We start from the raw sequence: 57671 nt of genomic DNA, 5'->3' as shown, positions 1-57671 counted from the left end.
TTTTGCTGGCCCGCGTTTTCCCCATGCCCCTGCCGTTCCTCGCGATAGCTTTAAGCGTTGCTCCAAATCCTCGAGCGACGTTGCATTCAGGTCGGCACCAGCGGCTAAAAGAATTTTCGCACAAGCAATCGAGTCTTCGAGTGCGTCGTGGTGTCTGAAACGAACCCCCAACCAATCGGACAGCGGTTTAAGGCCGAAGCGGGGCCGATCCGGCCACGTCTGGCGGGCAATCGAACGGGTGCAGGTGTACTGCATCTCGGGGATTGGTAACCGATGCGTTTTCAGGCAAGCGATTAAAACACCGATATCGAAGGAGGCATTGTGAGCAACCAAACAGGGTGCCCGACTCTGCCCTGGCGGCAGCCGGAAGTAGTCGGCAATATCGTGCCAAAGTTCGCCGAAATCAGGTTCATCTGCGACATCGTTGGGTGAAATCCCATGAATTTCGATGTTCATAGGACTGAAAAAGAACGGCTCGGGGCGAATCATCCACATCTTTGAATCGCATACCTCACCGCCGCGCACAACGACGGCCGCCAATTGGCAGGCACTATCGCTTCGTCGGTTCGCGGTCTCGAAGTCGATCGCAATAAAGTCAGCAGGAAACGCCATTCTGAATTCCTATCGCTCCTACTAGCATTCTTTAAATTGGTAGTGACCGTTGGTTGTATTCTGGTTGGACCCCACTTATCTTAGGGGTCTCGTTCTTCCGCGAAAGCCTGTCTAGGGATGCTTAAAGTCACCCAAAGCAGCAAAGCAAAGGGCATTTTAGTTCATTCTCTCTTCGGCTAATAGATCCATGAAAAACAATTCATCGAAGTCTTCGCGATTGTCAAGGAAAGTTCGGCAGGCGCGTTCCAGGAAAACGCTTCGACGCCACGTGCTCGAAAAGTTGGAATCGCGACAACTCTTGGCAGTCGTCACTGGCGACGTGTTTCAAGATCTAAATTCCGAATCCATTCACGAACCTTCGGACGCTCCGTGGTCTGAGGTGCAAAGCAACGTCGTCACCTCGGAAATCGGAACGGAAAGTCGCGGCGATGAGATTGTTATCAATGAAGTCTATGGCGACACGTCTCCCTATTTGGAACTACGCGGGCCCAAAAGTGGCGTGGTCCCGGATGGCACCTACGTGGTTGTCATTGAGGAGTACGCGACCGGACAAGGTGACGTCAATCAAGTCTTTGACCTCGGCGGGTTGTCGTTTGGCAGCAACGGGTTCATGGTTTTTGTGACCGGTGATGCGAATGACGCAATCCATCCTGATTCGAGTGTTTACGAAAGTCTTACCGACTCCTTCGCCGGCCTACCAGAAGGAATTCATTCGAGCGACCGCGACTTTTGGTCCGTCATTGGTGGCAAGGCATATATGCTTGTTCAAAGCGATATCGCGCCCTCGATCACGGACAATATCGACTTAGACAAAGACGGCTTTTGGGATCCAGACGGTGTGGCGGCGAATTGGACGACGATCGATTCGCTTTCCATGCAAAATTTTGTGGGCGGCCCCAGCTATGCTTACGGCGACATTGTCTTTCGTGATATCGGCATAGGTGATATCAACATTCAAACAAAACCGGGCGTTCCAATCGTACTCAGCGAGGGAGCCGAATATGCCGGGCGAATTGGCGATTCCATCGGTAGCGACGCCAATGACTGGGTCGGGGGAGCAACACAGAACTCGGGAACGGGTTTGGAAATCGTATCTGGTTTTTGGGGGCCGCCCAGTCCTATTGCTTTTCAAGGCTTGCCGCTCGACCATGTCGGTGAGAGTAACTTTGTCGGAGGCGTTCGGGGTGCTATTTTTGAAAATCGTGTAAGCGGCGATGGCCCCGCTCGCGATGCCATTGCAGCATCCGGTTTGGTCGTGTTTGCCGATACAAACCAAAACGGAACGTTGGATGTCATCCGGCATGTCGTCGAACCAGATGACTTGGTAATCCGTGATGGCAGTAACCAAACGGTTGAATCAATGGATTTGCGGCATGCGGTGGATGGAGTATCGATCAGTTTATACGGTTCGTCGGGAAGATTCGATGATGATATCCGCTCCGAAAGTCAATATGACTTTCCCGATCGTCTTGTCAATCGAGTCTTTAACGATGGCAGTTTCGATTGGTTTGGAGAATCCAGGAAACTACGGTTCGATTTTTTTGACCCCGTTTCGGCTGTTTCAATCGACGTCATTGGGAACGATGGCAGTTCCTCGGCGACGTATGGACGCCTCGATGCATTCAATGCCGAAGGGGAAATCATCGGTTTTGTTCGCAGTCGCCGTTTGATCGGTTCGGCACGGCAAACCATTTCGCTTTCAGCTTCCGATGAAGACATTGCATATGTGATGGCCTATAGTGATTCGCATTTGGACGGTAGCTCCTTTGGCCGATTTGACCGGTTTACCTTCGACCAACTTGAACCGCACGCCGTCACCGATGACCGAGGTGAATATGAAATCAAACACTTGTTTCCGGGCGTCTACGACTTGACCGTCTCAACGGACAATCGTGGCGAGCCGCTAATTGGTGCCGAGCCTCGGAGAATCGAAGTTGCACGCTACGAGAATTTTGAGTTTATCGATGATGTACGGATCAACTCGGCTCCGACAATCGACCGTGAAGCTGTCTTTGAAATCGCCGAAAACCAGGCGGTCGAAACCGTGTTGGGTGTGATCGAAGCAAACGATGCCGATGCACAGGTCGTCCGCTATAGCATCGTTGCGACCAGCCCGATTCGCGACATTGATGGAAATGTTCTCGATCCCGAAACCGATTTCCCCTTCTCAATCGACGAATTGACAGGCGAGCTTCGTATATCGGCGAATGCAAAAGTCGATTTTGAAGCTCAGTCGACTCTGCGATTCAATGTCTTGGCGACTGACCCCTTAGGAGCCTCGGCAACGATGCGCGTGATCATCCGCTTAACCGATATGAATGAGGCCCCGGTCGTTGCAGACAATCCATTGCAGATTCGCGAATTGGCTCAAGCAGGCCAACAGGTAGGGCGCATTCAAGCGTTCGATCCCGACAAAGCGATGAATCAAACGCTGTCCTTCTTGGTAACGGGAGGAACGGCTACCAATTTGCTATCCGTCGATCCAACGACGGGTATTGTGACCGTTAAGCCCGGTGCAACATTCGATTTTGAATCACCCATGGATTTGACGCTTGAACTCGAAGTCCGTGATAGTGCCGTACCGGCGGCTGTCACGACGCTTACCAAACGGATCCAAGTGGTCGATGAGAACGATCCACCCCTTCTCAAGACGAATGTGATTACGATGGACGAGAATCAGACAGGACGCGTCGAACGTTTGGTCGTCGAAGATGCTGATCGAGGCCAAACTCATCTCTTCGAAATCGTTGCTGGAAACGGTATCAATACGTTTATCGTAAGCCGCGATGGTATCCTTTCCACTCGCGATGGAGTCGTGATCGACTTCGAAACTCAAAGCGAATACCAAATCGACGTGCGGATCATCGACACGGGAACGCCACCCAATTCGATGGTTCAAACGCTGACCATCCGTGTCTCCGATGTCAACGAGGCCCCCACTCTCAGCAACCAATCGATAGCCGTTCCCGAAGATGCTACCGGAGGCTCGCTATTGACGCAGTTGTCCGTGATGGATCCTGAAGGAGCCGAAGGTGAGTTCAAACTTGAAATGATTGCATCTGATTTCGCGAGCTATTTTGTCTTTGATGATGTGACCGGGAATTTGACGATTGCTAAAAACACTAACTTCGATTTCGAAACGAAATCGAGCGGTCAGCTCGTGTTCGAAGTGAAGCGGATCGGTGGTGAGAGCATCGGCGTTAGAAGTACACTTGCAGTTCAAATCCTTGATCGCAACGAGGCACCGATGATTTTGACGCAGTCGATCGCAGTGTCCGAATCGGTGAAAGCGGGTGCGCAGGTGGGACGAGTTCGAGCGACCGACCAAGATCGTCGCGACACGTTGACATTCACGATCGTCGGTGGATCGGCAGAGGATCTATTTGTTATCGATCCTCAATCAGGCTTTATCACGGTCGCACCGGAGACGATGTTGGATGCGGAAACCGATCCCGAACGGACGCTTGAAATCGAAGTCACCGATAGTCACGGATTAAGCGCTCGCCAAACCGTCAATATTCGAGTTAACGATGTCAACGAAACACCAAAGTTCGCAGGCACACTCGAAATACCGAAAGCAATCAGTGGACAGTACTTCGAGTATCAATTGCCCGAGGACTTTGTCTATGATCCCGAGGGCGGTGAATTCAGTTTGGCTATTTATGGCGAGAACAAATTGCTGCCATCTTGGCTACGGTTCAATCCTGCGACTCGGACGATCAGCGGCACGCCGAATCCTAGCTTCATTGGCTCAACCCCTTTGACGCTTCGAGCTTTTGAACTGGGACTCATTGATTTGTTCAATACGCAATCGTTCTCAATTGATGTCGAGCGAGGGGAGCGGCCATGGATGAAGCAGCGTAACCCGCTTGATGTTGACGATAACGGAATCGTAGCTCCAAGCGATGCGCTTCGGATCATCAACTTCATCAATGAAAACCCGGGTGGGAAGCTTCCGTCCGGAACCGTTAGCTCCTTCGGAGGTTTCATTGACGTGTCGGGCGACAACATGGTCACGCCGCTCGATGCGGTTTTGGTCATCAATAGCCTATCCGACCGATCAACACGTACGCCGGGCGATCAGATCGCATCGATTGACAATTCGATCAACGAGCGAGAACGAACCAACGACGCGGCCCTCGATGAGTTATTGAGAGAGGAATCGAAGTTGTTCTAGATGCCCTCGTTTTGTTCGGAACGCACCGGGTTGCGACGTTTTCCAATCAGAGGTACCCAAACCGTTGATCACGCGTTTCGCTCTTAGTAGATGTGGGAGATAATATACGCGGCCGGATGTGCCAGTAAACTTTAGTGTCTTGAACGAGGGCCGTATGGCGAAGCAGAAACGGAGCAGACGCGGCACCTGCGCCATTTGTGGAAAGTTTGGACCTACTACCCGAGATCACATTCCCCCGCAGTCAATGTTCGGAAAACCACTTCCCAGCGAGCGGCGTGGTCGTTGCCCAACGTTTGGAAGAAATGCCCGCGACAAGGCCGCACAAAGGCGACGTCGCGGGCGTGTTGGCTGGTTGGGTAGAAAGATGGGTTGGTTGACTTCGCGTGACGTCGTCGCAACTACTAGCCGCGAAGTTAGCAAATGTTTTTGACGACTTCTATTCTTCCGAATCGCTCGCCCCAGAATCGCTCACCCCAGATTCGTCGTTCAAGTATTCGTTAACGGGATGACCGCCGATCAACGATACCGCTTCTAGACTGGCGAGTCCTTCCGCAAGAAAGCGATATGCCTCTCTAACCTGATGAACACCATTGTGTTCGCAGTAGGCGACTTTGTAATTCTTGCCAACGACCTTCAGGCTTTCTTTATCCATCCCCTCATCTTCGCGAGCCTTCGCTGGTTCGATCGACGGCAACGCTTTGATCGCGTCGTACATCTCTTGCGACACGAAAAACGTAATCGAGGATGGGTTTCGACTCGCGAGCGGTTCAAAGACGGGATAGCCAAGCGTCGATACAAGCGTGCTGACCGTCTCAAAGACGTCTAACAACTCGGCTTCCATCGGTTCGGGAACGTGTAACCGTTCACGGCCTTCGGCCATGAACGGCTACATTTTTCTTTTGAGCCCTTTGTGCTCTCTTGTAGTAGCAATACAGCTAGGAATTTAGGACCGCAAGAAAGCACAAAGGACGCGATAGGGTGTTAACATCCGCCACGGATTGACACGAATCAGAAAAACAAACCAGAGATTCGTGGCTGAAAGAACGTTGTTGTTCCTAGCTTTAGACAAAAGGCTCTTCAACTTTCATGAGCGTCCATTCGCGGGCGAACCACTAACAGAATGCTGGACAAAGAGCTTTGCCCGCCAATCAGGCGAATGGACGCGAATGGACGCTCAGGTTATTTGGTGTGCCCATGCAGCAACTCAAAACCGCTAATCGACGCTTAGGAACGCTAATCAAGCATCGGTGGTCTGCTTCGAATGGTTTGATTAGCGTCGCTTAGCGTGCATTAGCCCGGATGATTCATGGGCTTGCAAATTGTTTTGCTAACGTCTACGCCTTAAAGCGTTTACGTTCATTGCTCGGAAAACAGTCTGCGTATTAGCCATTTTGGCGTTAGCGGGCTGTCGATTTAATCGTTTAACGCTTAGCCGAAGGCGTCAGCTTTTCTATAAGCGGTCGCCTATGGCTTGGCGTTAAACAATCAGTCGAGTCAAACCGATTAAATCAGCAGGCCGCTATCGCCAAAACGGCTAATGAATCATCCGGGTTAGCGGTTCGACTTTGCCGCCGACACTCAAGAGGGGGGACGAACACGAATCAAGAAAGTTTGAGAACACGAATCAAGACCAAGCAGCAGGTCGCAATCATCGTCCCCATTCGCTCATGATATCTTTCGCCTGCCGTACCTCGCGTGCCTTGAGTGATCCGGCGATCAATCACGCAGTGACGAATCTGCTGCTCGCTGTGATTGTTTGTCGGCTCAACGTCACTGTCGAACGAACCTTCAAGTCAAAAAAAGGTTCTTAGAGATCAACATCGAGACGAAATCACTCAATGATGAAACCGTACTCGTTACAATCAAATAAGAATAACGCTAGAGAGCGCCGGTGTGATTTTCAAAAGGATAGGCTCAAACAATGAAAGCTCGTGAACTAAACAACCTCGGCGTTCCAAAAGGACCGGCGATGAAGGTCGCCATGGAAGCAACGAAGCAGGCAGCGGGCGAAAAGATGAGCAAACTGGACATGCGCAGCCGAGTTTCGGAGGTGGTCCAAACGCCACAGTCTTTTGTAAGTGATCCCATTTGGGGAAAGCTCGCTTCGTCGCTGACGGAGGTATTCGACGCACAAGCTCGGTACATCCCTCGCGAAGAATCCGCACCTTGGAAACAATGGGGCGATGAACTCGATGTGAACGCGGTCGAACAGATGACCCATGCGTGCAAGTTGCCTGTATCGGTTTCGGGGGCACTTATGCCCGATGCCCACCTCGGGTACGGGCTGCCGATTGGCGGCGTGTTGGCAACCAAGAATTGTGTTATTCCTTATGCCGTTGGTGTCGACATCGCATGCCGAATGAAAATGACCGTACTCGATCTGCCAGTCGATACGCTGCAAAAGGACCAAGATCGATTGCGGAATGCAATTGAGCGTGAAACGATGTTTGGCATTGGAGCCGCTTTTCGCAAAAAGCGTCAACATGATGTCTTGGATGCCGATTGGAACGTGTCACCGATCACAAAAACCAACAAAGACAAGGCTTGGAAGCAATTGGGGACAAGCGGAAGTGGGAACCACTTTGTCGAGTTTGGCATGCTAACACTTGATCAAGCTGATTTGGGACTTGAAGCGGGGACCTACTTGGCATTGTTGAGCCACAGTGGTTCTCGTGGAACCGGTGCATCCGTTTGTGCACACTACAGTATGTTGGCGAAACAAGCCCACCCGGAACTTCCACGGGAACTGTCCAATTTGGCTTGGCTCGACCTAGATAGCGAAGCGGGGCACGAGTACTTTGAAGCGATGAACTTGATGGGTGAGTACGCGGCTGCGAACCATTGGTGTATCCACAATGCAATCAAGGCGAATCTCGGCGTCGACGTATTACTTGATGTTGAAAACCATCACAACTTTGCTTGGAAGGAAACGCATGGTGGTGAAGAATTGATCGTGCATCGCAAAGGAGCAACCCCGGCTGGGAAGGGCGTGCTGGGCATCATCCCAGGATCGATGGGGACCCCTGGATACCTGGTACGTGGGAAAGGTGTCGAAGCGTCATTGATGAGCGCATCACATGGTGCGGGACGCAAGATGAGTCGGACCGCCGCCAAGGCAAAGTTCAATTGGAAAGACGTCAAGCGTTTCTTGGATGAGCGAGGCGTCGTATTGATGTCGGCCGGACTCGATGAAGTACCGATGGCATACAAGGACATCGACGAAGTGATGGCAGCGCAGCGAGACTTGGTTGAAACGGTAGCCCGTTTCGACCCCAAGTTAGTGAAGATGGCTAAAGCGGGCGAGCGACCTGAGGATTGATTCGATGCAATCGATCGTAGACCAGGATCTCAACCTATCCGGCCGTCCTTAAACGTTTTGTTACGTGACAATGGCCTTCTCGTCTCTTTGTGGGCGGTCGATCAGGAGGTGGGGATTATTCACTCAGCGACCTCGACCGAGAAGCCAGCGACAGGCTGCGGCAACGCGATCGAGTTTTAGTGTCAAGTAACGGCGTTCGACCCTTTCAAGATAATTCACGCGATCACTGCACTGCTGGATCACATTTTCCCTCGCCAGCTTCATCTTGGTGGCCAATTCACCATCGAAGTGCGATTCGAGGTATCCGAACAAGGCAAGCAGTTCTTCCCATTGGCGAAACGTCGCCAGCCCTGACCAAAGGCCTCCAGCATGGGCCCGGTATGCGGTCAAGACTTCGGGAACGAACCCAATCGGTCCGACGTTAGCATGCAGGATCGCCAGCGCCCAATCGCCGATCCGCAACTTCGAATGCCACATCGGAGTGCGTTCGATGATCCCTTGGCGATACATCGTGACCGACATCGTTTGAATTTGGCACTCTTGCAAGAAATCGTCAACGCCAAGCGGAGCCGATGGAAAAACGTTCGGCTTGATGATTGCCTCTCGACTGCCGTCCTCGTAGAACACTCGGCAAGCTCCGAAGCACATGCTCCAATCGGGGTGCATCTCCATCGCGTCATGCTGTTTCTTCAGCTTCAGCGGATCGATCCAATAGTCGTCACCTTCGAGAACCGCAAGATACCGTCCACGAGCACGCTCGCGGCAATCTTGCAAGTTACCGGATAGGCCGAGATTTTTTGGGCGAGGCAACAGCGTCAACCGACCTGGATGCTGCTGATCCAAACGTTCGAGCACTGCGCGAGTGCCATCCGTCGAACAATCCTCACCGACCAAAATTTCAATCGGAAATGGAGTTTGCTGCTCCAGTACACTCTGGACCGCCTGTTCGATATATTGTTCGTGGTTGTAAGTAATCAACGCCACGCTCACGACCGGAGTCGTCATGAAGAAGCCTTCCTTTTGTCTTGCACCATTTTGCCTTTTAGAGCAGGAAAATCGAATCAAGTGAACCCCGAGACACCACTCGTCAGCGTCTTGATGCCGGTTCGCGACACAGAGCAATACGTTGGACTGGCAATCTCCAGTATTCTAACTCAATCCTTTTCCGAGTTTGAGTTTCTGATTATCGACGATGGCTCATCCGACCAAACACCCGCGTTATTGAAACACGCTGCGGACCAAGATCATCGAATTCGCCTGATCACACAAGCCACCGATGGAGTGCGAGTTGCACTTAGTCGCGGCCTCGAATCCGCTCGGGGCCAGTATATCGCACGCATGGATGCTGATGATATCGCGCTACCAGATCGTTTAGAAAAACAAGTAACTTATCTGGACTCCCACCCCGGGGTCGTCGGAGTGGGGGGGCAAACATGGGCGATTGACAGCGACGATCTACGTCTGTTTCCCATCGAATTGCCGACGGATCCCGAGGCGATCGAGCAGTCTCTTTTGAGCGGAAAGAACTGTATAAGCAATCCGACGACGATGCTGCGGCGTCGTGCGGTGCAGATTGCCGGTGGATACAAAGACGAATATCCGACGGACGATTATGGGCTCTGGTTACGTTTGCTCGAAGTCGGGCCGCTGCACAATCAAGCTGATTTTGTCTTGGAATATCGGCTGCATGCGGCCCAGACAACGCTCAGTAAACATCAATCGCAGCTCACAGCAGCCCATCGCATCGTCAATGAAGCACGAGAGCGACGAGGCCTACCCCTTCTCGCAGAGCTACCACCAGACCATTCGCCTGCCAGCATCGCAAGAATCCACCACCACTGGGCCATGTCCGCAGCACAAAGCGGCCAGTGGAAAGCAGCTCGCAAGCATGCCAAATACGCCATCACAATGGAACCCGCCAATCTCCACGCCTGGTGGACGATGTTCAAGGGCTGCTTTCATCTACGACTTCGCCAACGACAACCTCAATGATCAACTTGCGAGCATTCGAATCTTCTTGTCAACTTCTCTCCACATCGCTTGGCGACTTTTTAGAAAGGCCCAACGACTGAAGCAGTCGATTTCCGCGATAGACAAAGGAGTCGCGTGCACGAGTGATGATGGGCGGAAGGTATCGTTTTTGAGTCTCCTCGATCGCTTGTTTTCGCGCCTGTTGCTCCAATGATTCGAGATGAAACTCCGCCATATCAAGCATCCCCTGATCGACACAGCAGGCGATCAGTTCCGCACGAAGCTTTAGCCTGCCAGCGAGGGACTTGCACTCAGGATAGATCCTCGGACGGCTTAATGTTTGATCCACATGAACAAAACGTCCTTGATCGAAAAGGCGTAGCCAAAGGTCAGGATCCAAAGCATAGTGGAGATGATTACGAAGTCCTCCAGCTTTCTCAAATGCCGTGCGAGCGAAAAAGCAACTCGGCTGAAAGAAGACCGCATCGAACCCCCAGCGAGCCAGTGATTGCTTGTCGCTGAAGATCGCGGGTTGGTGGTAGAGGAACTGCCCATCACGATTGGTCACATCCGCATTGCCAATCCAAGCCACCGCATCCGAGGCATCCGCGTAGGCTTTGGCAACCGACATCAATGCGCCGCTCTCCAAAACATCATCCGAGTTCAACCATCCCAAAATTTCGCCGGTCGCCCTTTCGAAGCCCTTATTGATCGCATGGCTTTGCCCTTCATCCTCCTCACTTACCCAATACGTCAATCGATCCGAGTAGCGTTTGATGATCTCAACCGAACCATCCGTACTACCACCGTCGACAACGATGTATTCAAGATTCGGATAGTTCTGATCCAGTACAGAGAGCAACGTTTCTTCGAGGAAATCCGCCTGTTGAAATGACGGCGTGACGATTGAAATTTTAGGATACATGGTTACAGAGAGTCCCAGTACTACTCTTACGTTGAGAGGGCCAACACCTTCGATACTTCGCCAAATGTCCGAAAAGGCTCAGCAGATCGCTGGTATAACGCTTCATCGAAAGCCGATTAGTGAGACACGTACCACGCTCGATCAATCCACGTCGAGTCTCTGTGTTGCTCATCACTTGGTGAATCGCGGAAGCCATCGCGAGTTCGTCCGTCGGTGTTACCAACAATGCGGTGTCTCCTAGTTGCTCCTCAGCACCCGGCACATTGGATGCAACAACAGGGCACTTCAAACTCATCGCCTCTATCGGTGGTAGGTTGTCAGGACCGAAAAGGCTCGCAAACACCAAAGCTTCACCATTCTCATACAGCCACCGAAGTTCTTCATCTTGAATGAAGCCAGGAAAGACGACGGATACCCCGGCATCTCTGGCCATCGACTCGACATACTCCCGCGTACAGGACGCATCAAGATTTGCAGATCCTGGAAAAACGGCCGTTATGTCCAAACCAAAATTCTGTTTTAGAGCGCGGAGAGCTAAAACAATTGTCACATGATTTTTATGTGGCCAAAATTGTGATGGATACACGACAAACCGGTTGTTCGGTGCCCACTTCGGCTTGACTGCAACACATTGCAATAGGTCACTTGAAACAGCAAACGGTATGACACTGATTCGATCAGGATGCACGCCGAAAAACAACTCGATTTCTTTTTTTCCTTGTTCGGTTCCTGTGACGACCGCTGCAGCACGCCTCAGCACTCGCTGGTATGTCAACTCTCGGCTGTCCCAATCCCAGCCCACGGTTGAGACCTCTGGGAAAAAAGGCTGCATACGATGCTGAAGATCCCAGCATGTCACGACATAGGGCATGTCGAGTGAAACCGTACCTGGGTGGGGAGAGTAGAGCAAATCAATCCCCTGCTGTTTTAGCGTTCGATTCGTAACACTCGATTGAGTCTCCAACGGCCCTACGAGTCGAAGTTTCTCCGCAATCAACCTTCTACGAGTCATGAGTTGGGCGTGTGGAATTTCTATATTCGGAATTTCAAAACGGGGATTAGGCTTATCCGAAATCAAATGAAACTCAAACTGATCATTTGCCTGATTGGCAAGCCCTAGAGTCACCTCCGATTCAAAACGAGATCCGCCGCCAAGTTCGCGAGCAAAAGAGCTATAACAGATTCCTACTCTCATCATTAGCTGGTCCTAGATTTGGTAAGATCATTTAGGATAGCCTTGAGTGAAACGCAGACATGTTCGATTTCCAAATTGGCTAGCCCCAACCCGCTTGGCAAATACAAACCTTGCCGAGCCATTCGCTCCGCTACCGGGTAGTGCTCATCATGAAACAACCCCAACTTCTGAAACACCGGTTGCCAGTGCATTGGCCAGAAAAACGGGCGAGTGCCGATCTTCTTTTGGCCCAATAACTCCGCGACTTGCTGAGTTGTTCCTTGAAAGGAATCGGACAAAACAACACCAAAAACCCAATAAATGTTTTTGGCATAATCGGTCTCCGATAAAGGCAGCTCCAATTCGGGAATTGCGGATAATCTCTCTCCATACATCTGGCCGATCTCTCGTTTTCGCCCCACATGCGAATCAAGTCTTTGGAGCTGAGCCAGGCCAATCGCAGCTTGCATGTTGGTCATTCTGTAGTTCCAACCGAGTTCTTCGTGAACAAATCGGCGATGAGGCTGGAAGCATAGGTTTCGAAGACCTTGGCATTTTTCAGCGATCGTATCGTTGTCGGTTACAACCATCCCACCTTCGCCACAGGTGATATGCTTGTTGGGATAGAAGCTGAACGTGCTGATCGCTCCAAAACTACCGCACGGTCGGCCTCGAACCGTCTGGCCGTGCATTTCCGCTGCGTCCTCGATGACAACGAGTCCATACCGATTGGCAATGTCAAGCACCCTATCCATATCGACGGGCAAACCGTAGACATGGACGACGATGATCGCTTTCGTCTTTGCCGTAATTCTCTCTTCCATCTGTGAAACATCCATGTTCCATGTCTTCGGGTCGGAGTCGACGAGAACAGGAACGCCCCCAGCTCGCACCACCGATGCCGCCGGCGAGATGATCGTGAATGTTGGCATGATGACTTCATCACCCTGGCCAATCCCGGCAGCAGCAACCGCGATATCCAATGCTCCACTGCCATTGGCGCAAGCGATTGCATGTTTACGATCGACCACTCTGGCAAACTCGTTTTCAAATCTCTTTACGAATGGTCCTTCGCTACTTATCCAACCGGAATCGATGCACTCGTTAAGGTATTGCTTCTCGTTACCATCGAGCAAAGGGGTGTTAACGGGGATCATACGGTTGCTAGGGAAAGTCGTCTGGTTCACGAGATTGATTCGCCTTTTTTGGCTATAAAGGTCACGCCCCAAGTGTCAGCCGATGGTTCTTCGCCGTCCATCCACTGTTCGCTATGAATGATGTTTAGCCCCACGCGATTGGCAATAAGCTCCAGTTCCGGAGTGAAAAAGTATCGCATCGAGTGCGTTTCCTTGAGTCTTTCCACACATCCGTTCGTTTTATCCGTCACAATCATCGTGTAGTCCACATCGACTCGATTCCGATTCACATCAAGTGTGGGTTCGGCAATACGAAGGACGTCACAATGGACGTTTTCCATTCGCTTGACCCGTGTGGAAGGTCTCTGCATCAGAACGGCAGGTCCGTACCAAACATCGAAAACGAAGATACCACCATCGGCAAGATGCGAATACGCCGTTTGAAATAGTGCTAGCACGTCAGCATTGGTGATCTGGTAGCTGACAACATGAAACAGCGACAGAACGCAATCAAATTGAAGGTTCAAACGGGCGTCACGGGCATCGCCCTTGATCACGCGAACTCGTGCTGATGTTGCCTTGCATTCGGCTATCCTCGATTTTCCTGCCGCCAGCATTTCGTCACTTCGCTCGATGCCAGTGACGTCGAGTCCCGATTGCGCAAGCAGGCATGCATGCTTCGCGGTGCCACAGCCCAATTCGAGGATTTCTTTCGCATCTTTCGCAAATTGGTCCACAAGCGATCGGATGTAGTTGGACTCCGCTACATAGTCTTTGTCTTGGTACAGCAGGTCATAGTACCGGCCATACGCATTAAACGGATTTGACACAGAATAATTCCTTCGGCTCAGGAAAACCTAGACATTGACGTATTCCCAATCGCTGATCTCATCGAATAATTTCTGACGCTCTTGATTTCGCGGATGCTGCAGCGTCGACTCGACCGAAACCTCTGGGAACTCTTCTAATCCAACGTCGTCTCTCAGATAGATGCTGTTGAACCCATATCGATTTGCACCAATAAGCCGATAGCCTTTCTTCTTTGCCAGTTTTGTGATCGCGACGGGCGAAGCTCCGTGGTACTGAGGATGTTTACCTGGGTAAACATAGTCCTTATCGTAAGGAACAACGATACTCCGAAGGCCAAACTCAATATGGGCCTCAATCATGATAACACGAGGCCTCACGCACTCAAGGGCTTCCCAAACCCAATAATCATGGCCATCAATATCAATCGAGAGCAAATCAATGTCGCGCTCCATTGAGGCTTCTTTAATCAAATGATTCACATTTTCCCGCGTAATCATCGAACAGACAAACTTAGGTGGATAAATCCAGGTGTTGCCATGCGTGGCATACCAACTTCTCCCATATTCGATCTTTTCAGCGTTCCCATCGACGAATAGGCCAGTCCACTGATGGTTAATCGCAAGGTTCGCGCAATTACTATTGATGCCATCAGCACTTCCCAAATCGACGAACGTTCGACTCGGACTACCTAATACCGTCATCAAATACAACAGGATGCCATCTTCCTCGAACTGAGAAAAATTCCGAAAACCGACGTCGTCAAGAGCGTGGATTATGCCTGCTTGGGCTTGCGCCTTCCAGGTCGCGACCAGATTCCGCTGAGCGATTTGAACGGCCGGAGATGCCCGATGATACTCAGTCTGATCGTTAGCATGCTTGTCAAGCTCATGTTCAACCTGTGCACGCATCCAGTCGCGAAGTCGTTTCTTTATCACGGATTACCTAGCCTAATCTTATCTGCGGGGACTGGTTCAAATCGTGTCTTGTCTTGATCACCGTTGTACGGGCCTTGCTTGACTTCGATAATTTCACTCGGCTCTAACATCTCGAAACCGTGGCCGCCAGCGGCCAACAAAATAACGTCACCGGCTGACAAGACTCTGCTTTGAAGGTAATGACGACCATCGGTATAGAAATCGACACGAACTTTTCCTGATTTGATCAACAAGACTTCCTGCGTCCAAACAACAGCACGCTCTACCGGATTATGTACATGCGGCTCGATTGTGTATCCAGCAGGGCGGTTCATGTAACCGAGTTGTTGGGAAAACACGCTGGGAGTAAAAAACTCAATCCCATCCGAATGAAAGTTTGCCCGGATGATGATACCGATCGTTTGATCAAGATGTTTGATTTGTTCGACGCTCATGAGTCAGGTTTTGCTGATTTCGAGGTTTCGGGGATAAGCATAATTCCAATAGTCTGGCCGAACCACCCATTCCCGCACATCAGGATCATTTTGATACTGTGATTGGTGATACATATAGCCGTTCCTGTATGCACTCTTGGTTTCAAGTTGTACGAGATCATTCGACTTGCGGACGCACTCAAACCCCTTCTTGAAGGCCCAGCTAAGACGCTCACGGCGCGATAAATTTCGAGGCAATGGTATTTGAGGGGCGTTCTCGAACGTTTTGCCTCGAAGGTGTGTATAGGAGTCCGATATGCCTTGCAAGTAGGCGCGACGCTTGAAATAGGACACTGTCAACCGAGTGGTGGGGATTTCGTGCACGACAGCCGTTTCGGGATCGTAAATCCCGAACTCCATTCTTTCATTCATCGCATATGCGATACCCGTTTCTCCATCTCCTCGAAAACGCCTCAGATGCCAAGGGACTCCATCGGGATGAAAGCCGCCAATGTCTTTCAAATAACTCTTTCGGATTGCGAGGTTAAGTCCCCAAATGAACATTGGATCAATCTCAATCCTTTGGCTACCGCAGTCCAGGATGCTAATGTAGGTGCAGTAGCGTTTCTGCCGTTCATGCACAAAAAACGAATCCAGCCAGGATGGAGGTGCCGATTCGTATCTCGGGCTGCTCGGGCCACCAACGAGTGTGACAAGCGGATCCGAGAAATTTCTTTGCAACGAATCCATCCAACTTTCTGAAACAGTCACATCATCATCGAGAAAACAGACGACGACTCCTTCACTCTCAGATACAGCACGATGCCTAGCCGCAAGCAACCCTGGGATAGGTTCCTCAATGACTCGAAGGCATACCGATGGGAACTTGGATACCAGGTCTGAATCTTGCCACGCATCAAAGTTGGCATTCGCGATGACGAGGATTTCAAAATCGCCACTTTTCGCGCGTTCAATTGAACGCAAGACACGGATGACATCCTGTGGTTTCTTAGCCGTCAAAATGGCGATGCTTAGCATTGGCAACTCTGTTGCTTTGAGCCTTCCATAACAGCCCAGTACATATTCGGCATGATGTGTTCCTCTCTCGCCACCTTCTTCACCTCTTCTTCGATAACCGTCTTTACACCCGTCGCCCAGCCAAAATCATGGAAGATCGCAATCGAATTCTCTTTCAAAAAGGGAGACCATGCATACCAATCTGCCTTCACGGCCTCATAGCTATGGTCTCCATCGAGAAACAGAATATCGATATCCTGATGAAACTGGCTGGCGACTTCGCTGCTTCTGCCACGCATGGTTTGAATGAGGTGGCTAAATTTCTGTGTGTTTGTCATGAAGTCTGAGAAGGTATCGCGAGCACCCTCGGTCATCGCGTCATTTTTCCATGTGTCAACACAGTACAGTTTTGCGTTACGAGCGTTCGTACTCCTAGAGAGTCCTGCTGCAATAAAACAAGCGGATGCACCGACATAAGACCCCACCTCCACGACAACACCACCCTTGCGTTCTGCCAAGGTTGCAAGCTGCCACTTCTCCTCCTCCGTCAAATGAGTCTGGACTTTGGACGCCTTCCACAAACCTTGTGTGGCGTACCTTAGGGATTTCCGAAAGCTTCGTAAAGAATTAAGCACGTGATTCAAACTAAAAAGTAGTATCCAGGAGAAACATGTAGGTCAAAAGTTGCCTCTTCACGCCAAAGGAAGTGTGAAGCCAAAGCGATTGAGAGTGTGCGAAACCAGGTTCCAAACAGATGAGAAACGTCCTCCTCCGTTGCCATCTGCTCATGCCCATAGCAAAACGCCGTTTGTCTCGAAAAAACAAATCCTCCATCCGCGTTCTGGTTAGCCATCGCCCAATTGAAAAAACGTTTAACGGATGTCGTCATTTCCTGCTGACGATAATCCGTTAAACGGGCGGCAGCGAGAAGCAAATGTAACGAATCAATGTCTTCACATGCCGAGGCATTACGACGAGGAGCATAACCGCCATAAACGTTTTGTGTCCGAAGAACGGAATCAATCAAACGAGAAGGATAGGGAATTTTGTTTCCGTCGTAAATCAAGAAGCTATAGTAATGGTAGGCGCACTGAACGGCTCGGGACAGCGAGTCGGGATCATCACAAGGGGATTCGATCCAAAGCCCGGTCTCGGGATTGATGCATTCAAGCAGCGTCCGATTGATGCTCTCTATCGTGGTGTCAAACGAAGTGACACCCTGGCGATCGCGACAATACTGCATCGCACAAACGACATTCATTAGTTTGTTATCTAAATCGGAGTGTTCGTCGCGGTTGATCGCATAAATGTCTGCCTCGCACACGTCGAAGTCGATAAACTCATTCAGAAATCGAAGCTCGTATTTCGGCCGACGGTCTATAGCGTCGTACGCATTGAGTGCAAGAAGCGTCAGATGACGTGCTCCCCACCAATCGCTAGAGTCGAAGTGATGATTCGAAAGAACGGGATCTTTGAATAACCCATCGTTTTTGCATTGATAGGTATCCAAAACCGTTTTCCAAGTATCTTTTTCTTGTCGGGATAGCCGGCCGATCATGCGACGGACTAAAACCGCGAACACCATGGCGTACGCATTCGACTTCGTGTTTGATAGGGAGTATCGAAAGGAGTGTTCGGTGTCCATTGCAACAGAATCGACAAACGCCGACACCGCTTGCTTAAACGCAGCAGGCTCAAACTCAAACGCTCGCTTGGTCCCCTCTGCGATGCTTTCAAGAAAGCTTTGCTCTCGCCATAATTCATTCGGTGCCGGAGATATCGAACCCGCAAACCGAGACAGGATACGCTTTACGATTTTCATTGGTCGCATTCCGAAATGTCAACGTCACACTGGAGGGCCACGATCCCGTCCTCGGCGGTCAATAGATAACCTGTATCGTAGATCTCTGCGGCCTCAATCGTAAAATCAATAGCGTGCTCTACTTTATCGATCAACTGGGACTGGTGAGATCCTATTGAGACCGTCAATAAATAGCGGCCTGGATTCAGCTTGGGTTCACACAGCCGAAAAATCACCTCCCCTTTTCGAGGCATTCGCCGAGCGGCCTCATTCGTCGTCATGTAGGTGTTAAAACCTCCCACCGTCGCTCCATCGGCTGAGGAGATAATGAAGCCAACTCCTGCAATGGGGTCAGGGATCGAATCACTATCGTATTTGACAACAATGCAAAGAATCTCGTTTTGGGGAAATCGGTCACACAGATTTCCGTCGCTGTCTTTCAACGAAACTCGCTCCATCACGGGTCTCATCTTAGAAAGCCGATTCGGATGGGCTACTAAATCAACAACCCCCGGCGTATCTCGGTGGTCTGCTGTCTGCATATATTCTCTGATCACGGCGTCTGGTGTCCCCGTACAGCCAATTTTACCCTGACGCAGCAAAACGCAACGTGTCGTCAATCTCCTTACAAGCGACATGTTGTGACTCACCAAAATCGTAGTACGCCCACTACGACGGACGTCATCAAGCTTCGATATGCACTTCTTCTGAAAGTCGATATCACCCACCGCAAGCACTTCGTCGACCACAAGCACCGCGCATTGTAGATGCGCTGCAACCGAAAATCCGAGGCGAACGGTCATCCCGCTACTGTACCGCTTCACCGGGGTGTCGATGAACGTCGAGCACCCGGAAAAATCAACGATATCATCGAGTTGTCGCGAAATCTCTTGCCGATTCATTCCGAGAATGGAACCGTTTAGATAAACGTTTTCTCGTCCCGTCAAATCAGGATGAAATCCTGTGCCGACTTCAAGCAAACTGGCTATCCTTCCACGCGTTTTGATAATACCTTCTGTAGGTGCGGTCACACGCGAAAGAAGCTTTAAGAGCGTGCTCTTTCCAGCACCGTTCTTGCCAATGATGCCAATGATCTCTCCTTGGTCTACATCAAAAGAGACGCCGCTGAGTGCCCAAACGTAATTTTTGGGTTTCCCCTTTGTGTTGTCCGCTAGCTGCGGGCCAGCGTCAATCGATCCACACTCCTTCATCGAACCCACTTTCGCTACCGGGTCGGGCTTGCCACGCAGCCTAGCCCAGGCTCGACTCAGATCCTCTGCGATCGTCCCTGAACCGACCTCACCAAGTCGGTATCGTTTGGAAACGTTTTCGAAGCGAATTGCAACTGGCATTAAACCGTATCCATAAAAGTACGTTCGACGCGGTTGAAGATGACTGTAGAAAGCAATAACACGACGAGCGTAAAGACGAGCGAATATGCCAAGTCCATGGGAGCGAATGCTCCCGCACCTAGAAATCCATGCCTCGCTGTTTCAAAAATCGGCGAGAGAGGGTTCCAAGCAAGTACCGGCTTTAGCCGCTCGGGGACTTGCGAAAGTGGGTAAATTACAGGAGTCGCGTACATGAGAAGCTGGATACCGAATTGAAGCAGGTAGCTCAAATCTCGGTACTTGGTTGTCATCGCCGAAAACAACATTCCCAACCCCAGTCCCAAAAAAGCCATCATTGCTACGAGCAGGGGAAACAGCATGATGGTGAGTTGCACCTGTGCTTTGCCTTGAAAGTAGTAGTAAACGGCGATCAAAACAAAAAGCGAGAATTGGATTGCAAAGCGGAACAGATTAGAGAGGACGATCGAAAGCGGCGTAATGATTCTAGGGAAGTAGACTTTACCGAACAGATGGGCGTTGTCGCGAAAAACAGTCGCCGTCTTGCTGAAGCACTCCGAAAAGTAGTTCCAAAAGGTTACACCGCAAAGATAAAACAGAAGTTGCGGCAATCCATCGGTTGATAGCCCTGCGATCTGACCGAAGACGACCACATAGATCAACGTGGTCATTAGAGGCTGAATGAAGAACCAAATTGGTCCCAAAATCGTCTGCTTGTAAAACGAAACGATATCACGTCGCACAAACAAATAGAGCAGGTCGCGGTATCGCCAAACGTCCCTAAGTTTTAGCGTTAGCAACGATTCTTGCGGACGAATCAGCAGATCCCAATTCTCGTCAGATTCTGGTTTGTGCTTCACCGGCTGATTAAAATAGACCGTATTGGACAAAGGACAAAGACCTGATGAAGAAGAACAGAGCTGTAACTGAAACGATAATAGAATAGCAAGATAGGAAAGTAAACAACGAGATTCGAAACAGGGACACGACCATCGCAAAGCATGGCAAATGCGAGGCGACAATCGACAGTGGCGAGATAATCCGAGGGAAGGTGAGATGCAAATCAGGGACGTCAACCGCGGCTGAATGAAGAACCCAATCAGGCCTAAAATCGCTAGGTCCCACCCGCCGTTGCTATCCGCGTCAGCAGGAGAGTCGCGAAGAGTTTTATCTGGTGTTTCAAAGCTCGCGATTCAGAAAAAAGACCTGGACGCAAATCCCCCGGTTGCCCCTCGATGCTCTGCTTTAGGAGGATGGATGGCTACAAGATAGTGATTCGCAGAAAAACGGACATCCCCAGAGGGTGAAGACCTTTATTTTGCATGATGCACGGGTATTATAAAGGAAGATTCCATCGTTCTTTTTTCTTTTCCCCATTGCTGCCTGTTTTTATGTTCTATCCGCTCAACCTCTCCCGTTTTTTCATTAGCTTGGCCGCTCGAGGTTCCGAATGCGACTTAAGTTTTTTGTCAGGACGTGTTTTGATTTTCGCTGCGGTTTTTAGCTGCATCGCAGCGTTTCCGAGCGATGAAAGTTGGGCGTACACCTCGGATGACCCGGCCGTACTAGCTCTGACGGAAAAGGGATTGGACAGCCTAAATAAGAACGTGAACGCAAAAACACATTATGAGGTCAATATTTTTCATTCGGGTGGAGCGGGCGAGAAGGCTTTAGCGGCTTACGCCTATATGAAACTTCGACATGACCCATCCAGCCCGGTCGTTCAACAGGGCCTTCGATCCGCATTGTTTATCGCCAATAGTCCGCTTAGTAGCGACCCAGGGGGTGAGCACAGCAAAACCGTTTATGCGGCTGCGGTTGCAACGCTACTGCTTGCCGAAGTGGATTCGATCAAGTACCGCACTCAGCTAAAAAAACTTGATCAGTACTTTCGAAAAGCACAATATTCAAACGGTGCCTATGGCTATCCGGGACAAAGAACGGGTGACGTGTCACAAACCCAATATGCCATCTTAGCCCTTTGGACGCTCGACAACGCTGGCATTATCATTGATTACAAAGGCGTCGCAGCAACGATCAAGTGGTTGTTAAGAGTCCAAGATCCAAGTGGTGGGTGGCCCTATCAAGCAACCGATCCCGGTAGTGGATCAAGAATCACACAGCAGAATGTTTATCTGGGAATGGCCCTAGCAGGCGGTAGCGCCGTGTTGATTGCTGCTGACATATTACAGCTCTGGGAAAAGGAAGAGAAACGGGCCGCGTTTCCTGGTTTACCGAAGGCGGTCATTCGATATGAGGAGGGAATGGAAAATTTAGCTGTCCCAAGACCCGAAATGCCGGTAGAACCGATCTTGGCTTCGATCAAAGATTGTGACAATTATATCGCGAAACACTCAAACGACAAAGTAAATTGGCCCTACTACAACATCTATACGATTGAACGTTACAACAGCTTCCGTGAAAAAGCGCTTGGCCTTGAAGCAAACATGCTAGCACCTTGGTACGACACAGGTGTTAATTACTTGAAGTCAAATCAGGCAAACGATGGCGGGTGGAACGGAACGAACCAATATGTGACCAAAAGTACGGCGGCATCATTTGCGATTTTGTTCCTGAGTCGTAGCACGCAGAAGGCGATTGAGCAGGCGGCGACGCAGTCTTTGGCGGGGGGCCGCGAACTACCCAAAGATACGACAAAGATCACGGTCGAAAAAGGGAAGATCAAGGGTAAGCCAGTGGCCCAGGAACTAGGCAACCTGCTGCAAATGCTCGAACAGGATGGGGCGAACAACATCGAAGGCAAATCGATCCCCGACAACCTAAAACTGGCCGAAGATCCTCGTGAACGAGCCACTCAACTCGATCGAATGGAGCGACTTGTTCGCGGTAGCAGGTCTTGGCAAGCTCGCCGCGTCGCGTGTCGATTGCTCGGTCAAAGTGATGACCTTGGAGTCGTTCCAACGCTGATCTACGCTCTCTCCGATCCTGATCCGATGGTCCCCCGCTATGCTCGTGACGGGCTGCGGTTTATCTCGCGTAAGTTCGAAGGGTATGGACTCAGCGACAGTCCCAACGCAGGGGAAATCGCCAATGCCCAAAAGAAATGGCGTGCCTGGTATCGCACCATGGACCCCGGCTACGTGTTCCTCGATTTCGACTTGTAGACGAATTGTCGCTCTGCTCTCCGAGCGGAGCGCGTATCGAAAGGGAACGGACTTGCCGTAGGCTGGGTAGAATGGCGTGGACTTAAGAAAAACGGAGTGAGTTTCACATGGCTGTTTTTCCTGCTTCCGTCCGGTTTGTCCGGGCGGAGCGACAGGTGGCAGCTACCATGAACGCAAAATCCCTCGCTCGCCCCACCCCCACGAATCGCCTCCGGCGATTCGTGGGGGTGGGGCGAATTTCTTTCGGCCGTGCGGTTTGTAGCCGCCACTTGTTTCCTCCGCCGAGACAAGCTCGACGGAAGGATGCTTCACGGTTCAGAATTCCTTCAGTCAACGCCATTCTAGGCTGGATACAAGTCGCGGTAGCGACCCAGAACCGGCAAGAAACCGAGAGGATGTTTGCAATACTGTTTCAGCGTCTCGGAGAGACGCTGCTACGTGTTGCAAATCCAGCGTCTCGGAGAGACGCTGCTACGTGTTGCAAACCCAGCGTCTCGGAGAGACGCTGCTACGTGTTGCAAACCCAGCGTCTCGGAGAGACGCTGCTACGTGTTGCAAATCCAGCGTCTCGGAGAGACGCTGCTACGTGTTGCGGCGTAGCCGCCACTACGAATACAACTCGATGGCTTTCATGATATCGTCGAGTTCGTTCGGGACCGCGATCGCTCGGTTGGCATGGCTCGCCTTGGTGACCCCTCGACTACCGAGCGTCTTGTTGAACAAATCTTGGTCGGTCGTGTGGTAAGCAACCGTTGCCGTCGGATCTTTCAACTCATGACCCGTCAAAATGCACACGACTCGGTCACTCGGTGCGATCACGCCTTCGCGACGCAACAGCTTTGCACCCGCCACCGATGCAGCCGATGCGGGTTCACAGCCAAAGCCTCCGGCGCCAACCTTTGCCTTGGCATCAAGGATCTCCTGGTCGCTGACTTGGCGAACCACTCCGTCCATAAACTCGAGGGCTCGCAAGCATTTCTTCAAATTGACTGGACGATTGATTTCAATGGCGCTGGCGATGGTATCGGCGCGAATCTTGTCGCGGTCCATCACATCGTTGTATTCGCGGATCGGGTCCATGTTGACATCGCCACCATTCCACCGCACCCCGCGCCGCTCGACCAACTCGTAAAGCGTATCCGCACCGCTTGCATTGATGATTGCCAATCTCGGTACCCGGTCAACCAAGCCCAATTCCTTTAGTTCCATGAACGCCTTGGCGAATGCACTGCTATTGCCCAAGTTACCGCCGGGGACAACGATCCAATCGGGAACTTCCCAGCCGAGTGACTCGAGAACCCGAAACATGATCGTCTTTTGGCCTTCCAAGCGGAATGGATTGACGCTGTTGACCAAGTAGATGCCAAGTTCCTGAGAAACTTGCCGAACTCGAATCATCGCATCGTCAAAGTCACCGGCAATTTGCACCGTGAGGGCACCGTAGTCGAGCGCTTGCGAGAGTTTGCCGTAAGAGATTTTGCCGCTGCCGATAAAGATGATCGCTTTCATCAATCGGGTGGCACTGCAGTAAAGCGCAAGCGATGCACTGGTGTTCCCCGTACTGGCGCAAGCGGCTCGCTTAGCTCCCATCATATTGGCATGGGTGACAGCGGCACACATGCCGTTATCCTTGAAGCTGCCAGACGGATTCATACCTTCATATTGCAGATGCAATTGGCCGTGATTCATTCCCACATAGTCGCCGACCGAATCGGTTTGCTGTAGCAGCGTTTGCCCTTCGCCCACGGTCACGATTTCGTCTTGCCGCGCGAACGGGAGCAACTCATGAAATCGCCACACGCCGCTAAACCGAACCGGATTGGTCCGCTGGCTCCACATCGCTTCGAAGTCGCTCATCTTGCTCGGCACCGCGGCGCGGTCCCAATCGTAAGCGATATCGAGAAGATCGCCGCATTTATCGCACGACGTACGGATCGACCGAGGTTCGTAGGTTGCCCCGCACGCTGGGTTGATGCATCGATGAAAAGCGATTTCGGTTTGCATGACTTTTGTGTGATTGGATGTCTGCAGCATAACGGTGCGGAGATATAAATAGTGTTCAAGGAAAAGCTCGTCCAGAGAAAATTAGATCGGCAGTGGACCTGTGTCTCTAAATTCTCTATGACTGAGGCCACGAAAAGTGCGGCAGACAATCATTATGGCAAAAAAAACGATTGGACAAGCTGGGCAGATTGATTTTAACGTAAAACCTGGCGAGTTCCGACTCTCGCTAAGCCCCCTTTTTGTCGTTTCAGCCAATTTAGCCGACGGCCTTCAACGGAATAACGGAAACAAATGGAACCAAACGAACGACTTCCTCCTTATCGGCTACCCCTCAACCGAGTGCTGATCTTTTTTTCACTCGCCATTTTAGGCGGTATCGCCGATCTGTGGAGCAAACAGGCCATTTTTGCTTGGCGAGGACTGCCAGGTGAAAAACCCGTTTGGTGGGTGATTGACGGCTATTTCGGGATCGAAACGGCAATTAACCTAGGGGCTGTCTTTGGAATTGGACAAGGGCAAGGAGCATTGTTTGCCACATTGTCTGTGTTTGCCGGTGTCGGCATTTTGATGTGGCTGTTCTGGTTTCGAGCTGCCGAGTCGTTGTGGCTGACGGTCGCTTTGGGGTTAATCTCCGGCGGAATTATCGGGAACTTATATGACCGGATGGGGATGTGGTGGCAAACGGGATACCCGGAGCCATGGAAAAGCGGCGTGCGAGATTGGATTTTGTGGCAAGCAAGCGAGAATTGGAAATGGCCCAACTTCAATATCGCCGACTCCTTGCTGGTGGTCGGCGCCTGCATGTTGATGATTCAATCGTTGTTTTTCGCCCCCACGAGCCCCCAGGATGGGCAAGAAGACGCGATTTAGAGTGATCCTGTGTTTTTTTGGCCACTATTCGAATGGTCAGTTCTAAAACAACAGTATATGATTGACCGAGCATTGGACCACCGCTACGGCTTGCCCCGCGACTTGCAGCGTTTCCTGCCCCGGAACGCTCCGTCGTGTGGGCAAGCTCTTGCGGCTGCAAAGGGAGCAAAGCCTTCGTTCAGGAAGCGTTGCCCTATCCCCCCAGCAATTCCTTGACGCACACTTCCATCTCATGGACAGCGTTTGCTCCGTAGCCCTGCCAAACCTCTCGAATGATCCCACTTTCATCAACCAATATCGTTGTTGGGTAGGCCATCGCAGGCTGCCCCAATCGATCCGCCGCGCTTTTGCGAGTCGCTCCATTGGGATCCGCGTACACGTGAGTCGAGGCCCCGATTTGGTTCAAGTAATCCTCTGTCTTTTCGGCCAATCCTGAAAACGTTTCATGCGATCCTGATTCACACGAAATCGACAGAAACTGAAATTTTGGATTGGAACCCAAGCTTTCCACCATCTCTGACAAATGCGGATACTCCATGCGGCAGGGACCGCACCAAGTTCCCCAGAAATGCACCAGCGCCACACAATCGCTTGGCAGTTGGTCTAGTTCCCGATTACTAATATCCATTGATCCGCCGTTCGACATCTCAATCGTCGGCGAAGTCGACAAACGGATGAGTTCGATTTTCGGAGCGGGTTTCCCAATGGCCGAATCGTCAAGGCCTTGGTTTCGACCGAAGAGCATGATCCCTAAGATCACGAGCACGGGCAAAAGCCAAATCCACCCCAACGGCCGTTCGTTCGATGGCGACTTCCCTGTCGAACGGTCGCTGCTCGGAGTTGCCAAATCTTTTTTAGAAGTCATCTTGTTCCTATTCTGTTAAAACCCTTCTCTTCTAATTGCGATTATTCGTAAAAAACCGCCATCCTTCATTGGGACAACCTATCATGTTCGAAATCGAACAAAAATTTCACCTTCCTAATCGATCGAAATTTGAAGCGAGATTGCAGTCACTAAGGGCTGAGTGTATCGGTGTCGAAAACCACTCGGACACCTACTACAATCACCCATGTCGCGATTTCGCTGAGACCAAAGAGGCTCTGCGAATTCGTCGCATCGACGGCGTGCCACACATCACTTACAAGGGGGCAAAGTATCCTGGCGATGTGAAAGCTCGACGAGAGCTCGAATGGCAACTTGCCCCTGGCGATGGCGACGGAGCACAAACCGAAGAATTGCTGGTACTGCTTGGGTTTCGTCGGGTCGCCGAGGTTAAGAAGAGACGCCAGGTTTTCAAACCAAGTGGCATCCCCCAGATGACGATCGTCATCGACGACGTCGAAAATTTAGGTCAATTCGCAGAAGTGGAGCGAGTGATCCAAGATGCGGCTGACATCGAAAATGCTCGGCACGAGGTATTGAGATACGCCGAGCAACTTGGACTTCAGGATCCAGAACCAAGAAGTTATCTGAGGATTCTACTCGAGCGGTAACGACGGGCTCACTCGTTTCCTCGGACTGACGTCCGGGGGCACAGCCAGCCATCGCTTCGCGATGAAGCCTTGAGAGGCAGTGAGTTTTGTAGCGAAACTCGCCAAGAGTATCGGCGACGGTCGAAAAGACGTCCGAAGGTCGAAACGATGATTTAGCCCGGTTTCAAAAAAAACACGGCCCCAGGGTACCCAGGACGGGCAAGTGACATCGGCAATTGCCGGCTTCTAGCCGTCGCTGCTTCTAATGAGCGGCGACGGCAGGCAGTGAAATTCCCGCCAATAGAAACTCAATGACGTCTGCAGCCGAATAGCTCGTTGCTTCGGGCGTCTTTAAGAATCGTTTAATGCTGACAACATCATTACCACAGGTCACAAGAGGTAACTCGTGCTTGCCGTTTTTACGTCTTTGGCCGAGACCGATGTTGGTTAGCAGTCCATTGCAAACACATTTGCGTCCCTGAGTATCCTCTTCATCACCACCTTTGTAGGTGAACGCGGCGATCTTTTCTGACGGGCATCGCCATCCGATGGTGCCGTCTTCTTTTTTGTAACCTTGACGCAAAAATCCAAGATCGCAAACACGAGTGCGGTTCTCGTACACGGTCTTGTCCGACATCGACCCTTCGACTTGTAGAACTTTGAAGGGGAAGCCCGTCGGCGATGCTTCGGCATCGGTTACGACGTCGGGCTCACCGTTTTTGACTAAATCGAAAACGACATCTTTGATATCGCCGCTAAAACCAGATTCCTCACAGAATGCGAAAGCTGTTCCGACTTGGACGCCAGTGGCCCCTTGATCTAAAGCCTTCGACACCTGTTCGGGCGAACCATACGATCCAGCCAACCAGAACGGGCGACCGAGGGCGGCGATGGCGGAGAGATCGACAACATCACGAACACCGTAAAGCGGCTCGCCCCGTTCATTGGTTTGCTTCGCGCCTCGTGGCGGTGCATTGTGCCCGCCTGCGGTCGGCCCCTCAACGATAAACCCGTCTACATAGCCGCTTGCCTTCTTCGCTAGCATGCTTGCCAAGGTCGCGGACGCCACAATCGCCAAAAACTTGGGCCGGCTCAACCACGGGACTTCCCCAGCAGTAAACTTGACCGGATCAAAACGAGTCACAAAATTGTCGTCACGGTCGGCACCAAGGATGTGAATTGGCAACTCGACATCCTTTCCTTCCGACAGACGGTCCAAGATGCCTGGAATTGCCTTGGGAATGCCAGCACCCATCAACACGTAATCGACACCCGCCAGCATCGCACCGTAAGCCGATGGCAAAGTGGGAAGTTGGATTTTTTCCAAGAAGTTGATTCCGACTAACCCATCGTGGCCCTCTTTTGCCAAGTAGACTTCGACGAAATTCGCAACGACGACCAATTCGAATTGCTGCTGAGTCGGTTCCATCGGAATCACCATCGTTCCGACAAGAGGTACGCCTTCAGCCTTACCGCCTTCAACATAGTACTTCTGCAAAATTCTGTCGGCCATCTCCGGATAGGGGAACTCCGCTAGGGCACGACGCATATGGCCACCTTCGTCGCCAAGCTGAAGTCGCCTCACCAAAACGGTGTCCAGGGCGGTACCCGAAACCACTCCCATTTGACCCGTTTTCGATACCGCACGCGCCAATCGCCAATCCGATACGGCGACCCCCATTCCACCTTGGATGATCGTGGGCTCAGGACGGCTTGCCGTTGATGACATCTGTTATTTCCTTTTTCAGTCGATTGCAGCTCAGAGATTCTTGCAGCAGCATGAATACTCTCTACATCGGCATTGTACAGCCATCGACCCGTTCATTGGCAGTCTGTTATGTAACCGTTCTGCAAACTTTTTGTCACAAACCTGCCTCCAGCCCCAAAGAGATCCGCTATTCGACTCAATCGACAGACTCGGTTATTGCCAGCTATTGCGGCGATGGACACGGCGGGATTCCCTCGCCCGCTTCGTTCTGGAGTCGTCGTGAACCCACGGCTGCTTGGTCACAACCAAGAATTGGAGTAAATATCTTTCGTGGCCATGGCTTCCAGCCGCAGCTTACGGGGGGCAAGATGACGGGGAGCAAGATGACGGGGGGGCAAGATGACACAGCCACTCTTCTGCCAAACGAAAAATCAAGACGTGTCAAAAAATCAAGACGTGACAAAGCACGACAGTGATTGTGGCTAGGTCGATTCACGGTGTATAAGGGTGCCCCCAGCGGTCTCCTTGCATCGCCCGTTGTCCCTTCCACTCGTTATCCGGATCATAGCGACGCGATAATGCTTGAACATAGTCCAGGCGATCCTCTTCATTGCTGAAGTACAGTGGGCGACTCGGATGGAGTTCCGCGATCGATCGCATTCGATGACGCTCCATAAAGACGATCAGCCCATCGAGCATCGTGCGAATCACGTCTGGCCCCTCGCGATAGACCGCCGATGCAACCATTGCAACGTCTGCTCCCGCTAACAGTACCTTGATCACGTCGCTAGAACGGTGAATCCCTCCGCAAGCCGCCAATGGCATGACGGGGCAAAATGAATGGACTCGCATGATCGACTCCAGCGAATTGGAGACCGAGCTAATCGGCGTGAGCGTCCATTTGTGTGTCAATTCGAAGCTATCGAGAAGAATATCGAGCTTGGGCGTGCGGCCAAACAGCACCAAGCCTTGTGCTCCATGAAGCAGACGAACCGCTAAATGACTCAAACTGGTGTATTCTCGACTCAATTGAACGTAAAGCGGAATGCCAATGCAATCACGAATCGATTTGACCGATTCCACAATCTGATCCTCGATATCTCGCGGGCAAGAAAATTCGCGAGGCGGCGGGTGATGCAAATTCAATTCGATGGCGCTGGCACCTGCCTCTTGCAACTCCATTGCAAAATCGAACCAAATACTGGGGTTTTCGCCGCAAAGATTGGCCAAAACCGGAATCGTCATCTCGCTGCTCGCTTGATGAACGAGGGCAAGATAAGATTCGGCATCTTTGATATCACTCTCGATTTGCATCCGCGAAGCTCGCTCAAGCACCCGCAGCTCACGGAGTGTCAGCATTCGACCGCGACGCTGATTCCAACGCAGAACCTGCTCTTCGAAGAGCGTTGGCAACACAATGGCACCCGCACCGGCTCGCTCAATCGCCATTCGCATCGGCTGTTGAGCCGTCAAAGGACACGCTCCGATCGCAATCGGCGACCGTAAAACCAAGCCACCATAATGGGTCGTCAGATCGATACTCATCTATACGCCTCTCCGGTGAAAGCGTTTAACGGCACCACTGCAAAAGGTTGACGGCAACCTGCTAGTACTGCGTCCATCTCAAAAATTGGGGCTGGTCGTCCACTACCCTAAACAAGACCTTGACGCACCACTAGCAGGGACAGGCCACTAGCAGGGACGGGGCACCAAGCTCCAAGCCCATTCACCGTATTGTGACACATCTCACCATCGATCGCACGCACGGAACCGAAGAAGCATAAAAAAACTCTTGAATCCAAGAGGTTCTCAATCGATTTGCTTGCGTTTGATTTCCGGGATCCTGAAAGGATCAATGGATCACCACGCTAACAACGCCTGCGTCGAAAACGCAGGCGGGAGTCTTGTATCGACGAGGTACCCAGCTAGGAGCCTGGGGCTCCGTGACCATAAGAATCTCGACTTATTGCTTCACGCCATCTGCAGATTCTTGGCCAAACATGAACATAATCGGCGTGTTGCCTTGGCCTGCCGAATTGAAACTGTAGCCCGCCTCAAGCACTCGCTTGATTCGCTCCGACGCCTCCGACAAGTGAGCTCGTGTGTAGGTGTCCATCTTGTCACCGCAACGGCCGATCGACTCGTTGATCTGCTTTTGCAGTTCCACGAGCTCAAACCGAGCCAGGTTGCTGATCGGCTTGTAAGCCGCGGTGCTGGAAGATTGCTCAAGCACCAAATCAAATAATCGCTGCATATGCTCACGCTGCAAGTTGCGGCGAAGCGAGCTAATCATGGGCTCGCGATCGTTTCGGTTCTCGGGGCATTCCAAGCTCAGTTCGCTCCATACCGCCGTCCCCACGGTGTCGAGCAATTCGGGTAGCGTCAACGCATCCTCCTCGACGGGAAGCCGCATCTCGTTGTCGTAGACCCGGCGAAGCGTCGTCGGATTCATCAGTAGCGTCAATGCCGATGCTTGAGTGTTCAAGATACGATCGTGAATGGGCCAGGTCGCTTCGCTGGTTATTGCCGCTTGATAGCCGCGGTCAAGCCACTTATCGACGCTCATTCGCTCAAGTAACGCTGCGTTCAATCCAAACGCTTCGTCGTAAAAACTGGTGTCGATGACAAACTTTAACGCTTCGCGTTGATCTTTCGCAGGCACCACTTCTACGGGAGGACGGTTTCCAGGATCGCCTTTTTTGTCACGATAGACAAATGCACCGCCGATCCAATTCGCCATCATACTGACGTTCTTGGTCTGCATGGCCAATGTCAATTCGTAACCACGACGCGCCTTGCCCCAACTGTCTCCTTCGTCGACAAATCGATCAAGCAAATTTTCGCGGTAGAGCTTGACAAGCTTCATTTGCTCGGTTGCATACGACAAGGGGTCCGCAGCAAAGTCGTACCGTCGTGCCAGCGGGTCGGGTCCGGTGGTATCCTCGTCGGTTGCATATTGCAGTTCAGGTTCACTGCATCGCTTCAGAATGTCCTCAAGTTTTTTTTCGTCAAACGTGTAACCATACTCAATCGCCCAATAATCATAGGGTCCGATGTCGATCATCCCATAATCGCCTTGGACCTCACCCGAGTCAAAGCGATAGTTGATGGGCGCATAATCCATGATCGAAGAAGCAAAGGTCTTTTTCCCCTTAATCTTTTCGCTATTGATCTCATCAAGTGTGTACAAAGCCGAGCCTTTGAAGTTGTGACGAAGCCCAAGCGTGTGCCCGACCTCGTGAGCGACAAGGTCAGCCAACAACGGGCCAACGAACCATTCCGGCATGCCATCTAACAACTCTTCATCGGCCTCCTTTTCTTTTCCCTTCTTCTCGTCTTCCTTGTCCTCTTTTGCTACTTTTTCCTTGTCGTCCTCCGCATCCTCTGCGTCCTCTTTCTTTTTATCGTCCTTGGACGTCGCTTTTGCCGAGTCATTGTCGTCCAAGAGGGCGAGGCTCCAATTCATTCGGGCAATTGCCAGATCGAGGTGCTTGCCAGTCGCAGCCATGCAAAGACCATTCTTTTGGCTGATCGCCCCGAACAGGCCATCGTATTCCTGGTCGCCCAGCAAGGATGGATCGGCTTGAGCCATCGAGAAGCCTGCCATCGGCAAATTTGCGTCACGGGCGAATTGCATTTGCAGTTGCGCGACACGATCCGCTGGAGCATAGCGGATGCGGGGGTCCCAGTTAGGATGTTTTGCCAACCATGCCAACATTTCTGGACTCGCTCCTTCCATCGCCAACTTGGGCATCAATTCGTGGTAATTGAAGTTAAAGTGACGAATCCAACCATCGGTCAAGATGATATCAGCATCAAGGATTTCTCCCGTTTCCGGATGCACGCGGCTAGGTCCGATCGCGGTGCCGACGTCATTGTTTAGCCAACGAATGAAATTGTAGCGAACATCTTCGGGATCTTTCTCCATGTGAGCACCGCTTTGAGCATCCTGGTACTCGATCACAATCGCATCGACCAAACCAACTTTTTCAAAAGCTTTGTTCCAATAGTCGACCCCGTTCTTGATCCAACGTCGATAACGAACAGGTGTGGTATGCTCGACATAAAAACGAATCGGCTGCTTCGGTGGACTTAGCTTTAGTTTTGCATCCCGTTTTTGTAGGTTCCAACGGTTGATGTAACGGACGCGAGTGTCATCGTCTTCGTACTTACTGAGATCAGCAAACGAGGTCACGAAGTAACCGATCCGTTCGTCAGCAACGCGCGCCTTGAACCCGTTTCGAGAGGAGGGCACTTCACTGAAGGAATAGTGAATCGATTGCAGCTTTCCACCGCTACCGACAATCTCGAAAGCAATCTCGACGTTTTCAGGAAAGACTTTTGCGGAATCAATCTTCTGAATGCGTGGATTCGTGATGCGAACGGAGGGGCCGAAGAAACGGGTAGCATTGCCGATCAGCAGTGCGTCTAAATCGATTACCGGGCCTCCGTTGGGACCGATCGCCAAGATTGGCAAATCGAGCAACACTTGATCGGTAAACAATCGCTTCACCGATGCTTTCGATTCGGCATCACCCGTTGCTCGGATTGCCAAGTTCGGCGAGATCACGGCTAACCGATCACCATAACGACGCCATTGAATTACCCAATCCCCCGATTGAAGGCCCGCGTAAGCGTCGCCGCTACCGACCGTCAATGCGAGGAAGTAGTTTTTGCCTGCGAAGTTCTTCGGCAACTCTCCAATCAGCTGGGCTTCCTTTTCTTTCTGCCATACGTTGAACAGACCTTTGTCTTTTTGCTGGTCCGATACAGCAATCGGCGTGAACCCTTCCGATACCTTGTCGAAAGATGGCAAGTCAGCGTAACCTGGGGTCGACAAACCAACCATCATGACGAAGCTGGCCACCGAAAGCGTGGCTGGTAAGAGCGATTTCGCAAACAATTTGATGCGTTTCATTCAAGTAACTCGAGTTGTTTTTAGATTTTTGTGGGCAGGACCGCAGGGAGGGCTTTCAGCGAAGACGAAAACCTAGTGTTTACTAGGATAGCTCAACACTAGAGGACTGGTATAGTTTACGCAGACCAGTCAGTCGATGGTTCAACGATCTACCATAACCAGGTCGATTTTATCCTGCGAATCGTTACACGTCATCCATTTGTTTGCACATTCGACAAGATTTCCCTGTCTCTTTCATGCTTGACCCCGCCTCCCTACTGCAAACCGCCACACATGCTGCCCGGCTCGGCGGCGATGTATTAATGCGTTATTACCTCGATGGGGTCGAAATCCGCAACAAGTCGGCCGCAGGCGGTAAGTCCTACGACCTCGTCAGCGATGCGGACATTGAGAGCGAAGCTGCCATCGCCAACTTCCTGCGGTCGGTCTATCCCGACCACGAACTGCTGGGCGAAGAATCGTTATCGAATAACCGTACCGACGCGGAGCACCTTTGGATTATCGATCCGCTCGATGGGACAAACAATTTTGCTCACCAGATGCCCCAATTCGCCGTTTCGATTGCCTATTACCACGAGGGTCATCCCGTCGCCTCGGTCGTTTTGAATCCAGCTCGCGACGATTGGTTCACAGCAACTCGGGGGGGCGGCGCCTTCCATAACTCTCGAAAAGTGTCTGTTTCCGACGCCGATTCGCTTAGCCAATCTTTGCTTGGATGCGGTTTTTACTACGACCGCGGCCCCATGATGCGCAACACCTTAGCGGCGATCGATGACTTCTTTAGCCGCGATATCCACGGAATTCGTCGTTTCGGCGCCGCTGCGATCGACCTATGCTACATCGGCTGCGGCCAATTCGACGGCTTTTTCGAATTCAAGTTAGCACCCTGGGATTTTGCTGCCGGGCGATTATTCGTCGAAGAAGCTGGCGGGAAGATAACCGACGCGAAAGGCGATGAACTGAAAATCAATCCCTCGAGCGTTGTCGCCAGCAATGGAAAATTGCACGCGTCGATGATCGAAATCACCTCGCAGCGAGCGTGAGGCGATTAACAGACGTGGCTACAAACCACCGCCAAAAACAGGACGCGTGGGGATGGGATGGAAACGAGGCCACGGAACTTCCGGTGGCTTCGGTACCCCTTGCGAATCGACGGACGTGTCAAACGGATCCACCTCTAGCGGACCACCAAAAGACTCTTGGCAAGCCGAGTCAAATGAAGTGTCCGTCCACGGTTCACTGACTTCTGGCACTGACTCACAGCCGCCCGCTTCCCAACGATCCGACATTTCGTGCGGATGAGTCCTATGCGGCATCGAGTCCTTTCGGTCCCATGAACCGAACAAGCCTCCGCCATCGGTAGGATCATCACGCCGCTCGCTCGGGATATTCATCGCGACACATCCGCTGTGTACCATCAATAGAAAGGCGCTCAGGGTTAATGCGATCGAAGGCGTTAGGTGGCGGCGATTCATATCCAGAAGAAAAAGTCGAGGTGTCCCCCCCTCGAACGACAATACGCTCTAGGTAGTATCGACCCGACCTACCGCTATCTTTAGCGCAATCCGCAAAACCGGATTGCTCGATTATTATTACCTGGCGACTATTGCCTGGCGACGTTTTGAGCGTAGCCGAGCGCTTTGTCGCCGTTTGAATTCAGGCTTGCAAAAGAGTGGCCGGGGCACCTAGCCCCAGCAAGCTGCGGCGGGAAGCCACAGCCACTTTATGAAGTCTTGGCCTTGGTTCGCGCTTCACGCAGACCACGACTGAGGATGTCTCTCAGCATCGGAGAATAGTCTTCATACTTCGCCTGGTCCGGTGCACCGTTACTGAATTGGTAAATTGCATCGCGTGGCTTCACGCCCAAAGCAATCAACGAACTGCAAACGGTTCCGTAATCGGCGTTGCGAACCACCATACTCGGGCGTCCTGGGCCGACCGGAGCACGAGCAAACACCTTGCTAGCAACCGCCAAGAATTTGACGGGAGAATCGAGTGTTTGCAGCGTCAGTAAACGCCGCGCCATGCGAACACGCTGATCTTCGGGATCGTTCAAATTGCGAGCACCGATGATGTTCAAGCCATCTTCGAGTTCGACGACCTCTTGACGCTCATCGGCGTGTATTGCATAACCATTGCTAGCGTCCGCGATGATGATGTTACAACCTTCGTACCGGGTCTTCGCAAACTCCGCATGGGCTTTGTCGAGGGCCTTCGCAGCCGAAGTGCACCGCAGAAGATCGAGTGCTAGCGAGCCTCGCGAACGCTGCCCGAATAGCGGCATTGTGGTAGCCCGGTTGCAAAGTCCGACAAATACGCCATTCTGGTTAACGCCTAACCAAGTTCCGCCAGCTTTCTGGTCAATACCACAAAGAACTCGCGGTTTCCCGGATTGAATCGAAGGCGTTAAACCTGGACGATTGTAGTATTCTTCACGATTGGCAGCGACCAAAATGGGACTTTCGGGAACCAAGCGATACTGAACAGCCAATAAGCACATTTCGCGGCTTTCTTTTCAAAGATCAGTTGAGTGTAATTTCCAACAAGCAGTAATGTATCTACGCCGCGACTCCTACCACACCCTCTTTCGGGGGGAATGGTAAAAAAATCGAGGAATTAACGGGCGATTCGATACCTTGACGCAATTCTAGGCAAGATTTGCCGGTTTTCAGGACGATAGATTCGTTAAACGCAACGTTTTTTCTATCCGCCGATCGTATGGAAACGTAAAACTGATGGACGCAGGTTCACAACCGGGATTCTCTCAAGCTGTTCTTGACATCCAAACAACCGCAAGCGTGGTTTTGGCCCAGCAGCAAATCTCTCTTAGTCGGATCGTCAATTTGGTGCCTGGTTCAATGCTAACCTTTGATGCTCACTGCGATGAACCACTCACCCTCGAAGTCGGTGGCCACCCGATTGCCTTGGGGGAAACGGTCAAGATCGGAGATAAATTCGGTCTAAGGATCCGTGAAGTCATTGCGGAGTGATGATGCTCTGCAAAATTCGCTGGATCCGAGGCCCCTTTTCCAGAAAAAATTTCCCGGCATACGAGCGCTTTGCCACCGCTTGATTTTAGGCTTTTAAAAAGAGTGGCTGGGGCATCTTGCCCCCGTCCGCTGCTGCGGGTAGCCACAGCCACGAAAGATGTTTGCCCTCACTCTCTCCGTTGTGAGAAAGCACTCGTTCTAATTGCCCATGACCTAATTGACTGCGACCGGTTTTCGCCGTGATAACGTCGTGTGGTGCAATACCAAAACACCGATCGCAATCGCCCCGACATAAAAGCTTGTTCCTAATGACCGGTGGTCGGCGAACAAGAGAGCCCCCATCGCCATCCCGTAGACGGGCTCCAAGTTGTTGGCAAAGTTGATCGTAAAGACGCTCAACCGCTTGAGTAGTTCCACATATTCGCTGAAGGCGTAAACGGTGCAAACGACCGACAACAGGACCAAGTAGGCAAAATCCGTCAGGCTTGGTTGCAAATCGAGCCCCCGGCCATCGCTTAGCCAAAAAGCGGAGATCGGCAAACACAACGCGCAAAAAAGTGCAGCTCCTGCCATCTCATAAAATGCGATCACTCGGTGCCTGACTCGCTGGGCGAAGGGGCTGTTAAGAATCGAAAACACAGCAGCCACCAACGCGGAGAAAATCGCGACGGCAAAGCCGACCCAATGCTCCAGCTCACTTTGCACGATCATGGCGACCGCCAAGATGACCGCAAAACCGAACAGCAAATCGCCGCGCCGGAATCTTGTATTTGGCAACATCAATGGCTCCAAAATTGCGGTCCATAGCGAGATCGTCGCCATGCCTACCATGCAAACGGATACGTTGGCGATCTTGACCGCCAAGAAAAACAGCACCCAATGCAGGCCGATCAAACAGCCCACCGCCAAGAGTTGAAGCCTATCGCGACCTGCGATCAACACGCGCTGACGCAAAATGATCCCAAGCGTAAGCGAAGCAATCACGCAGCGATACAGAACCAACTCGATTGCCGGCAGATCAATCAGCTCACCTAACACGCTGGTGAAGCCCCACATAAACACAATGAAGTGCAGCTTCAAGTAATCGCGTGTGGTTGCAGGCGAATCCTCCATTTGAATCGAATCAATTTCGTTGAGAGTTGGCTCGTTTTACCGATGGTTCATGACTTGAATCCCTTCGAGCACACCGCTGGTGGCTTTCTGGGTGGCGATATACAGCCGGTTTCCCCATTTCGCATCGTCGTGTGCGGAGCGAGCTTTCGCCTTCACCTCGTCTGACGCGTTCTCCACCACAATCGCCCGGTACCCTGCCGTTAAAGCTGCCAGGTCATTGCCGGAATCGCCAGCGAAGACGATCGCTTGTTGATCGACCTTCCCATATCGACTCCACCAATGCAATGCGAACGCTTTCGAAACACCAGCCGGCAACAGGTCGACCAGTCCATCGCCATTGAACGGGTCGACGCTAATGATCGATGAATAAGGTGCCGCCAATCGATCGAGCACCCTATGCACCCCGTCGGCAACCTGTGGCAGATTTTCTGCGTCTGCATAATAGCTGAGCTTAAACGGCCCTTGTTTTTCCGCTTCTTGTTTGCGAATGCCAACGACGGACTCAAGCTCGCCAGACAATTCATCAACCGGCAAGCCTCGAGTGATTTGGGCGAGTTCCGCTTGATAGGCTTCGAGAACTTCCATCATGGAATTGCTTTGGCGGTGCATGATGGTTGTGCCTACGTCGCAAATGATCCAATCGGGTGATGGCAGCTTATTTTCCGCGATTGCATTTTGGACCGATGCAAAATGCCGCCCTGTGACGAAGACCAACTCGATTTCATTTTCTTTCAAGAACTGCTGAAGTTCGACAAGATCCGCCTGGTTCTGAGCATTGCCTGCGAGCGGAATCAACGTTCCATCCAAATCGGTCGCCAAAACCTTTACGTTGGTCGTCAGTTTTTCGCTATGATTCACTCTATCGTCCTAAAAACTCAAAAAGGGGGTCAGACCCCTTTTCGGATCCTAAACCCCGTTAAATTCGTTGCAGCCACAAAAATTGGTATGCACCTAACTCGATCGGCTCGCTGGTTCCGTATTGTTTGTCGGTCAACGCATCCTTGAAAAAGCGTCCTAGCCCGACGGTTCGCAATCGGTTGCCATCGAACGATTGTGGGGAATCGTCAAAATTGGCCATGACAATCAGGCGGTGGCTATCGACGATGCGAATGAAGCTCAGCAAATGTGGATTGCCGGTGTTTACCAATTCCATTTGTTGACCCGCAAACGCGTGCATATTTTTTCGAACGGCAATCAATTTTTGCAGCGACCGGAAAATACGGCGTCGTATCGATCCGCCCTCCGGTCCGATCGTATCATCAAGCTCCTGCAAAAACTCCCACTTCATTTTTGGACGATGGATCCAACGCGTGTCGCCTGCCTTGGCAGGGTCTTTGACGAAATCGTAATCGTTTAGCATTCCCCATTCTTCGCCCAGGTAGAGTAGTGGAATGCCGCCTATACTTAGCGTGATCGCTTCGAGCAGAAGCATACGGCGAATGGCGAGCTCCTTTCCTTCCTCACTCCCCTCTTCGATCGCGAGTTCCAAACCCGCGAGCGACGCCAGCGTGCCTGCGATACGCATATCGCCGGTTGCCAAATTCTCTTGAAACGGCACCCCTCGTGCGAATGACCCTTCGAATTGACCGGTATAAAATCGATTCAAGAATTGTCGGTGATCGTAAGCATTGATGCCGAGCGCAGCGGCATCGGCATCATCGAACGTCCACCCAATATCGTCGTGACAGCGAAGATAATTTACCCAAGCGGTGTGGGGCGGTAATTTGTGGCGATGGCTGAGTGAACGGGTCAGAAGTCTGACATTGCGCGTTGCCAACGATTCCCACAGCAACGCCATCAACGTCGGATTGTACGAGATCTGACACTCGCGTGGGCTGATGTATTTCACAACATCGTCTGGATGCACAATCGCTTCGGACTTGAACAACAAACTTGGGGTTGCGATTCGCGTGAGTCGATTGAAGGCTTGGATCAGCTTATGGGCTTCTGGCAAATTTTCGCAGCTTGTCCCCATTTGTTTCCAAATGAAGGCGACGGCGTCGAGCCTCAAAATATCGACACCTGTACTGGCGATAAAGAACATCTCTTCCGCCATCGCTCGAAAAACCGCCGGGTTGGTGTAGTTCAAATCCCACTGGAAATTATTGAACGTTGTCCAAACCCACTGCTGCATCCCGTCGTGCCAGGTGAAATTGCCCCGTCGGACGGTAGGAAAAATCTCGCGGAGCGTTTGTTCGTATTGATCCGGTTTTTCACGATCGGGAAAGATGTAGTAGAACTTCTGGTATTCCATGTCCCCCGATTGAGCCAACTTAGCCCAATCGTGATCGTCAGAGGTATGGTTGAAGACGAAGTCTAAAACCAACAAGATACCTGCTTCACGAAGCTTTTCAGACAAATTCCGCAGGTCTTCGATTGTACCAAGCCGGGGGTCGATCGAGCGATAGTTGCTGATCGCGTAGCCGCCATCGTTGTCGCCTGGGCGCACGGCGAACAAAGGCATGAGGTGCAAATAGGTAAGCCCCAGCTCTTTGAAGTAGCCGATGGAATCACTCAGTTTGCCGAGATTGTCGCTAAACAAGTCGACATACAACGCACCGCCGACAATCTTTTCCGAGGCGAACCAATCGGGATCGTTTGCACGGCGGTGATCCAAGCTGCGCAGGCCGGGTGGACGTTTGACCCAAGCGTCAATCGCCGTCACCATGATTTGCTCTAAATGGTAAAAGAAATCGTAGCGGGTCCCGTACAAGTCGAACAACAGCGAAAACAAGTCGACCCAATGTTCTTCAAGGCGAACCTCAAACTCGTGCTGGACCTCGTCGCTTACGTCATAACCTTCGGCGACACGCATTTCAAAGTGAGCTTGCAATCGAGGCGCAAGCCGCTTGAGTGACAGCTCGGCCTGGTAGACTCGCTCGCGTTGTTCGGCGTTGAGACTGCCGTTGCGAAGACTACTAAGGTTCGATCTGATCATTGGGGATGGTGATGTTGTCTAAGAAGTTGTAATAGTTAATGCCTTCGAGGATGCCGCGAGCATGCGGTTGTTCCGCAAAATAAATACGTGGCAAATTCCGAAGGCGTTCGAGTTCAGGACTGTAGTTGCCGACAACCACACCGAGCGTCCGCCCAAGCAACATCCCCGCGTCGTTCCCGCTATCGCCAGCGACCAGGACATGTTCGGACGAAAAGCCCCATTTGTACATCAAATGGCGAATCGCCATCTCGCTGCCACCGCGTACCGGAATGATGTCTAAATACATTCCTAGCGATAAAATAACCTTAGCACGAATTCCAGCCTCTCGGAGGATTTTCTTGATTTCTGTCGTCCCTGGAGCAAGCGATGTGTCGATCTCATAGCTAATTTTGAACTCCGATTGATGGGTGTCATCCTGCAAAAAGAATCCTGGCAAGTGATCAAGGGATTCATGGATCGCGTCCGGCTTCCATGCGTAGCCGATCTGCTTGCGCCAACTTCGGTCGGGGGTCAGTTTATCTCCGTAATGGAGCAGTGTCCCCGCGTCGGTGTCGATCACGTCGGGACGCCTTAACCCAAGATCGCCGATTAATTCCAACGCGCTATCAAGCCGGCGGCCGGTCGCAATCGCAAAACCAATATGCTCGTGTTGGTCCAGAATCGAGGCGAATTCGGCAAGCGCATCCGGATCGCCCGTCAGGGTATTGTCCAAGTCCGTGACGATCAATCGGTCGAATTCCGGTAGCCGCCTCGCCCGTGGCGAGCTGACCAATGCTGGAACCGACGAATGCTCCAAAATATCATCCAAGTCACGCAGGTATCGCTTTGCATGATTGCTCCACGAATAGTGTTTGCGAGTGCCATGGATGCCCGCTTCGGACCATTTCTTCCATGACTCGGGTTCCGACAAAACCCGAAGCAACGCCTTTTCGATCATTTCATTGTCGAGTGGATCGATCAGCAATCCATTGTCGCAGTTCGCGATGATGTCTCGTGGTCCACCATCGTTGGTTGCCACAATCGGCAATCCTGTCGCACCGGCTTCCAGCAGCGTCAATCCAAACGGCTCGGTGAGTGCGGGATTGATGAACACACCTTTGCCCTTGGTTGCCATTCGATACAACTCGGGCACGTCGCTCGGGGTATGCGTTTTTGGGTAAGCTACTTTTCCGTACAAGTTGTACTTGTCGATCATTCGCAAAATCTGATCGATGATTCGTTGCTGAGGCCGCGGCAGATCGCTCATGTCATCGCGCGTGCCCATGATTAGCACTAGGTTGGCCAGCTTTTGTAGCTGTTCGCTGGTACCGTAAACCTCGACCAATTTACTGAGATTCTTTCGCTCGTCTGGACGAGCCATCGTCAAGATCATCGGCTTGTCAGGATCTCGCAAAAACGGATCGAGCGAATCCGCGAATGCCGGTCGCTGCCAATCGTCACCAGCGGGCGAAAATCGTGACAAGTCGACGCCCGGCGGAATGACCTCCATGCGAGCAGGAACATAATGGTCGTACAACTCGTATTGCTGCTCGACTTCTTGCGACGTGCTTGTCACCACCATGGAGGCGGTTTCGAGTGCGATCTCTTCTGCCTCGGTTCTCAACTCGAACTTATAGCGGCGATCGAGTGACTCGATATTCTTCTTCGCTGCGGTCAAACGCTGTCGCTTGACTCTCCCCAACGAGTGCCCGGTAAAGATAAAGGGGACATGCAACAAACGAGACAGTTGTGCGCCAGCCAAACCGGCGTCCGCGTAATGACCGTGAATAATATCGGGAATGCCAGTACGACGAAAATGGACGAGCACTTGGTCAATGAACAAGTCGATGTATGGCCAAAACGCTTCTTTTTTTAGATACCGCTTGGGACCGAAAGGAATACGAACAATTTTCGCATTCTCGGCAATCGGCTCCTCAAGCTTGGCATAGTCGTCAGAGATCTTGGGATCAAAGATCTGCCGCGTGAGAAGCTCCACCTCTCGCACCTGAGGCTGAGACGCTAGCTCTTTGGCCAGTTCAAGGACATACGTGATCTGTCCGCCCGTGTCACTGTCACGGCCCAATTCGGGCTCTTTCGCGCGGATCAGACCGTGCAAACTGATCAGAGTGATCTTGAGCCCTTCGTCACGCTCAAGGATCCGAAAAGACTTTCTCTTCGATGGCTCAGGGGGCCCCGGTTTCGTTCCAATCGTCGTCATGCCATTTCTCGTTGATTGCTGATAGTTAGATTGCTGATCGTTATTTGATGGTCAAATTCTCTGCTGCGAATCGGGTCATGCCGCTACCAATTCTGGTAAATACTTTTGTCAATCGTTGTTGCCCCTTGCATGCCGCAAACGCGAGCGGCAAAGGTGACCGCTCGATCGAGAATCTCTTGGTAGGACAATCCCTGCAAGACGCCATGGATCGCAGCGGCCGCAAAGCCGTCACCCGCGCCAACGGTATCCACCATCACTTCAGGCTTCGGCGCGGGAGCAAACGTGATGGTCTGATCGGTCACCGCGTAGGCTCCTTGCGAACCACAGGTTATGAAATAGATTTCACCACCATACTGGTGGCGAAACGCCTTTACCGCCGCCTCGACTTGGGATGAATCCGACACCGGCATCTCCGAGATCTTTCCGAGCTCTTCATCATTTAACTTGACGTACTTGGAACCAGGGATCAGCTCCGTTAGCCAAGCGGTGTCGAACCAAGGCTCTCGAATATTGACGTCAACGAAGCGAGGGATGGTCGACGTCTGTGCCAATTGCTTGATCGTTTCTCGCGATCGCTCGCCGCGGAGAGCGAGCGTGCCGTGATAGAGAAGCGAGAACGGGCCTGAGCCTTCGAGCAAGGGCGGCTCGATAAAATCATAAGCTCTGGGATAAACGATCTCATAAGAGGGTTGCCCACCGCGAACGGTGACTTGGACCGTTCCGGTTGGTTGATCTTCGCGTGTTTGCACACCATCGGTATCCATTTCCCAGCCGTGCATTCGATCGAGGACCTGTTTGCCCACCTCGTCATCGCCAATCGCAGAAACGAACTGGGGGCGGTAGCCGAATCCTTGTAAATTCCAGGCGACGTTGAAGGGAGCCCCGCCGAGAACACTCCGCCCGTCCCCGAATTGATCGAACAGCACCTCGCCAATCACAAGAGGCGGCAAAACGTTGGCTGGCCGATCGGCGGACGTCCCAGAAGTAAACATGTGTTCCTCTAACTAAGCGTTGGAGCCATTGGAAGCGCGAAGCGACCATTGTAGGGCATGGGGGAAAGAATACAAATCGCGTGCCAAAGTCGGAGGATTCGCGATCCACTCTCAAGAGTTTGTAGACGCACCTTTCGACAGTCCCAGCAAACGATGTTACATTGTCGCACTCGCTTCAGGCGACAGGCCGCTAGCCCCGATGATTATGTGATTCGACGTCATTGGAGTCACTCGTTCGAGCCAAACGTTGGTGTGAATCCTTCGAGACACACTCTGCGAATGAGCCGTTTTGTGAGCCGTTTTGGCGTTGGTCGTCGTGGCGTTGGTCGTCTTGGACGAGGTTACGAGTCCCTGACTCCACAGCGGTCCAAAAGGACTCGTTACCTCGTCCACGACCCTAAAATGAAAAATTGACAAAGCACTAGCGGAAAAGCGTCAAGGGTTTCACCCACCCTGGAAAACACCCCAGCTCCCAGCTCCCAGCTCCCAGCTCCCAACTCCCAGCTCCCAGCTCCCAGCTCCCAACTCCCAACTCCCAACTCCCAACTCCCATGAACCCATCTGACATTGTCTGGCATCCTGCGACGGTCGACCGATCGGCGCGTGAATCGAATTTAGGCCAACGTGGCGTGGTGGTTTGGTTTACGGGGTTGAGCGGATGCGGAAAGAGCACGGTCGCCAACGAGCTCGATTCGCAGCTATTGCAGTTGGGTCGGGCGACGACGCTGCTCGATGGTGACAACATTCGCCACGGGCTTTGCGCTCCTCCCCCCGCATTGCGTGAAGAACATGGCGAAGCATTTGCGGAACGATTTGGGTTGGGATTTGCTTCGATCGACCGCGAGGAAAACATCCGGCGAATTGGCAACGTGGCTGCTTTAATGGCTTCAGCAGGCTTGATTACGTTGACCGCGTTCGTGAGTCCCTACCGGAAGGACCGCGATCGAGTCCGAAAAATTGTCGAGGAGGCTGGCAAAACAGGTGATTTCATCGAGGTCTTTGTCGATACACCTTTAGACATCTGCGAAGCTCGTGACCCCAAAGGCTTGTATAAGAAAGCGCGATCGGGAGAGATAAAGAACTTCACTGGCATTAGTGATCCTTATGAAGCGCCTCGCAATCCCGAGATTCGTTTGGATGGCGGGAAGGCGACAACGCCGGCGGATCAGGCCGCGGAAGTGCTACAAAAGTTGGTTGAATGGAAGGTTTTCGCGACTTCCTAGTCGATTGGGAGCGAATTTGCCGTTGCGTGATTTCCAACTGCCGGTAAACTACCCCCAATCGAGGAAAGCCGACTATCAATCATGAACCGGTCGCAAGTTGACGAAAAACGTAAGAGTTGACGAAAAACGTAAGTATTAAACGATAAGTAACGAAAAGAAGTAAGAATGACGATCTCGAAAGAGCGAAAATCCGCAGTCATCGAAGAACATGCGAAAGAATCGGGTGACACAGGGTCTCCAGAAGTGCAAATCGCAATTTTGACCGAGCGGATTAACGGATTAACCGAGCACATGCGAACTCATCGCAAAGATTATGCCTCGCGTCGTGGGTTGCTGGGGCTGGTAAGTCGCAGACGCCGGCTTCTCGATTATGTCCGAAGTGAGGATCCGCAGCGGTATTTGGATATCATTGGTAAGTTGGGCATTCGTAAATAGCCCTCTTTGGATGCCGCATCCCTGTCGGTGGTGCGGTAGGAAGGGGGATGACGGCAGCGCTGGTGAAAAACGCCACTTCGTTTGAAACGTTGTGGCGATTCTGCGAAGATTTTGCTTGGCGTAAAACTGCCATTTCAAGCGGTAGAGGACACTCAAAACCTACAGCTTCGATCGTTTTTCGATGGAGGCTTTCCATCTTAGGAGCGTCGCGACGGCTAGATGCCAAGCTCAAGATGTTCAGGGGTTTTTCTTCTCACGTCGGTTTGCTTTCCCCGATTGTTTGTGTCACGCGGCCACTTCGCTAATGAGGCATGGGTATCCAGCCTTCTTCAAGAATCGCGTGATCTAATTGTGTTGTATTTGTATCGATAGTAGGTGAAGAAAAGGTAATTGAATGACTGTTAATAAAATTCGTGTTGAAAAGCAAATCGGACGCAGTGTGTTATCGTTCGAAACGGGCCAATTGGCCAAGCAATCGGCTGGCTGTGTACTGGTCCAATATGGTGAGACCACGGTGCTTGTTGCGACGGCAACGAGTGACCCACGACCGGGTCTCGACTTCTTTCCGTTGACATGTGACTACCGTGAGCGATTGGCGGCAGCTGGCAAATTCCCAGGCGGATTCCTCAAGCGAGAAGGCCGTCCAAGCACCAAGGAAACCCTTAGCGCCCGGTTGATGGATCGCCCGATCCGCCCTCTGTTCCCAGCAGGCTTCAAAGACGAGGTCCAAGTGCAAGCGTTCGTGATGGCGAGCGACATGCAGAATGACGGAGATGTCTTGGCGATGAACGGCGCCGGTGCTGCATTGCACATCAGCACGATGCCGTTCCACGGCCCCGTCGCTTCGGTGCGAGTTGGCAAGGTTGATGGCAAGCTAATTGCTTTCCCAACCTTCGAAGACTTGGAAGAGAGCGAGCTGGACATGATCGTCAGCGGCTCACGAGACAAGGTTGCCATGATCGAAGGTTTCGCCGACGAAATGGCGGAAGACGACATGATCGAAGCGATCCATTTCGCCCATGAGACGATCCGTGAAATCATCGCTTTGCAAGATGAGCTTTACGAAAAGGTTCAACCACAAAAAGCCGAATACGTTGCCCCCGAGGACGACGGTTTGATGCAGCGTCTTAACGACGCCTACTACGATGAATTTCGTGCCGCCCAACAAACCCCAGGGAAACAAGACCGCGCGGATGCGGTCAAGGCACTTCGCAATCGCGCCATGAATGACGTGATTCCTGATCCAAAAGCCGACGGGGCAATCGATGTCAATCGCTTCAAGTCGGTGTGGCACGACTTGGAAGAAAAAGTCGTTCGCGATCTGATCCTTGCTGGCACTCGTCCTGATGGCCGTGATTGCAACAGCCTGCGTTCGATCTACTGCGAAACCGACCTCTTGCCACGGGTTCACGGTTCGGCATTGTTCCAACGCGGCGAAACTCAAGCATTGATTACGGTCACGCTAGGGACTGCCCGCGATGAACAACGTGTCGATGGATTGCAGGAAGAGTACAGCAAAAAATTCATGCTCGACTACAACTTCCCTTCGTTTTCGGTTGGCGAATGCCGCCCAATCCGTGGCCCTGGACGCCGCGAAATTGGCCATGGCTGCTTGGCCGAACGAAGCGTTGCACCCGTCTTGCCTGCTGCAGAGGATTTTCCTTACACGATCCGCGTGATCAGCGATATCCTGGAGTCGAACGGATCGAGCTCAATGGCTTCGGTATGTGGAGCAACGCTGGGCTTGATGGCGGCAGGCGTTCCGATCAGCAACCCGGTGGCCGGTATTTCGATCGGCTTGGTCCAAGACGCTCATTCGGACAACTTCACTCTTTTGACCGATATTCTTGGAACGGAAGATCACTTCGGTGACATGGACTTCAAGATTGCGGGAACCCAAAATGGAATCACCGGTATCCAATTGGATTTGAAGGTGACAGGCATTAGCGACGAAGTGATTCGCGCAACCCTCAAGCAATCGCGTGAAGCTCGTATTGAGATCTTGCGAAAGATGTTGACGACCATCCAACGTCCACGTCGCGAAACGGCTCCAAGCGCTCCACGCTTGCTCCGTACCAAGATTGCACCCGACAAGATCGGAGCACTCATCGGTCCTGGCGGAAAGAACATCCGCGGCATCCAAGAAACCACCGGCTGCGTGATCGAAGTTGACGATGACGGTACCGTCTTGGTCGCTGGCACGAACAAGGAAGCCGCTGCCGAAGCAATGCGTCAAGTCGAGGCTTGCACGGCGACCGTTCAGATCGGCAAGATCTATGACGGAGTCGTCAGCAGCATTAAAGATTTTGGTGCGTTTGTCGAAATTCTGCCTGGACGTGACGGATTGTGCCACATCAGCGAATTGAGCAGCGGTTACATCAGCAGCATCGACAAGGTCGTTAATGTCGGCGATCCGATGAAGGTTTTGGTCATCGACGTGGACGAGCACGACCGCGTGAAGCTAAGTCGACGCCGAGCGTTGGAAGAGCTTGGCGTGGAAGATGAAATGGCATCGGAAACCGAAGGTGATGGAGGCGGCGATGGCGACGGTGGCGATGGCGAAGATCGTCCGCGCAGGCGTCGAGGCGGAAGCAGTGGCGGCGGCCGTGGCCGCAGCGGCGGCGGTGCCCGCGGAAACGGCGGTGGCGGACGCTACCGCGACTAACCAGTAGGCGAGTCTCTCCGAGACTCGCATCCAGCGTCTCGGAGAGACGCTGCTACGAACACAATTCAGCGTCTAGTAGGCGAGTCTCTCCGAGACTCGCATCCAGCGTCTCGGAGAGACGCTGCTACGAACACAATTCAGCGTCTAGTAGGCGAGTCTCTCCGAGACTCGCATTCAGCGTCTCGGAGAGACGCTGCTACGAACACAACTCAGCGTCTAGTAGGCGAGTCTCTCCGAGACTCGCATCCAGCGTCTCGGAGAGACGCTGCTACGAACACAACTCAGCGTCTAGTAGGCGAGTCTCTCCGAGACTCGCATTCAGCGTCTCGGAGAGACGCTGCTACGAACGCACTCAGCGTTTCGACTAACGTGGCGTTCCCAATCGGAACGGCACGTTTTTCTATTTCTGGTCTTTGTTGAAAACGCTGAACGAATGCTGGCGTTCTGCTAGAATCACCGCCATGCGAAAACTTTACCAATACATTGTGGACTCCATCCGACGTCCGCGTGAGGAGCTATCACGTCGCCAGCATCAACTGCGTTACGCTTGGGACATCACCATCCACTGTTGGCGACAATTGATTCGCCACCGCGCCGAAGGAATGGCAGCGGAATTGACCTACCGAACGATCTTTTCGCTGATCCCGTTGGTCGTTCTCGGTCTCGTCATGTTTCGGATTGTCGGCGGACTGGATGACGTTCAGCAGAAAGTCGAAGATTCGCTCTATTCCTTCTTTGGCGTTCCTGAGATTCCACAGGTCTACACTTCGCCTGAGAGCGAGGACGCGATCGAGGGTGCTGTCTTGACGCCGATGGACGGTGACCTGCCATCGGATCTCACGTCAACCGATCCCATGCTTGATGAGAGGGAAACAAGCATGGCAGATGAAAGCAGCCGATCGGAGGGCGCCGCCGAAGAGGCGAAATCAAGAGCTGTTGCCCGAGCGGGCATCCGCCGGGCGCTGCACGAAGCGACGACCAAGGTTGCTTCCTTGGACTTTGCTTCGATTGGTGTCGTTGGCCTTTTGCTGTTTATCTATGCCGCCATCGCGCTTGCTGATTCCGCCGAATCGATTTTCAATCTGATCTTTGAAGCATCGACCACTCGCCCACTGCACCTTCGCGTTGCCATTCATTGGTCGATTATCACCCTCGGCAGTGGTTTGTTAGCGGTCAGTTTGTATATGTCGGGGCAAGCGGTCGAGTGGTTTGCGTCGATCGGTGTCGGTTCCGATGCGCGTGTGCTATTGAGTCATTTGTTGTCGGTGGTCGCCAGTTGGGTGTTATTGTTTTTGCTTTACGCATTGATGCCCAACACGAACGTATCGGTTCGCGCGGCGGCGATTGGTGCATTGGTCGGTGCGGTTTTGTGGGAAGCCGCAAAGTTTGGCTTTCAAATTTACGTCTTACGTGCATTGCCTTATTCAGCGTTGTACGGATCGCTCGGCTTGATTCCTCTATTTCTGTTTTGGGTCTACATCACTTGGTGGATCTTTTTGTTTGGGTCGATTTTGACTCATACATTGCAATCGCTTCGCGGTCGGCGTCCGCAAACCCAAAACTGGAACGAACGGGGACGACTGCAGGGGGATCCCGATTGGATGCTGCCAATAATGGTCGAGGTGTCCGATGCTTTCAAGCGAGGCAAATCGATCGACATTCAAGAATTGGCAGATCAATTGGGGCTCTCGAGCAGCGTCGTTCACGAGATGGGCGACAAGCTAATCGAAGCGGGTCTGCTCCGCCGCGTGTCGATGGGAGTGGGCCAAAACGACGCGTTAACGCTTGCTCGTCCAGCGGAAAGAATCACGATTCAAGAAGTCCTGAAACTTGCGCACCAATCGCGTCCGACCAACAATCATCCGGCGTGGCAGGCATTGGCAGACCTGAAAAAAGCAGAACGCGACTCGGCTGGAGACAAAACGCTGGCGACCATCGAACTGGGCAACGCCACTTCGTAGCTTGCCGTTCTCCGCCGAAGAGACGTACGAGAGGATTTGGCCAACCCTGCCGAGGCCAACCCTGCCGAGGCTAACCCCGCCGAGGCTTTGAAACGTAATTCGGCAACCGGTGATTTGCAAGGTTGGCCAAAACCCCTATGATCTAGGGTGTAGGAGAGACCGAGTTTACGTTCTGCGTACCTATACTAAACAGTGACACCATGATAGCTGCTTTTGCCATTGCTGCCGACCTTTCATTCACTATCGCCGAGTTGCCGATTGGACAAGCTGGGCCGTGGCAAATGCTGACCTTGGCGGCGGTTCTGCTCGTCTTGTTCTTGTTGGCGATTCTGGGGTTCTTTTTTGTCCGCTACGGTAAACTTTGGTTCCAAGCTTACATGTCGGTCGCCGATGTCAAGCTGATCAGCTTGATTCGGATGCATTTCACCAAAGTCAATCCACAGGTGATCGTCCAAGCTAAAGTCATGTGTGCTCAAGCGGGACTAAACATCGACCGCCAGGACGGGATCAGCACCCGTCGCTTGGAAGCTCATTACTTGGCGGGTGGCAATGTGATGAACGTCATTCACGCTATCATTGCTGCTCATCGAGCGGAGATTCCGCTCGACTTTGACCAAGCCTCCGCGATCGATTTGGCTGGGCGTGATGTACTCGATGCGGTGCAAACAAGTGTTTACCCGAAGGTCATCGATTGTCCCGATCCGGGCCGCAGCGGAAAGACCACGCTAAGCGCGATCACGAAGAACGGAATCGAACTTCGCGTGCGTGCTCGAGTCACCGTGCGAACGAACATTGAACAATTGATTGGTGGAGCGACCGAGGATACGGTCATCGCGCGAGTCGGCGAAGCGATCATTAGTTCGATCGGATCGGCAGCGGATCATTTTAAGGTGCTGGAAAATCCTGACATGATCACTCGAGTGGTTTTGTCGCGAGGGCTTGATGCTCAAACGGCGTTTGAAATCGTATCGATCGATATCGCGGATATTGATGTTGGTGAGAATATTGGCGCACGCTTGCAAAGCGATCAGGCCGAAGCGGATACTCGTGTTGCTCGTGCAAAAGCGGAACGCCGACGAGCCGAGGCGATTGCCGAAGAGCAGCAAATGAAAGCCAAGGTTGCCGACAATCGCTCGCAGCTTGTGTTAGCCGAAGCGAAGGTGCCGATGGCGATGGCCGAAGCATTCCGAGCAGGGCGGATTACCGCCCCGAGTCACTAGATACTGAGTAACGAGAAACATCGATCGCCGTTGACATCAAAATTACTCTATTGGAATCGCCGTTCTTACCGCGTCAAATTTCCTGGTGGTACAGGAGAGGACCTGGCTGGAATTATCGATCGACCCGATACGTCCGACGCAGTGCCGGTCGTGATCCTCAGCCACTGCTTCACCTGCAGCAAGGACTTGAAGGCGATCGTTCAAATATCACGAGGTCTATCCGAGCGTGGTGTTGCGGTCCTGCGGTACGACATGACCGGACTGGGTGGCAGTCGAGGTGATTTTTCCCAAACCAATTTCCGCACCAATTTGTCAGACTTGAGATCGGCCATCCGCTTTGCGTCGAATGAGCTTGGTGCGGTGACGACGCTCTTCGGACATAGTCTTGGTGGCGCGGCGTCGATGGCGATCGCAGGCTCGGCACCCTCCAATGAAGATGAAACCGCCGCGTTTGACTTACAAACTCACCGCAGCCTCGCTAGCCTCGTTTCACTTGCCTCCCCTAGTGACACGTGGCATATGGCGGATCGACTCGATCGCATGAACCGTGCAATTGAGCGAGTCGGGGTTGGCGATGTCACGATCGGTGGCCAAAGCTGGACGATCCGAAGACAAATGCTCGACGATTATCGCCAATATGACCTGGCTAGCGATATCTCTCGGATCGCAGTGCCGACACTCTTGTTTCACTCCCCATCAGACGATATCGTTGGTTTCGACCATTCGCTGAGAATCATGGGGCTGATCAATCAAGCACCTGAAGAACGAGTCGAAACCGATGACCGAGCAATCTGTAGCTTGATGGTGTTGCCCGGTGCCGATCACTTATTGACAACGGACCGCAAGGACTTAGATTTCGTGATCGCTACCACTGCCGCCTTTGTGCATCGAACGCATGACTTGGATTGAGCTCTCGGCAATCTCGGCACTGCTTCTCGGTTTCTACGACGTTGCCAAAAAAGTAGCCGTCCGACAAAACGCGGTGCCGATCGTATTGCTGGTTAGCGTGACGGTCGGTGCTAGTCTATGGCTTCCGTTTGTCGTTTGGTCTGCAGCTTCGCCCGAGACCCTACCGCATCGACTACTTCGTGTCGACACGTTGACTTGGGCCGAACACGGGCTGCTGATGGTAAAAGGAATGCTCGTTGGTACTTCGTGGACGTTGGCATTTTTTGCACTCAAGCGGTTGCCGATTTCGATCGCTTCACCGATCCGTTCTACGAGTCCCGTTTGGACGATCGCGATTGCGTCGCTTTTCCTAGGAGAGCGTCCGAATGCGGTTCAGTGGATTGGGATTGTCATTGTTTTCGTTGCCTTTTGGTTGTTTTCCGCGGTTGGACTTCGCGAAGGAGTTTCGTTTCGACGTGATCGTGGCGTTGCAATGATGATCGGCGCCACGATTCTAGGCGCACTGAGTTCAATCTATGACAAATACTTATTGCAATCGATCGAATTATCGCCGACGACCGTCCAAGCGTGGTTTTCGATCTATTTGGTGCCGGTCACGCTGCCGATGGCGATTTGGTGGCGTTTGACAAAGAGAGAAAAACCGGTATTTCAATGGCGCTCGGCCATATTTGCCATTAGCCCGCTATTGTTGGCCGCCGACATGGTCTACTTCACCGCTTTGGCCGACCCTGACGCATTGGTGTCGATTGTCTCCGTCGTTCGGCGTTGCAGCGTGGTGGTTTCCTTTTTGTTCGGTATTCAAGCACTCAAAGAAGCGAATTTTCGGCCAAAACTAGTCTGCATCGTCGCGATCCTCTGCGGCGTCGCCGTTTTGGCAATCGCCCGATAAATCGTCGTGCTTTTCATCAAGCAAAATTAACCGTATCCTATAAATTGTAGCTTGGTGCTTTGTCGCCGCTTGATTTTAGGCTTGGCAAAAGAGTCGCTGCGGCATCTTGCCCCAGTAAACTGCGGTGGAAAGCCACCGCCACGAGCGACCCTTGCCTAATCCCTAATTGTGACAAAGCACTAGGTTACGGTTTGTTGTGTACTGATCCCAGGCTGGAAGCCTAGGTTACGGTTTGTTTTTGTACTGATCCCAGGCTGGAAGCCTAGGCTACGGTTTGTTTTGTATTGGTCCCAGGCTAGAAGCCTAGGCTACGTTTTTTTCTTATTTCCTGACGTGGAAAGCGAGCGGCAACGAACGTTGCTTTGAAGGTAATGAGCGAAATCCTGCTCTATTATAGACGTCCTGATCCCACCACCTGGGTCTACCTCTCCTCGTTTTTAACGATTGGACTGTTCTTCGTCTTTCATCGCTTCTGGAGTATTCGAAACCTTGACATCGTCTTGCTGATCTTGCTTGGCCCCGGCTTGTTGATGGTACACGAAGGTTGGCGACGGCAAATCTTGGAAATCGAATCGGAAGTCATTACCGGGCGGATGGATGATTCGCCGCCGAATAAAGTAACGGGAAAGAATCGTTCGAGTGAAGACTTGCTCAACGTCCAGCAATCGGCAATTTCCGAGTCGGTAAACCGCGTTAAGGAACCGAGGCAAACCTTTGTTTCGATGTTGGTTCAGTCAACACTCGGAGACTCCTTGGCCGAATCTCCAACCGACAACGATGCCTTGCTGTCGGACTCAAGTGCCGAAGCGAACGATGCGGAAGACACCACGTCCACGAAAAAGGATGTCGACCCCGTATCGATTCGGCGGTTCGGGTTCATCTATTTGTTCGCAATTGAATTCTTGCTTCTGGTCCGGCTACTGCTTGATCCATTGATGGTTCGTCGTCCGCAATTGGATCCAAATCTAACAAACGGTGGATTAACGTTCATCGGCATTTGGTTGTTCATCTTTATGATGGCAAATGTGGTTGCAAGTACACCTAGGATCCAAATTGAGCAAGGACCGAAACTAGGGCCTGGCTATGCACTGATGAACATGTTGCCAGCGATTCCGACACGTCCTGTCACCGATGCATTGGCGGCGGGTGCCCCGACCGAAGAAGCCATTTTGACACCTGCCCAAGCCCGTTTAGCAACGCTCGCCAAAGTATTGGCGATCCTTGCACATGCTGCGATCGTGACAGGTATCGTTCTGATCGGAAATTGGCACTTTAGCAACATGCCGGCTGGGGTCGGCTGTGCGACGCTGTATTTAATGCTTCCTTACACCGCACAAATGACCGGACGGGTCGATCATGCGCTGCCCGCTGCTTTGTTGCTTTGGGCAATTTTGTTTTACCGAAAACCTTTGGTTTCGGGGACGTTCTTGGGATTAGCGTCGGGATTGGTTTACTATCCGCTATTCCTTCTGCCGCTCTGGTTTAGCTTCTATTGGAAGCGTGGAGCTTGGCGTTTTTTGATCGCTGTCAGTGCGATGTTGGCACTTTTGATGCTACTGCTATCGTTTGCCGGTGCCGAATCATTGCTCACTCATTTGCAATCGATGTTCGGTCTGTTCTTGCCGGAGCGAGAAGCAGCGAACTTGGGCGGCATTTGGGGATTGGGCTGGGATCCGATATGGCGTTTGCCGCTAATCGTTGCCTTTGTCATCCTGTGTTCGTTCTTGGCCGCATGGCCCGCACAAAAGAACCTCGGTACTTTGATCGGCTGTTCCGCAGCGGTGATGGTCGCGACCCAGTTTTGGCACGGTTATGGCGGCGGTCTTTACATCGCTTGGTTTTTACCTTTGTTTCTGTTAACGATCTTTCGTCCGAACTTACAAGATCGAATTGCTACCAAAGTCGTTTCCGACCGTTCGCACGGAAGGCAAGGCCGCAGCGCGTCCGTTCGCGATGGTGTCTCGCTATCGACTCAAGTTACACCCATTTCCCTAAGTGAAAGTGATCTCACTTGAACGCCTCCAACGCAACACCCAAAACGGATGTCGGTGACGCCAGCGAAGCTCTGCATCGATATCGCCAAGATCTCCATCGCTTAGAGTCGGAGCGTGCTCAATTAAAATCGCGTGATCGCCAATTTGGTTCGGCGCGAGTGGTCTTGTTTCTGCTAGCAATCGTGTTCTTGGTGCTCGGCACGGATATCGGGGGGATGCCACCGGTTTGGCCCATTGGTTGGCTAATGGTCATCGGTTTCCTCATCGCGGTCGTCCTGAACGAACCTGTGCGTGAAAGGATCGAGTCCCTTCGTAACGAGCGATCGGTACTTCGACGTTTGATCGCACGGATCGAACGAGATTGGGATCGCTTGTCGACTGACAAAATGGAGCGAAAATTGGCCGAGCTTGATCTGTCGGCCGACCAACGCGATGTCGCCAGCGACTTGGATCTTCTCGGCCGAGCCTCGTTGTTTCATCTGTTGTCGATGACGGCAACCACGCCCGGCATCCGGACGCTAGCATCCTGGTTGACTCAGCCCGCGATTGCTGAGCAAGCGATACGCCGCCGCGAAGCAATCGAGGCGTTAGCTCCACTGCGTGACGAACGACTGCGGTTTTACAAGCTGTCTCGCAAAGTGGCCGAAAGCAGTGGTTCCCCCGATCGCTTTACCGAGTGGGCGATAGGCGAAGCCTGGCTCGAAAAACGCAACTGGCTATCCATTTGGGCCAACCTATCCGTCGTCCTCGCGGTTCTCTTTGTCTTGGCAATCATGGGCGGTGCTTTACAGCTTCTATCCGTTGATTTCGTCAAGATCGGTTTGTTCGGTATCGTGGGACTGGGCGTCGTCAATGTCCTGTTGACCGCCGTGGTGCTCGGTCCTGCTCATGCGATCTTTTCAGTCGCAATGTCGAGCCGAGGTGCCGTTGCCGAATACGTCGAATTGTTTCATTCGGCCGCTTGGTTGCCAGAAGAAAAGCCGCTTGAAAAAGACACCGTTCAACCTCACAAGGAAGGCCTCGCAACCGACATTCCGCGCGCTGATTCGCGACTGAGCCAGCTTCGTGAAACGTTGTTGACCAATGACCGAGCCGCGGTCAAGGGGATGCAGTCACTGCAGAAGGTTGCATCGGCAGGAGCACTTCGCCAATCTGCTGCAACGTTCCTGTTGTACCTGCCGCTGCAAGCGTTTGCTCTTTGGGACGTCAGGGTTTTACGTAAGCTCGAAAGTTGGCAAGCTCAGTATCGTGATGTGGTCCATGATTGGTTCGAAGCCCTCGGTGAATTTGAATCGTTGATGTCGATTGCCGCTTTGCGCGATGAGTACCCGAATTGGGCAGTGCCAAGTTGGAAAGCGAATCCTAAACAGAATTTGCCGTCTGGCTCGGTGCTAGAAGCTAGCGCGTTGGGGCATCCGCTTCTAGGCGATTCCAACCGGGTTACCAATGACGTTTCAGTGGGGCCATCGGGAACGTTATTGCTGGTCACCGGCAGTAACATGTCGGGCAAAAGCACGATGCTTAGAAGCATTGGCTTGAACGTAGCCTTGGCTGGCACCGGTGCACCGGTTTGTGCGTCCGCGTTTGCTTTGCCATCGATGGAGTTGGCCACCAGTATCCGGGTTAGCGACAATCTGAGTCAGGGCGTTTCCTTTTACATGGCGGAACTGCATCGACTAAAGCAAGTCGTCGAACACGCTCGCAGGTTGTCCGAAAAACAAGATCGAGTCTTACTGTTTTTACTCGATGAGATTTTACAAGGAACCAACAGCCGAGAACGACAAATAGCCGTCGTACAGGTTCTGCGTCATTTAATCAACCTAAAGGCGATCGGCGCGATCAGCACTCACGACTTGGAATTGGCCGATGAGCCGGAACTCAATTCGATCGCCCATACCGTCCATTTCCGAGAAACGATTCTAAAAGATAAGGAAGGCAACGACACGATGACCTTCGACTATCGAATGCAGCAAGGTGTTTCGCCCACCACCAACGCACTGCGGCTTCTTGAAATGGTTGGGCTATAATTTCGTGCGAACTCAGCCGCGAGCTGGGGGTGTGCAGTGTCTGGTTCCATCCACATTACAGATGCTAGTCGTATTGAGCTAGTTTCTCATAATGGTCGTTGCGTACCATCCATGATTCAGTTGCTAGCCCGGATTATTCACGAGACACCAAACAAAAAGGGCCTTTCTTGCATCTAAGTGTTTAACAACAAAGCACTTTCGACAAACAAGGAAGACCCTTCATGAGTTTACAGTCTGCGCAGCAATTTGTCTTGGGCTTTTGGGACAATAAACCGATCGAATTTGAGCAAGTCGAGGAGAATCTATCCTCCGATGGCGGACTGATCGCCTTCTATCAGCTCGATCAAAAACTCGGTTGGACAAAATCCCTGGCGAACCTCA

45 protein-coding genes (1 of these 45 running past the window's edge) are annotated in these 57671 nt (G+C 52.1%); 18 read left to right on the top strand and 27 right to left on the bottom strand.

The genetic code is table 11. The features are described 5' to 3' along the window. Positions 1–612, bottom strand: partial view of an exonuclease domain-containing protein gene (locus Q31b_RS12590; protein ID WP_146600058.1) — the 5' portion only. It extends 402 nt beyond the left edge of the window; only the first 612 of its 1014 coding nucleotides appear in the window; it begins with the start codon at positions 610–612; its stop codon lies off the left edge, out of view. A 268-nt stretch (positions 613–880) separates the two neighbouring features. Here Q31b_RS12590 and Q31b_RS12585 point away from each other — a divergent pair, with 268 nt between their 5' ends. Beyond that, positions 881–4789 carry a cadherin domain-containing protein gene (locus tag Q31b_RS12585; protein ID WP_197171450.1) on the top strand — a complete coding sequence of 1303 codons (3909 nt, stop codon included), beginning with the start codon at positions 881–883 and terminating at the stop codon, positions 4787–4789. 436 nt (positions 4790–5225) lie between these two features. Here the strand turns inward: Q31b_RS12585 and Q31b_RS29015 are convergent, their stop codons facing one another. Beyond that, complete coding sequence (locus Q31b_RS29015) at positions 5226–5669, bottom strand: hypothetical protein (RefSeq protein WP_231617531.1); 444 nt, start codon at positions 5667–5669, stop codon at positions 5226–5228. Positions 5670–6710: 1041 nt separating this feature from the next. Here Q31b_RS29015 and Q31b_RS12570 point away from each other — a divergent pair. After that, positions 6711–8108, top strand: a complete 1398-nt coding sequence (locus Q31b_RS12570; RefSeq protein WP_146600056.1) for an RtcB family protein — start codon at positions 6711–6713, stop codon at positions 8106–8108. Between the two features lie 123 nt (positions 8109–8231). On the opposite strand, the gene Q31b_RS12565 is transcribed toward Q31b_RS12570, so the two are convergent. Then, positions 8232–9113 (bottom strand): glycosyltransferase family 2 protein, encoded by an 882-nt coding sequence (locus tag Q31b_RS12565; protein ID WP_146600055.1) that lies wholly within the window; start codon positions 9111–9113, stop codon positions 8232–8234. Between the two features lie 15 nt (positions 9114–9128). Between Q31b_RS12565 and Q31b_RS12560 the strand changes: the two genes are divergently transcribed. Then, entirely contained in the window at positions 9129–10100 is a 972-nt protein-coding gene (locus tag Q31b_RS12560; protein ID WP_231617530.1) for a glycosyltransferase family 2 protein, read from the top strand. A 28-nt stretch (positions 10101–10128) separates the two neighbouring features. Here the strand turns inward: Q31b_RS12560 and Q31b_RS12555 are convergent, their stop codons facing one another. The 11 genes from Q31b_RS12555 to Q31b_RS12505 are packed head-to-tail and all read right to left on the bottom strand — an operon-like array spanning position 10129 to position 20499. Continuing rightward, entirely contained in the window at positions 10129–11004 is an 876-nt protein-coding gene (locus Q31b_RS12555; RefSeq protein WP_146600053.1) for a glycosyltransferase family 2 protein, read from the bottom strand. Continuing rightward, on the bottom strand, positions 10994–12202 hold the full coding sequence (locus Q31b_RS12550; RefSeq protein WP_146600052.1) for a glycosyltransferase family 4 protein: 1209 nt from the start codon (positions 12200–12202) through the stop codon (positions 10994–10996). Before Q31b_RS12550 ends, Q31b_RS12555 begins: the two co-directional genes overlap by 11 nt. Next, complete coding sequence (locus Q31b_RS12545) at positions 12202–13365, bottom strand: DegT/DnrJ/EryC1/StrS family aminotransferase (protein WP_231617529.1); 1164 nt, start codon at positions 13363–13365, stop codon at positions 12202–12204. Before Q31b_RS12545 ends, Q31b_RS12550 begins: the two co-directional genes overlap by 1 nt. Then, positions 13362–14144 (bottom strand): class I SAM-dependent DNA methyltransferase, encoded by a 783-nt coding sequence (locus tag Q31b_RS12540; RefSeq protein WP_146600051.1) that lies wholly within the window; start codon positions 14142–14144, stop codon positions 13362–13364. The genes Q31b_RS12545 and Q31b_RS12540 overlap by 4 nt, the downstream gene beginning before the upstream one ends. Positions 14145–14171: 27 nt before the next feature. Then, positions 14172–15059, bottom strand: coding sequence for a hypothetical protein (locus Q31b_RS12535; protein ID WP_146600050.1), 888 nt, complete (start codon positions 15057–15059; stop codon positions 14172–14174). Beyond that, the gene (locus Q31b_RS12530; protein WP_146600049.1) at positions 15056–15493 is read right to left on the bottom strand and encodes a hypothetical protein; all 438 of its coding nucleotides are present in this window, start codon (positions 15491–15493) and stop codon (positions 15056–15058) included. Before Q31b_RS12530 ends, Q31b_RS12535 begins: the two co-directional genes overlap by 4 nt. A gap of 3 nt (positions 15494–15496) precedes the next feature. Next, entirely contained in the window at positions 15497–16510 is a 1014-nt protein-coding gene (locus Q31b_RS12525) for a glycosyltransferase family 2 protein (RefSeq protein WP_146600048.1), read from the bottom strand. Next, a complete protein-coding gene (locus tag Q31b_RS12520) occupies positions 16504–17124 on the bottom strand; it encodes a class I SAM-dependent methyltransferase (protein WP_197171447.1) in 621 nt (206 codons plus the stop codon). The genes Q31b_RS12525 and Q31b_RS12520 overlap by 7 nt, the downstream gene beginning before the upstream one ends. 5 nt (positions 17125–17129) lie before the next feature. Next, on the bottom strand, positions 17130–18311 hold the full coding sequence (locus tag Q31b_RS12515) for a hypothetical protein (RefSeq protein WP_146600046.1): 1182 nt from the start codon (positions 18309–18311) through the stop codon (positions 17130–17132). Beyond that, entirely contained in the window at positions 18308–19642 is a 1335-nt protein-coding gene (locus Q31b_RS12510) for an ABC transporter ATP-binding protein (RefSeq protein ID WP_146600045.1), read from the bottom strand. Before Q31b_RS12510 ends, Q31b_RS12515 begins: the two co-directional genes overlap by 4 nt. Continuing rightward, complete coding sequence (locus tag Q31b_RS12505; RefSeq protein ID WP_146600044.1) at positions 19642–20499, bottom strand: ABC transporter permease; 858 nt, start codon at positions 20497–20499, stop codon at positions 19642–19644. Before Q31b_RS12505 ends, Q31b_RS12510 begins: the two co-directional genes overlap by 1 nt. Before the next feature lie 516 nt (positions 20500–21015). On the opposite strand from Q31b_RS12505, the gene Q31b_RS12500 reads away from it, so the two are divergent. Further along, entirely contained in the window at positions 21016–22764 is a 1749-nt protein-coding gene (locus Q31b_RS12500; RefSeq protein WP_231617528.1) for a hypothetical protein, read from the top strand. A gap of 162 nt (positions 22765–22926) precedes the next feature. Here the strand turns inward: Q31b_RS12500 and Q31b_RS28215 are convergent, their stop codons facing one another. Beyond that, positions 22927–23076, bottom strand: coding sequence for a hypothetical protein (locus Q31b_RS28215; protein ID WP_197171444.1), 150 nt, complete (start codon positions 23074–23076; stop codon positions 22927–22929). An 87-nt stretch (positions 23077–23163) separates the two neighbouring features. Between Q31b_RS28215 and Q31b_RS28210 the strand changes: the two genes are divergently transcribed. Then, the gene (locus Q31b_RS28210) at positions 23164–23364 is read left to right on the top strand and encodes a hypothetical protein (RefSeq protein ID WP_197171442.1); all 201 of its coding nucleotides are present in this window, start codon (positions 23164–23166) and stop codon (positions 23362–23364) included. 6 nt (positions 23365–23370) lie between these two features. Here the strand turns inward: Q31b_RS28210 and thrC are convergent, their stop codons facing one another. Then, positions 23371–24768, bottom strand: a complete 1398-nt coding sequence (gene thrC, locus Q31b_RS12495; protein ID WP_197171440.1) for a threonine synthase — start codon at positions 24766–24768, stop codon at positions 23371–23373. 291 nt (positions 24769–25059) lie between these two features. On the opposite strand from thrC, the gene Q31b_RS12490 reads away from it, so the two are divergent. Continuing rightward, positions 25060–25638 carry a signal peptidase II gene (locus tag Q31b_RS12490; protein ID WP_146600042.1) on the top strand — a complete coding sequence of 193 codons (579 nt, stop codon included), beginning with the start codon at positions 25060–25062 and terminating at the stop codon, positions 25636–25638. Positions 25639–25831: 193 nt separating this feature from the next. On the opposite strand, the gene Q31b_RS12485 is transcribed toward Q31b_RS12490, so the two are convergent. Continuing rightward, positions 25832–26503: a TlpA family protein disulfide reductase gene (locus Q31b_RS12485; protein WP_146600041.1), complete on the bottom strand. Its 672-nt coding sequence runs from the start codon at positions 26501–26503 to the stop codon at positions 25832–25834. 83 nt (positions 26504–26586) lie between these two features. On the opposite strand from Q31b_RS12485, the gene cyaB reads away from it, so the two are divergent. Next, complete coding sequence (gene cyaB, locus Q31b_RS12480) at positions 26587–27132, top strand: class IV adenylate cyclase (protein WP_146600040.1); 546 nt, start codon at positions 26587–26589, stop codon at positions 27130–27132. A 241-nt stretch (positions 27133–27373) separates the two neighbouring features. On the opposite strand, the gene Q31b_RS12475 is transcribed toward cyaB, so the two are convergent. The 3 genes from Q31b_RS12475 to Q31b_RS12465 form a co-directional block, all read right to left on the bottom strand. Continuing rightward, positions 27374–28840: a nitronate monooxygenase gene (locus tag Q31b_RS12475; RefSeq protein WP_146600039.1), complete on the bottom strand. Its 1467-nt coding sequence runs from the start codon at positions 28838–28840 to the stop codon at positions 27374–27376. A 471-nt stretch (positions 28841–29311) separates the two neighbouring features. Beyond that, positions 29312–30364, bottom strand: coding sequence for a dihydroorotate dehydrogenase (locus Q31b_RS12470; protein WP_146600038.1), 1053 nt, complete (start codon positions 30362–30364; stop codon positions 29312–29314). 418 nt (positions 30365–30782) lie between these two features. Beyond that, positions 30783–33737: a zinc-dependent metalloprotease gene (locus Q31b_RS12465; RefSeq protein WP_197171438.1), complete on the bottom strand. Its 2955-nt coding sequence runs from the start codon at positions 33735–33737 to the stop codon at positions 30783–30785. Between the two features lie 236 nt (positions 33738–33973). Here Q31b_RS12465 and Q31b_RS12460 point away from each other — a divergent pair, with 236 nt between their 5' ends. Beyond that, positions 33974–34780: an inositol monophosphatase family protein gene (locus Q31b_RS12460; protein ID WP_146600037.1), complete on the top strand. Its 807-nt coding sequence runs from the start codon at positions 33974–33976 to the stop codon at positions 34778–34780. 18 nt (positions 34781–34798) lie between these two features. On the opposite strand, the gene Q31b_RS12455 is transcribed toward Q31b_RS12460, so the two are convergent. Together Q31b_RS12455 and Q31b_RS12450 are read right to left on the bottom strand one after the other, a co-directional pair. Continuing rightward, positions 34799–35212 carry a hypothetical protein gene (locus tag Q31b_RS12455; protein WP_146600036.1) on the bottom strand — a complete coding sequence of 138 codons (414 nt, stop codon included), beginning with the start codon at positions 35210–35212 and terminating at the stop codon, positions 34799–34801. A 248-nt stretch (positions 35213–35460) separates the two neighbouring features. After that, positions 35461–36237 carry an NRDE family protein gene (locus tag Q31b_RS12450; protein WP_146600035.1) on the bottom strand — a complete coding sequence of 259 codons (777 nt, stop codon included), beginning with the start codon at positions 36235–36237 and terminating at the stop codon, positions 35461–35463. A gap of 235 nt (positions 36238–36472) precedes the next feature. Between Q31b_RS12450 and Q31b_RS12445 the strand changes: the two genes are divergently transcribed. Further along, the gene (locus Q31b_RS12445; RefSeq protein WP_146600034.1) at positions 36473–36727 is read left to right on the top strand and encodes a FliM/FliN family flagellar motor C-terminal domain-containing protein; all 255 of its coding nucleotides are present in this window, start codon (positions 36473–36475) and stop codon (positions 36725–36727) included. Positions 36728–36940: 213 nt separating this feature from the next. On the opposite strand, the gene Q31b_RS12440 is transcribed toward Q31b_RS12445, so the two are convergent. The 5 genes from Q31b_RS12440 to Q31b_RS12420 all read right to left on the bottom strand — a co-directional run bounded on the left by Q31b_RS12440 (position 36941) and on the right by Q31b_RS12420 (position 43967). Then, a complete protein-coding gene (locus Q31b_RS12440) occupies positions 36941–37840 on the bottom strand; it encodes a DMT family transporter (RefSeq protein WP_146600033.1) in 900 nt (299 codons plus the stop codon). Between the two features lie 36 nt (positions 37841–37876). Further along, complete coding sequence (locus tag Q31b_RS12435) at positions 37877–38698, bottom strand: HAD-IIB family hydrolase (protein ID WP_146600032.1); 822 nt, start codon at positions 38696–38698, stop codon at positions 37877–37879. A 58-nt stretch (positions 38699–38756) separates the two neighbouring features. After that, positions 38757–40778, bottom strand: a complete 2022-nt coding sequence (locus Q31b_RS12430) for an alpha-amylase family glycosyl hydrolase (protein WP_146600031.1) — start codon at positions 40776–40778, stop codon at positions 38757–38759. Beyond that, positions 40759–42975: an HAD-IIB family hydrolase gene (locus Q31b_RS12425; protein WP_146600030.1), complete on the bottom strand. Its 2217-nt coding sequence runs from the start codon at positions 42973–42975 to the stop codon at positions 40759–40761. The genes Q31b_RS12430 and Q31b_RS12425 overlap by 20 nt, the downstream gene beginning before the upstream one ends. 83 nt (positions 42976–43058) lie before the next feature. Next, positions 43059–43967 carry a PfkB family carbohydrate kinase gene (locus Q31b_RS12420; RefSeq protein ID WP_146600029.1) on the bottom strand — a complete coding sequence of 303 codons (909 nt, stop codon included), beginning with the start codon at positions 43965–43967 and terminating at the stop codon, positions 43059–43061. Positions 43968–44518: 551 nt separating this feature from the next. Between Q31b_RS12420 and cysC the strand changes: the two genes are divergently transcribed. The 9 genes from cysC (at position 44519) to Q31b_RS12375 (ending at position 57290) form a co-directional block, all read left to right on the top strand. Further along, positions 44519–45190 (top strand): adenylyl-sulfate kinase, encoded by a 672-nt coding sequence (gene cysC, locus Q31b_RS12415; RefSeq protein WP_146600028.1) that lies wholly within the window; start codon positions 44519–44521, stop codon positions 45188–45190. Positions 45191–45355: 165 nt separating this feature from the next. Then, positions 45356–45625: a 30S ribosomal protein S15 gene (gene rpsO, locus Q31b_RS12410; RefSeq protein ID WP_146600027.1), complete on the top strand. Its 270-nt coding sequence runs from the start codon at positions 45356–45358 to the stop codon at positions 45623–45625. A 394-nt stretch (positions 45626–46019) separates the two neighbouring features. Next, complete coding sequence (locus tag Q31b_RS12405) at positions 46020–48290, top strand: polyribonucleotide nucleotidyltransferase (protein WP_146600026.1); 2271 nt, start codon at positions 46020–46022, stop codon at positions 48288–48290. Between the two features lie 461 nt (positions 48291–48751). Next, on the top strand, positions 48752–50251 hold the full coding sequence (locus Q31b_RS12400) for a YihY/virulence factor BrkB family protein (RefSeq protein ID WP_146600025.1): 1500 nt from the start codon (positions 48752–48754) through the stop codon (positions 50249–50251). Positions 50252–50532: 281 nt separating this feature from the next. Further along, on the top strand, positions 50533–51471 hold the full coding sequence (floA, locus tag Q31b_RS12395; protein ID WP_146600447.1) for a flotillin-like protein FloA: 939 nt from the start codon (positions 50533–50535) through the stop codon (positions 51469–51471). A 30-nt stretch (positions 51472–51501) separates the two neighbouring features. Further along, on the top strand, positions 51502–52380 hold the full coding sequence (locus Q31b_RS12390; protein ID WP_146600024.1) for an alpha/beta hydrolase family protein: 879 nt from the start codon (positions 51502–51504) through the stop codon (positions 52378–52380). Then, positions 52367–53269, top strand: a complete 903-nt coding sequence (locus Q31b_RS12385; protein ID WP_146600023.1) for an EamA family transporter — start codon at positions 52367–52369, stop codon at positions 53267–53269. Before Q31b_RS12390 ends, Q31b_RS12385 begins: the two co-directional genes overlap by 14 nt. Positions 53270–53640: 371 nt before the next feature. Then, entirely contained in the window at positions 53641–55284 is a 1644-nt protein-coding gene (locus Q31b_RS12380; protein ID WP_231617527.1) for a hypothetical protein, read from the top strand. After that, on the top strand, positions 55281–57290 hold the full coding sequence (locus tag Q31b_RS12375) for a MutS family DNA mismatch repair protein (protein ID WP_231617526.1): 2010 nt from the start codon (positions 55281–55283) through the stop codon (positions 57288–57290). Before Q31b_RS12380 ends, Q31b_RS12375 begins: the two co-directional genes overlap by 4 nt. Positions 57291–57671 lie beyond the last annotated feature (381 nt).

It is taken from the genome of Novipirellula aureliae, assembly GCF_007860185.1.
GTDB classification, from domain to species: Bacteria; Planctomycetota; Planctomycetia; order Pirellulales; family Pirellulaceae; genus Novipirellula_A; species Novipirellula_A aureliae.
Note: the sequence above shows the minus strand (reverse complement) of the source record. Positions and strands in the feature narration are given on the sequence as shown.

Coding starts and splice junctions, on each gene's coding strand:
- Q31b_RS29015 (WP_231617531.1), bottom strand. CDS start 5,669: ATGGCCGAAGGCCGTGAACGGTTACACGTTCCCGAACCGATGGAAGCC.
- Q31b_RS12570 (WP_146600056.1), top strand. CDS start 6,711: ATGAAAGCTCGTGAACTAAACAACCTCGGCGTTCCAAAAGGACCGGCG.
- Q31b_RS12565 (WP_146600055.1), bottom strand. CDS start 9,113: ATGACGACTCCGGTCGTGAGCGTGGCGTTGATTACTTACAACCACGAA.
- Q31b_RS12555 (WP_146600053.1), bottom strand. CDS start 11,004: ATGTATCCTAAAATTTCAATCGTCACGCCGTCATTTCAACAGGCGGAT.
- Q31b_RS12550 (WP_146600052.1), bottom strand. CDS start 12,202: ATGATGAGAGTAGGAATCTGTTATAGCTCTTTTGCTCGCGAACTTGGC.
- Q31b_RS12530 (WP_146600049.1), bottom strand. CDS start 15,493: ATGAGCGTCGAACAAATCAAACATCTTGATCAAACGATCGGTATCATC.
- Q31b_RS12525 (WP_146600048.1), bottom strand. CDS start 16,510: ATGCTAAGCATCGCCATTTTGACGGCTAAGAAACCACAGGATGTCATC.
- Q31b_RS12515 (WP_146600046.1), bottom strand. CDS start 18,311: ATGAAAATCGTAAAGCGTATCCTGTCTCGGTTTGCGGGTTCGATATCT.
- Q31b_RS12510 (WP_146600045.1), bottom strand. CDS start 19,642: ATGCCAGTTGCAATTCGCTTCGAAAACGTTTCCAAACGATACCGACTT.
- thrC (WP_197171440.1), bottom strand. CDS start 24,768: ATGCAAACCGAAATCGCTTTTCATCGATGCATCAACCCAGCGTGCGGG.
- Q31b_RS12490 (WP_146600042.1), top strand. CDS start 25,060: ATGGAACCAAACGAACGACTTCCTCCTTATCGGCTACCCCTCAACCGA.
- Q31b_RS12485 (WP_146600041.1), bottom strand. CDS start 26,503: ATGACTTCTAAAAAAGATTTGGCAACTCCGAGCAGCGACCGTTCGACA.
- cyaB (WP_146600040.1), top strand. CDS start 26,587: ATGTTCGAAATCGAACAAAAATTTCACCTTCCTAATCGATCGAAATTT.
- Q31b_RS12475 (WP_146600039.1), bottom strand. CDS start 28,840: ATGTCATCAACGGCAAGCCGTCCTGAGCCCACGATCATCCAAGGTGGA.
- Q31b_RS12470 (WP_146600038.1), bottom strand. CDS start 30,364: ATGAGTATCGATCTGACGACCCATTATGGTGGCTTGGTTTTACGGTCG.
- Q31b_RS12465 (WP_197171438.1), bottom strand. CDS start 33,737: ATGAAACGCATCAAATTGTTTGCGAAATCGCTCTTACCAGCCACGCTT.
- Q31b_RS12460 (WP_146600037.1), top strand. CDS start 33,974: ATGCTTGACCCCGCCTCCCTACTGCAAACCGCCACACATGCTGCCCGG.
- Q31b_RS12455 (WP_146600036.1), bottom strand. CDS start 35,212: ATGAATCGCCGCCACCTAACGCCTTCGATCGCATTAACCCTGAGCGCC.
- Q31b_RS12450 (WP_146600035.1), bottom strand. CDS start 36,237: ATGTGCTTATTGGCTGTTCAGTATCGCTTGGTTCCCGAAAGTCCCATT.
- Q31b_RS12445 (WP_146600034.1), top strand. CDS start 36,473: ATGGACGCAGGTTCACAACCGGGATTCTCTCAAGCTGTTCTTGACATC.
- Q31b_RS12440 (WP_146600033.1), bottom strand. CDS start 37,840: ATGGAGGATTCGCCTGCAACCACACGCGATTACTTGAAGCTGCACTTC.
- Q31b_RS12430 (WP_146600031.1), bottom strand. CDS start 40,778: ATGATCAGATCGAACCTTAGTAGTCTTCGCAACGGCAGTCTCAACGCC.
- Q31b_RS12425 (WP_146600030.1), bottom strand. CDS start 42,975: ATGACGACGATTGGAACGAAACCGGGGCCCCCTGAGCCATCGAAGAGA.
- Q31b_RS12420 (WP_146600029.1), bottom strand. CDS start 43,967: ATGTTTACTTCTGGGACGTCCGCCGATCGGCCAGCCAACGTTTTGCCG.
- cysC (WP_146600028.1), top strand. CDS start 44,519: ATGAACCCATCTGACATTGTCTGGCATCCTGCGACGGTCGACCGATCG.
- rpsO (WP_146600027.1), top strand. CDS start 45,356: ATGACGATCTCGAAAGAGCGAAAATCCGCAGTCATCGAAGAACATGCG.
- Q31b_RS12405 (WP_146600026.1), top strand. CDS start 46,020: ATGACTGTTAATAAAATTCGTGTTGAAAAGCAAATCGGACGCAGTGTG.
- Q31b_RS12400 (WP_146600025.1), top strand. CDS start 48,752: ATGCGAAAACTTTACCAATACATTGTGGACTCCATCCGACGTCCGCGT.
- floA (WP_146600447.1), top strand. CDS start 50,533: ATGCTGACCTTGGCGGCGGTTCTGCTCGTCTTGTTCTTGTTGGCGATT.
- Q31b_RS12385 (WP_146600023.1), top strand. CDS start 52,367: ATGACTTGGATTGAGCTCTCGGCAATCTCGGCACTGCTTCTCGGTTTC.
- Q31b_RS12380 (WP_231617527.1), top strand. CDS start 53,641: ATGAGCGAAATCCTGCTCTATTATAGACGTCCTGATCCCACCACCTGG.